A 57,671-nucleotide genomic window follows, 5' to 3' on the forward strand; every position below is an offset into this window, starting at 1 on the left:
CCAGGTCAGCGTCTATCCGCATGGCGACCTCGACGCGCTGGAAGGGCTGCTCAGGGCCAGCCGCGCCCAGAACCGCATCGTGGTCACCGACAGCGTCTTCAGCATGGACGGCGACATCGCGCCGCTGCCGCAACTGCTGGCGCTGTGCGAGCGCCATGGCGCCTGGCTGGTGGTGGACGATGCGCATGGCTTCGGCGTGCTGGGCGCGCAGGGCCGCGGCGCGCTGGAGCATTTCAAGCTGCGCTCGCCGCAGCTGGTGTACATGGGCACGCTGGGCAAGGCGGCCGGCGTGTCCGGCGCCTTCGTCGCGGCGCATGACACCGTCATCGAATGGCTGGTGCAGCGGGCCCGTCCCTACATCTACACCACGGCCTCGCCGCCGGCGCTGGCCCATGCGCTGTCGGCCAGCCTGGCGCTGATCGCCGGCGAGGAGGGCGCCATGCGCCGCGCCCGCCTGAACCTGCTGGTGGCGGGCTTTCGCGCCGCGCTGCGGCTCAAGCGCTGGCAACTGATGCCATCCGATACCGCGATCCAGCCGGTCTGCATCGGCGCATCAGGCACGGCGCTGGCCGCCGGCGCGGCATTGCAGCGCGGCGGCTACTGGGTGCCGGCGATCCGTCCGCCAACGGTGCCCCGCAATACCGCCCGGCTGCGCGTGACCTTCTCGGCCGCGCATGCGCCGGAAGACATGCAGCGTTTGGTCAACGCGCTGCGGCTGGCGGAGGAGGAATGCGATGACAACTGACAGCAGGCAACCCGCCTGGTTCGTTGCCGGCACCGATACCGAGATCGGCAAGACCTTAGTCGCCAGCGCGCTGACCCATGCCTGCGCCGCCAGCGGCCTGCGCACCGCCGCGATGAAGCCGGTCGCGGCCGGTGCCGAGTGGCGCGACGGCGAACTGCATAACGACGACGTGGCCCAGCTTGCCGCCGCCGACAGCGCCGGCCTGCCGCGCGCCTGGACCACGCCCTACCTGCTGCGCGAAGCCGCGGCGCCGCATATCGCGGCGGCGCTGGAAGGCGTCTCCTTCGATCCGGCCCATCTGCTGGCCTGCTATCGCCAGGTGGCCGCCGCCGCCGACGCGGTGGTGGTCGAGGGCGTGGGAGGATTCCGGGTGCCGCTCACCGACGGCTTCGACACCGCCGACCTGGCGCAATTGCTGGCATTGCCGGTCGTGCTGGTAGTCGGCATGCGGCTAGGCTGCATCAGCCATGCGCTGCTGACCGCCGAGGCAGTCGCCGCGCGCGGACTGACGCTGGCCGGCTGGGTCGCCAACACGCCGGCTGCGGCCATGCCGCATCTGGACGCCAATATCGAGGCGCTGGCCGCAAGGCTGCCGGCGCCGCTTCTGGGCCGGGTACCGCGGCTGGCGCAGCCCAGCGCCGCCGCCGCTGCCGCCTGCCTGGACTTCACCTGCCTGCCGGGCTGGCCCCGGACAGGCGCTGCCTCACTTTGAAAAAGGACATACCGATGTCGGCTCAACCGATCACCTTCCATGCCTGCCCCAAGCCCATCGCCGCCGACACCTGGCCGGTCGACGCCGTGCTGGCCCTGTTCGACCTGCCGTTCAACGAGCTGATGCTGCGCGCCCAGCAAATCCACCGCGAGCATTTCGATCCGACCGAAGTGGAACTGGCCACGCTGCTGTCGATCAAGACCGGCGGCTGCCCGGAAGACTGCGGCTATTGCCCGCAGGCGGCGCGCTACGACACCGGCGTGACCGCGCAGAAGATCCTGCCGCTGGACACCGTGCTGGAAGCCGCGCGCGCGGCCAGGGCCGAAGGCGCCACCCGCTTCTGCATGGGCGCCGCCTGGCGCGAGCCCAAGGACCGCGATCTCGACCATGTCGAGGAAATGGTGCGCGAGGTCAAGGCGCTGGGCATGGAGACCTGCGTCACGCTGGGCATGCTGGCCGAGCACCAGGCGCAGCGTTTGAAGGACGCCGGCCTGGATTACTACAACCACAATCTCGACACCGCGCCCGAGTTCTATGAAAACATCATCAGCACCCGCGACTACCAGGACCGCCTGGACACGCTGGGCCGGGTGCGCGGCGCCGGCATCAAGGTCTGCAGCGGCGGCATCGTCGGCATGGGCGAGACCCGGCTGCAGCGCGCCGGCCTGATTGCGCAGCTGGCCAACATGGAGCCCTATCCGGAATCGGTGCCGATCAACCACCTGGTGCAGGTGCCGGGCACGCCGCTGTATGGCCAGGATACGCTGGACCCGCTGGAATTCGTGCGCACCATCGCGGTGGCGCGCATCACCATGCCTCGCGCGCGGGTGCGGCTGTCAGCCGGCCGCCGCCAGCTTGGCGACGCAGTGCAGGCGATGTGCTTCATGGCCGGCGCCAATTCCATCTTCTACGGCGACAAGCTGCTGGTGACCGGCAACCCGGAAGTGGAAGAGGACCGCGCGCTGCTGGAGCGGCTGGGCCTGAAGGCCAAACACGCGCATACCGACGCGCGCTGCGAAGTCACGCAAGCTGCGGCACAGTAAGCAGCCGGCACCAACCAACGACAAGAAACATAGGAGACCACGAGGCATCATGAAGATAGTGTTCCATGCAACCGGCGGCAGGCCGGAACCCTGGCTGGCCGACCTGGCCGCCAGCATCCCCGGCGCCGATGTGCGCGCCTGGCAGGAAGGCGACGATGCGCCGGCCGACTATGCGGTGGTGTGGCAGCCGCCGCGCGCCATGCTTTCCGGCCGCACCGACCTGAAGGCCATCTTCAACCTCGGCGCCGGCGTCGACGGCATCATGGCGCTGGGCGATGCGCTGCCGGCCGGCGTGCCGGTGGTGCGGCTGGACGATGCCGGCATGGGCGTGCAGATGGCCGAGTACGTCAGCCATGCGGTGCTGCGCTATTTCCGGCGCTTCGATGAATATGCGATGCAGCAGCAGGCGGGGCAGTGGCGCTTCCTGAAGCCGCATGACAAGCGCAGCTTCACGGTCGGCATCCTCGGCCTGGGCATCCTCGGCAGCCGCATTGCGCAAAGCCTGCGCGATTTCGGCTTTCCCCTGCATGGCTGGAGCCGCAGCCCGAAGGATGTGGCGGGCGTGACCTGCCATGCCGGCGAGGAAGGGCTGGACGCCTTCCTGGCGGCCAGCAAGGTGCTGGTCTGCATCCTGCCGCTGACGGAAGAAACCCGCGGCATCCTGAGCCGCGCCACGCTGGAAAAGCTGCCGCGGGGCGCTTATCTCGTCAACGTGGCCCGCGGCGCGCACCTGGTCGAGGAAGACCTGCTGGCGCTGGTGCAGTCGGGCCACATTGCCGGCGCCACGCTGGACGTGTTCCGCGAGGAGCCGCTGCCGCCGGCGCACCCGTTCTGGCAGGAGCCGCGCATCACCATCACGCCGCATGCGGCCGCCGTGACCCTGCGCGGCGACAGCGTGCGCCAGATCGCCGGCAAGATCGCCCAGCTGCAGCGCGGCGAAGCTATTGCCGGCGTGGTCGATCCACAGAAAGGATACTGAAATGGCACTCCCTGAATTGCCGAAGAAGGTCAAGATCGTCGAGGTCGGTCCGCGCGACGGCCTGCAGAATGAAAAGGAAACCATACCGGCCGAGATCAAGATCGAACTGGTCAACCGGCTGACCGCGGCCGGCTTTCCGAATATCGAGGCGGCATCCTTCGTGTCGCCGAAATGGGTGCCGCAGATGGCGACCTCGACCGAGGTCATGGCCGGCATCAGCCGCAAGCCCGGCGTGGTGTACTCGGCGCTGGCGCCCAACATGAAGGGCTTCGAGGCGGCGCTGGCCGCCGGCGCCGACGAGATCGTGATCTTCGGCGCGGCATCCGAGGCCTTCTCGCAGAAGAACATCAACTGCTCGATCGCGGAATCGATCGAGCGCTTCCGCGACGTCGCCGAAGCGACCAAGGAGCACAAGCTGCGCCTGCGCGCCGCGGTCAGCTGCGCCTTCGGCTGTCCCTACCAGGGCGAGGTGCCGCTGGACGCGGTGGCCGACGTGGTGGCCCGCCTGCGCGACCTGGGCTGCGACGAGATCGACATCGCCGACACCATCGGCGTGGCCACGCCGAAGAAGGTGCACGAGGTAATGCCGCGGGTGATTCGCGAGTTTCCGATCGCGGGCCTGTCCGGCCATTTCCACGATACCTACGGCCAGGCGGTGGCCAATATCTACGCCAGCCTGGAAGTGGGCATCAGCATCTTCCATTCCTCCGTGGCTGGCCTGGGCGGCTGCCCGTATGCCAAGGGCGCCACCGGCAATGTCGCCACCGAGGATGTGCTCTACCTGATGCAGGGGCTGGGCATCGAGACCGGCGTGGACCTGAACGCGGTGGTTGATGCCGGCCAGTTCATCGCCGGTCATCTCGGCAGGCGGGCCGCCAGCCGGGTCGGCAATGCGATCGCCGCGAAGCGTTCGCAATGATCCTGTTCGATCCGGACGCGCCCGGCCCGGCGCCGTCGCCCTGCATCAGCCTCTGCCAGATGGATGAGGGCACCGGCCTGTGCGTCGGCTGCCAGCGCACGATCGAGGAGATCGTCGCGTGGGGCAGCGCGTCGGACGCCGAGCGGCGTGCGGTATGGCGCGAGATTGCGCGCCGGCGCGACGCGATGTTTGATGACGATGCCGCCTAAAGGACACCATGCAGATCGGTTTTTACCAGCCTGAAAAGACAGTCACCGGCCCTGCCTACGGGCCTGGCTTCAAGGTCATGGCCACCGTGCTGTGCGCCGTGCTGGCGGGCTATGGCACCACGGTGGCGCTGCGCTATCCGCTGCTGCAATACGGCATCGGCGTGCAGTTGCTGCTGCTGGGCGCGGCGCTGATGCTGGGCGTGAGCTATTACTGGTTCCTGCGCTCGGTGGTGATCATCGACGAGCGCGGCATCCGCCAGACCTGGATGTTCAACCGCCAGGTCGAATGGCGCGACGTGCGCAGCGCCAAGATGATAGGCATACCCTTCTTCACCTGGCTGTTTCCGCCGCGGCTGGTGGTGCGCACCGGGAACGCCTTCGCCACCTTCAATGGCGGCAGCAAGCCGGTGCTCATCGAATTTGCCAAGATCTCCCTTGCCTACCAGATGAAAAAATGAGCCTGCCCGATTCCATGCATGTGCTGCAGCGCGGCTGGCTGTCGTCCAACAACATCCTGTTCATCGGCCGCGAGCAGACCGCGCTGGTCGACAGCGGCTATGCCACCCATGCGCCGCAGACGCTGCAGCTGGTGGCGCACCTGCTGCAGGGCCGGCCGCTGGACCTGCTGCTCAACACCCATACCCATTCCGACCATGTCGGCGGTAACGCCGCGCTGCAAGACGCTTATGGTTGCCGCACCCTCATTCCGGCTGCGGAAGCGCCGGCGGTGCGCGACTGGAACGAAGATGCGCTGAGCTACCGCGCCACCGGCCAGTATTGCCCGCGCTTTCGCTTCGACGCCACCATGGCGGCCGGCGACACCCTGATGCTGGGTGACATGGCATGGCAGGTGCTGGGCGCGCCGGGACATGATCCGCATTCGCTGATCCTGTACTGCCCGTCCCAGCGCATCCTGATCTCGGCCGATGCGCTGTGGGAAAACGGCTTCGGCGTGATCTTCCCCGAACTGGAAGGCGAGCCGGGCTTCGACGCCACCCGCGCCACGCTGGAACAGATCGCCGCGCTCGACGTGCGCCTGGTCATTCCCGGCCACGGCGCGCCGTTTTCCGACGTTGCCGGCGCGCTGCAGCGGGCGTTCAGGCGCCTGGACTACCTGGCGGCCGATCCGGCGCGCAATGCGCAGAACGGGATCAAGGTGCTGGTCAAGTTCCGGCTGCTGGAGAAGAAGCGCATTCCATTGACGGAGCTGCGGCAGTGGATGCATGACGTGCCCCTGCTGGCAACGTCGAACCGCATGCATCTGTGCATGGAAGAAGCGGCACTGGCCGACTGGACTGCGTCGCAACTGGTCAGGGCCGGGGTCGCCAGGGTCGAACAGGGCATGCTGGTGGACTGCTGAAAGCGGGCCTGCCTTTCCGGGTTTTCGTCCGGCGCAATATAGCGGCAGCCCATTCTCGATCGACGCATGATCAAGGAAAATTGTTGCAATTTTTCACTTAACAAAAAGTTATTTGTTAACACTCTAAGTGCTTTTGCGAAACATTTGTCCATATTCCCTAGAATTGTCGATCCAGCAATATTGCTGGGTATCTTCCAGGGAAAATCATGAAACCAAAATCCATTATCTCGGCGCTGGTTCTTGCGCTTCCGGCGCTCGCCGCCACTTCCGCCCTGGCTGCCGACGCAGCCGCCTGCCCCCCGTTCTACGTCGGCGGCGGCCTGGGCGTTTCCAACTTCAAGACCGATTGCCCCAGCGGCGCCTCCTGTTCCAATCCTGACGTCAATTTCAAGCTGCTGACCGGCTACCAGTTCTCTCCCAACTTCGCGATCGAAGGCAGCTACGCCAATTACGGCAGCATCAAGGCAAACTATGACAACGGCAAGGCAACGGCGCGGCTGCATACCTTCACCCTCGCCGGCCTGGGCATCGTTCCACTGAGCAATGAGGCGCAGGCTTTTGCCAGGGTCGGCATGCATTTTTCCAGGGGCAAAGGCACCTGGGACTATCCGGGCGCCGACTACGACCATTCAGAAAGCTATAGCAAGAATGGGCTGCTGCTGGGCCTTGGCCTGCAATACGACTTCGCCAAGAACATCACGGGCCGCTTCGAATATGAACGGCTGCATTTCGGCGCCAATCCCCTGAGCCTGGACAAAACCAACCTGAACGTCTTCAGCCTGAGCCTGCTGTACAAGTTCTGACCCTGCTGTTCAGCCCGGACCGAAGTACACGGTTCGGGTTGCAATGATTGCCACCCCTGCCATTGCGCCACAAGCGCTTTTCCTGTCTTCCTGCCCGCATCAAGCCAGCCTTCCTCAGCGTCCCGAAAACAACGCACGACCGTACTTTTTGTGCCCTATAATCTGCTGCGCCGGTCAGCGATCGGCTGATCCGCAATTCATTAATCCTATCCTGTGAGGTTGCCATGGCATTGCCCCTTGCGCTGCAAAACCTGCGTCTTCCCGTCATCGGATCGCCCCTGTTCATTGCCAGCGGTCCGGCGCTGGTGACAGCACAGTGCAAGGCCGGCATCGTCGGCTCCTTCCCCGCGCTGAATGCGCGCCCGGCCGAGTTGCTCGATACCTGGCTGACCCAGATCCAGAACGAGCTGGCGGAATACGGCAAGGCCCATCCCGATGCCAGGATTGGCCCGATTGCCGTCAACCAGATCGTTCACCAGTCCAATGACAGGCTGGCGCATGACGTGGAAGTCTGCGTGCGGCACCGGGTTCCCATCATCATTTCTTCGCTGCGCGCGCCGCCGAAGGAAATGATGGATGCGATCCACAGCTATGGCGGCATCGTGCTGCATGACGTGATTTCGATCCGCCATGCGAAGAAGGCGCTGGAGGCGGGCGTGGATGGCCTGATCCTGGTGGCGGCGGGCGCGGGCGGCCATGCGGGTGCGCTGTCGCCATTTGCGCTGGTGGGCGAGGTGCGCAAGTTCTTCAGCGGCCCGATTGCGCTGTCCGGGTCAATCGCCACCGGCGACGCGATCCTGGCCGCGCAGGCCATGGGCGCGGACTTCGCCTATATCGGTTCGCGCTGGCTGGCAACGAAGGAGTCGAATGTCGACGACGCCTACCGCCAGGCCATTGTCGAATCAAGCGCCGCCGACATTGTCTATACCAACCTGTTTACCGGTGTGCATGGCAATTACCTGAAGAAGTCCATCGTCACCGCCGGCCTCGACCCGGAGAACCTGCCGCAGGCCGACAAAAGCGTGATGAACTTCGGCTCGGGCGGCGGCGCCAAGGCCAAGGCCTGGCGCGACATCTGGGGCGCCGGCCAGGGCGTGGGCCTGATGGACGACGTGCCCACGGTGGCCGAAGTGGTTGAACGCCTTTCCAATGAATATGCCGCGGCGCGCCAGCGCCTGGCGCTGTAAGGAGAAGATCATGCCCAAAGCCTATGTCGTTGCCGAAATCCAGGTCAGCAATCCCGAGGGCTATGCCGACTATCGTGCGCTGTCGACGGCTTCCGTTGCGCAGTACGGCGGCGTCTGGCTGGCCCGCGGCGGCCAGCGCGTCCAGTGCGAGGGCGGCGACGCGCAGCACAATGAAAACTGGCGCACCGTGGTGGTGGAATATCCGTCGCTGGAACAGGCGCGTGCCTGGTACAACTCGCCGGAATACACCCGTGCCAGGGAGATACGGCAGGCGCATTCGATAGGGCGGCTGTTTATCGTGGAAGGGATATAGAGCAGCCTTGGCTGGACTGGCTTGATCAAGCCGGCCGCGTTGTCCGCGGCACGGCCTTGCGCCTGCCTGCCATGGTTCGCCATGGCCGCTGGGCAGCGCCTTCTCGCATGCACGCTAGTCATTTTCAACGGAACTGCTTACTGCTTCCAACCGGGAGTCTTCCGTGCAGACCTTTTTATCGCTCGTTTCATTCTTCATGTCCTCCATCCGGTAAGCCTTGTCATCCTTCGCCTCATCGTTCTTCTCGTACTCTTTATTCTTGTCGCTGATCTGTCGAGGAACGAGCTGGGTTACCGAAGCCGTCACCTTGGCGCCATTGCGGCACAGGACAATAAAGGCTGTCAAAGCAGCACCCACCAGGGCACCGGCACTTACGCCGAACACGAAGCCCGCTATCAGAGAATGTCCGTCATTCTCGCCACATGACTGCTTTGGCTGCAGGCTGGCTGGGCCGGTGTTAGATGGCTGGGCCGTGCAATTGATTCGATATTGCGGCTCCAGCGCGCGCATGCGGGATGCGCTCACCCATACGAAGTCTTCGGTCGCATTGACATAGGCCGGACTGAGCATGTTGGCCAGTGATTCGATTGCCTCCGGGGGCAGAATGACCACATTACCCTTGTCTGACGTTGACAGCACCGTATCGAGCAACACCTTTCCGTCGCATAGCGAATGCACGGGAACGCAGTTCGCTTCCGCGTCGCAGGGAAATCTCTCCAGTACGTCAGGGCTTGCGGTGAAGGTGCGCATGCCTTGTTCAAAAAGGTAAGACAGCATCATCTTCAACCGGCCGGCTTGCTGTAGATCGCCAGGCTGGGCCGACTCGAGAAAGACAAGCAGATCGTCCACTGCCTGCGTGGCCGGATCGAACGAAGGCGTTACCATCCAACTGGCTCTGCTGTCCGGCTCCGATGCGTTCAGACGCACAAACTGGTGGGAATAGCTTGCATGCAGGCCCAGTGATTCAACCAGTTCCGCGAACCGGTCAATACCGGCAGGAAGCAACGTTGCTCGTTCTATGGGTTCCGGGATATCTCCCGTTCCCTTCTGTCCCAACGCGCTTGCCTCGGCGCCAGGGAAGCGCGGTGTCAGCGCATGCAGTAGCGTTTCTGCGGTGTTCCACAGCCTGGATGCCATCCCAGTGGCTTGTCGCAGCAGCGACTCCCGCTGCGACGGCTGCGCCTCGCGCGAACGGATCCTTGGCTCGTCATACACTGGCAGGCCTGCTTCGAGGCGCTGCTTGCGACAGCGCGCGGCGATCTGTTCCCGCGTCAGCATGGTGCGCTCGGTATGCAGTTCGCCCACGATGTAATTGCCGGCACTGGCCCGGGAGACAATGTTGGAACAGTACTGCGCGCCAAGGTGGGCATACATGTTTGCCCGGGAAAGGGATACCTTGCTTTCGTTCATGGATACTCCAGAAAAGCCGCCGCCCGGAATTGAACGGCGAGCGTCTGAGTAGCCGGGATCCTTGTCCAGTTCAGCTGCTGGCCATCAGTGCGCCACTGCCTGCAACGCCGCGTCGCCTGCGTGCGCGTTGCGGGCTGCCGCAGTCCTTCATGGCATTCATGCTATTCATATTTGCGCGCATCCTCGATCACTCGTCCGTCATTGGGCAGTGTGCCGGGCGCAACCAGGCTGACCTCGCCGCGCAGCTTGGTGACCTCGCGGATGCTGGCGACGATGTCGGCCGCCATGCCGCTGTCCTGCGGCCGGTCGACCTCGCACAGCAGCGTCATCACGTCATTGGCCATTTCGCCGCTGACCACCAGGCGTGCCCGGCGCACTTGCGGATGGCGCCGCATCACATCGGCCACCTGCGACGGATGCACGAACATGGCGCGCACCTTGGTGGTCTGGTCGGCCCGTCCCAGCCAGCCGCGGATGCGCACGTTGCTGCGGCCGCAGGGCGACATGCCCGGCAGCACGGCCGACAGGTCGCCGGTGGCAAAGCGGATCAGCGGATAGTCGGTGTTGAAGGCAGTCACCACCACCTCGCCCACTTCGCCCTCGGGGACCGGGTCGCCGGTGCCGGGCCGCACGATCTCCAGCAGGATCTCTTCGTCCAGCACCATGCCCGGATGGACTTCGCCGTCGCTCATGGTTTCATAGGCGATGTTGCCGATGTCGGCCGAGCCGTAGGTCTGCAGCACCTGGGGCACGCCGTGTTCCTGCAGCCATGCGCGCAGCGAAGGCGGCAATGCTTCCGCGCCCACCAGCGCGCGGCGCAGGCTGCTGATGTCGGCATCCATCTCCAGCGCCTTCTCGACGATGATCTTCAGGAACGACGGCGTGCCCGCATAGGCGTGCGGCCTGAGCGCGGCGATCGCCTGCACCTGCATTTCGGTCTGGCCGCTGCCGGCGGGTATCACCGGGCAGCCCAGCTTCCTGGCGCCGCCTTCCACCATGAAGGCGGCCGGCGTGAAGTGATAGGAAAAGCAGTTCTGTATCAGCTCGCCGCACCGCATGCCGAGTGCGTGAAAAGGGCGGGCATAGCGCCACCAGTCCTCGCCGCAGCCTTCGGGGTCGAAGATGGGACCGGGCGACATGAAGATGCGCGACAGCGACTGCAGCGGCGTGGCGTTCATGCCGCCGAACGGCGGTTGGGCCTGCTGCAACTGCTTCAGGTCGGACTTGCGTGTTACGGGCAGCCGGGCCAGCGCGGCGCGGCTGGTGATGTCTCCCGCATCGATGTCTCCCAGCAGCCTTGCCCAGCCGGTCGCGCCCTTTGCACGCTCGACCAGCGACGGCAGGCGCGTCATCAGGTCGCGTTCACGCTGTTGCGGGTCGCGGGTTTCCAGTGCGTCGAAGTAGGCGGTCATGATGCGATTCCCTTTCAGGCCAGCCAGCGCTTGCGGCGGCGGTAGAACTTCATGTCGCGAAAGCTCTTGCGGCCCGCGCTTGATACGCCGAGATAGAACTCCTTCACATCCTCATTGGCCGCCAGCGCCGTTGCCTCGCCTTCCATCACGACCCGGCCGTTCTCCAGGATGTAGCCGAAGTCGGCATAGCGCAGCGCGACCGTGGTGTTCTGCTCGGCCAGCAGGAAGGACACGTTTTCCTTCCTGTTCAGGTCCTTCACGATCTCGAAGATTTCCTCGACGATCTGCGGCGCCAGGCCCATCGACGGTTCATCGAGCAGGATCATCGACGGCTGCGCCATCAGCGAGCGGCCGATCGCGCACATCTGCTGTTCGCCGCCGGAGGTATAGCCGGCCTGCGAAGCGCGCCGCTCCTTCAGGCGCGGGAAGTAGTGATACACCTTGTCCAGCGCCTGCTGCAGCTCGCGCCGCGACAGCCGCCGTGTGTAGGCGCCGGTCAGCAGGTTTTCCTCTATCGTCAGATGGCCGAAGCAGTGCCGTCCTTCCATCACCTGGGACAGGCCGCGCTGCACCAGGGCGTTAGGCGTGAGCTGGTCGACGCGTTCGCCGTCGAAGGTGACGCTGCCTTTCGTGACGTCGCCGCGCTCGCCGCGTAGCAGGGTGGAGATGGCTTTGAGCGTGGTGGACTTGCCGGCGCCGTTGCCGCCCATCAGGGCGACGACGCTGCCGCGCGGGACCTGCAGGGAGACGCCTTTCAGGACCAGGATGACGTGGTCGTAGATGACCTCGATGTTGTTGACGGAGAGGTAGGGGGGAGAGGGGTTGGTTTCGGGTGTCATGGTGTTTGCTCTCGTTGCAGGGCATCGGGGGTGGTGGATGGCGATGGATCGCCTTCAGGGTGTTGGGGGCGGGGGCAGTTGCCGTTGCTCTTGACGTACGCGCAGCGACAGTTGCGGTTGCCTTTGACCTTGCCGTTGCGGTTGCCGTTGCTGTTGCCGTTGCAGTTAGGGTCCCCGTCTGTGTACCGCCGTGTCGGCGATGCCCGGAGCGGGAAAAGGTGCGGCGTCTGTCTGAGCGCCGCGCAGCGGAGCGAGTTTAGCCGCGCCCCGCTCCGGGTATCGACGGCACGGGAACCCCGCGCAGCGGGGCGGCACAGTCGGGGTCGCCTTTTTTGGTTACTTTTTTGGCGAAGCAAAAAAGTGACTCGCCCGCCGGGGCGAACACCCGGCCTGGTCATGACGACAGTGCAATCGTATTGCGTCACCGGAGTTGATCCTTAGCGAAGGAGCGCCTTCGACGTTCGGGTCTTTAACCGCTCAACGACGAAGGCGACAGTGCGGTCTTCCTGCCCTGATGATGCAATCGGATTGCACTGTCGTGGAGACAAGCCGGGAATCCGTCCCGGCGGCCGGGTCACTTTTTTTGCTTCGCCAAAAAAAGTAACCAAAAAAAGGCGACCCGGTGACCGCGCCCCCGCTGCGCGGGGGTTCCCGTGTCAGCGGTGCCCGGAGCGGGGCGCGGCTAAACTCGCCAAGCTGCGCTTGGCTCAGACAGACGCCGCACCTTTTCCCGCTCCGGGCACCGCTGACACGGCGCGCTCAACGGGACTTCACTGCCACTTCAAAAGCAACGGCAAGGTCAAAAGCAACTGCAACTGCAACTGCAACTGCAACTGTCGCTGCGCGTACGTCAAAAGCAACTGCAACTGTCGCTGCGCGTACGTCAAAAGCAACTGCAACTGTCGCTGCGCGTACGTCAAAAGCAACTGCAACTGTCGCTGCGCGTACGTCAAAAGCAACTGCAACTGTCGCTGCGCGTACGTCAAAAGCAACCGCAACTGTCGCTGCGCGTACGTCAAAAGCAACCGCAACGTTGCCCTACCGAAGCCTCGGTACCGATATCCTCAGGTCCCCGCCCCCATGCAAGCCGGCTTGATATTCTTCTCCGCCGCATACTTGGCCGAGCTCTCCTCCAGCAGCTTGCGCGTCAGCGCCTTGTCCCCCACCACCCAGTCCTTCGACACCGCCACCCATTTCTTCCCATCCCACTGCTGCACCTTCACCGCGCCCGATCCTTCATGATCTTCGCAGGAGGTTTTCACCGGTGGGAACATGTTGACGGCCCCCAGTTCCTTCTGCCGTGCCGCATCCACATTCAAATTCTCCAGCCCCCAGCGGACCTGCTCGCCCGTCATGGTCTTGCCCTTGCCATACTTGGCCTGGGCATTGCGTATCGCCTCCACCGACAGGATGGCAGCCGTCACGCCGCGCATGTGATACACCGAGCCGATCCGGGTCTTGTCTTCCAGGTTGCCCTTGCCGCCTGCATAGACCTTGTTGCGGATCTCGTCGAGCACCGGGTAGTTGCCCGGCGTGTTGAAGGTCATCGTGGTATAGCCCTTGGCAGCGTCGCCGGCAGGCACGGTGTCCTCCTCGGAACCAGCCCACCAGACACCCAGGATCTTCTCGCGGGGGAAGCCGTTGCGCTGCGCGGTCTTGATCGCCACCGCATTCATCACGCCAAAGCCCCACAGGATCACATGGTCGGGATTGGCCTGGCGGATCTGCAGCCATTGCGATTGCTGGTCGTTGCCCGGCGGCGCGATGGGGATCTTGATCAGTTCGAAGCCATACTGCTTGGCCTGCTCTTCCAGCACCGGCAGCGGCTCCTTGCCATAGGCTGAATCATGATAGAGGTGCACGATCTTCTTGCCCTTCAACTTCTCCATGCCGCCCGACTTCTCGCCCAGGTACTTGACCATCGCGGCGGCCTGGTTCCAGTAGCTGGTGATCAGCGGGAAAACGTACGGGAAGACCTTGCCGTTGGCGGCGTCGGAACGGCCATAGCCCAGGGTGGTCATCGGGATCTTGTCGTTGCCTACCCGGTCCAGGATGCCGTAGGCGATGCCGGTGGACAGCGGCTCGACCAGCGAGGCGCCGCCGTTTCTCGTCTTCAGGCGCTCGTAGCATTCCACGCCGCGCGAGGCGTTGTACTCGGTCTCGCATTCCTCCCAGGTCAGCTTGACGCCATTGATGCCGCCATTCATGTTGACCAGGTTGAAGTAGTCGATCACGCCGCCATAGAAGCCGGTGCCGCCGGCCGCATACGGGCCGACGCGGTAGGAAAGCAGCGGCACATACTGTTCCTGCGCCAGCGCGCTGCCCCAGGCGCCTGCCAGGGCGGCGGCCAGCAATACGGTTTTCATGGTCCTCATCGTCTTCTCCTTGGTTGGACAGCCTAAGCTGCCTGTTTTTTATGCGAACGGGGTAAGGCAAGCTTCAATGCGGGAACGGCCAGAGCCGCAGTTTCTCCTTGGTGATCTGCCACAGCCGGGCCAGGCCATGCGGCTCGACGATCAGGAAGAAAATGATCAGGGCGCCAAATACCATCAGCTCCAGATTCGAGGCGACCGAGGTCGGCAAGGACAGCGCATGGGCAATCACGTTGAGCAGGATGGGCAGCAGCACGATGAAGGCCGCGCCCAGAAAGGAGCCGAGGATGGAGCCGACGCCGCCGATGATGATCATGAACAGGATGCGGAAGGACAGGTCGAGGTTGTAGGCTTCCGGCTCCACCGTGCCGAGGTAGGCATAGGCATACAGCGCGCCGGCCACACCGCAGTAGAAGGAGCTCACGGCAAATGCCAGCAGCTTGGTGCGCATCAGGCGGATGCCGATCACCTCGGCCGCCACGTCCATGTCGCGCACCGCCATCCACGAGCGGCCCACATTGGAGCGCACCATGTTCTTGGCTAGCAGCGCCATCACCGCGACGATGCCCAGGGTCAGCAGGTACTTGCTGGCCGGCGTGTCGAAGCTGTAGCCGGCGATCACGATCTTCTGCGCCGTGATCACGCCCGAGCTGCTGTAATTGGTCAGCCAGGGAATCTTGGTCATGCACCAGACCACGAAGAACTGGGTGGCCAACGTGGCCGCGGCAAGATAGAAGCCACGGATGCGCAGCGATGGCAGGCCGAAGGCGATGCCCACCAGCGCCGCGCACAGGCCGCCCAGCACGAAAGCCAGCAGCACCGGTATGCCGGGAATGCGCAGCACGAAGTTGTAGGAAGCGAAGGCGCCTACCGCCATGAAGGCGGCTGAACCCAGCGACAGCTGGCCGGCATAGCCGGTGAGGATGTTCAGGCCGAGCGCGGCCAGCGAGAAGATCAGGAAGGGAATCAGGATCGCCGAGAAGGTGTAGGGCGTGGCCCAGAACGGCACCAGGATGAAGGCGATCGCGCACAGCACCAGCATGCCGGCGCGGTCCTGCAGGATGGGGAAGATGCGGCTGTCGGCGGCATAGGTGGTCTTGAACTGGCCTGCTTCGCGGTAGTACATGCTCAGATCCTCCGGATGATGCGTTCGCCAAACAGGCCTTCGGGGCGTACCAGCAAAAACAGCAGCGCCAGCACATACGGGAACCAGCCCTCGATGCCGCCGCCGACCATGGGGCCGATATACACCTCGGCCAATTTCTCGGAAGCGCCGATGATCAGGCCGCCGACGATGGCGCCCGGCACCGACGTGAAGCCGCCCAGGATCAGCACAGGCAAGGCCTTCAGCGCAATGAAGGTTAGCGAGAACTGCACGCCATTGCGCGCGCCCCACAGCATGCCCGCCACCAGCGCGACAAAGCCGGCCACGGCCCAGACGATGGCCCAGATGTGCTGCAGCGGGATGCCCACCGCCAGCGCGGCCTGGTGGTCGTCGGCCACCGCGCGCAATGCGCGGCCGATCTTGGTTTTCGAAAAGAAGAAGGCCAGCGCCGCCACCAGCACGGCGCAGATGCCGGCCGCGGTCAGGTCGAAGCGCGACACCACGATATTGAAGCGCTCCATCAGGGACTCGATCGGCACATCCTCGATGCCGAGGTCCAGCCGCTGCACCTGCGCGCCCCACAGCATCTGCGCCAGGCCCTCGATGAAGAAGGCCAGGCCGATGGTGGCCATGAACAGCGTGATCTCGGGCTGGTTGACCAGCGGCCGCAGCACCAGCCGCTCGATCGCCAGGCCCAGCACCACCATCACCGCCATCGTGATCGGCACCGCAAGCCATAGCGACAGGCCGAAGCGGTTGACGATGGACACGCAGGTCAGCGCCGCGAAGAACACCATCGCGCCCTGCGCGAAGTTGAACACGCCGGAGGCCTTGTAGATCAGCACGAAGCCCAGCGCCACCAGCGCGTACATCACGCCTGACAGCAGCCCGCCGATCAGCACTTCAAAGAAGAAATTGATGTTCATGCCGCTTCCCTGTTCTAGTGGGCCACGCCGAGATAGGCATTGATCACGTCCTGGCTGCTGCGCACCTCGTCCGGCGTGCCGTCGGCGATCTTCCTGCCATAGTCCAGCACCACCACCCGGTCGGAGATGTCCATCACCACACCCATGTCATGCTCGATCAGCACGATGGTGGTGCCGAACTGGTCGTTGACATCAAGGATGAAGCGGCACATGTCCTGCTTCTCTTCCACGTTCATGCCGGCCATGGGCTCGTCCAGCAGCAGGATCTCGGGCTGCGCCGCCAGCGCCCGTCCGAGTTCGACCCGCTTCTGCAGGCCGTAGGGCAGGCGGCCCACCGGCGTCTTGCGGATATGCTGGATCTCCAGGAAGTCGATCACCCTTTCCACCTCCTTGCGGTGTGCAATCTCCTCCTTCTGGGCCGGGCCCCAGTACAGCGCCTGCAGCAGGAAGTTGGACTTCATCTTCAGGTTGCGGCCGGTCATGATGTTGTCCAGCACCGTCATGCCCTTGAACAGCGCAATGTTCTGGAAGGTGCGGGCGATGCCGCTCTTGGCCGCGGCATAGGTGTTCATGCCGCGTCGCTGCTGGCCGCGGTAGACGATCTCGCCCTTCTGCGGACGATAAACGCCGTTGATCACATTGAGCATCGAGCTCTTGCCCGCGCCGTTGGGGCCGATGATGGCGCGGATCTCATGCTCGCGCACATCGAAGGAAATGTCGGTCAGCGCCTTGACGCCGCCGAAGGACAGCGAGATGTTCTTCAGGTCCAGGATCACCTCGCCGATGCGGCGCGTGCCGGGCGCCGGGAAGTCGGCGATGCCGGGTTCGGTTACTGCATTCATGCGGCCTCCCTGACCTTGCCCTTGGCTATTGCCGCGCCGCCGGGCTGTGCCTGGCCGTGCGGCTTGACGTCGCGGATCTTCAGCTCGGCGCTGACCATGCCCTGCCGCCCATCCTCGAAGCGCACCTGGGTCTCGATGTACTGAGATGGCCGGCCTTCATACAGCGCATCGATCAGCACTGCGTACTTGTCTGCGATGAAGCCGCGCCTGACCTTGCGGGTGCGGGTCAGCTCCTCGTCGTCCGGGTCCAGCTCCTTGTGCAGGATCAGGAAGCGGTGAACCTGCGAGTTCGACAGCAGCGCATCGGCGGCAAGGTCGGCATTGACCTTGGCTACGCAGTCGGCCACCAGGTCGTAGACCGCCGGCTGCGAGGCCAGGTCGGTGTAGCCGCTGTAGGCCAGGCCGCGCCGCTCGGCCCAGTTGCCCACCGCATCCATGTCGATGTTGATGAAGGCCATGCAGCGGTCGCGGCCATTGCCGAAGGCAACCGCCTCCTTGATGAAGGGGAAGAACTTCAACTTGTTCTCGATGTACTTGGGTGCAAACAGCGTGCCGTCGGCCATCTTGCCCACGTCCTTGGCGCGGTCGATGATCTTCAAATGGCCATCGGCATCGAAGAAGCCGGCGTCGCCGGTGTGGAAGTAGCCGGCGTCGTCGATCGCTTCGGCGGTGGCGTCGGGCCGCTTGTAATAGCCGCGCATCAGGCCGGGCGAGCGCACCAGCACTTCGCCGCTGTCGGCAATGGTCACTTCCACGCCAGGCATGGGCTTGCCGACGGTGTCCAGGCGCACGTCGCCTGACGTCTGCATGCAGACCGTCACGCAGGTCTCGGTCATGCCGTAGAGCTGCTTCAAGTTGATGCCGATGGAGCGGTAGAAGTCGAACAGGTCGGGGCCGATCGCCTCGCCGCCGGTGTAGGCGGTGCGGATGCGCGACATGCCCAGCACATTCTTCAGCGGGCCATACACCAGCAGCTCGCCCAGGCCATAGGCCAGCCGGTCCAGCAGCGATACATTGCCCTTCTTGTCGAGGATGCGGATGCCTACCCGGCGCGCCAGCTTCATCGCGCTGTGGAACATGCGGCGCTTGAACCAGCCGGCATCCTCGATGCGGATCATCACCTGCGTTAGGATGTTCTCATACACCCGCGGCGGGCCGAAGTAGTAGGTGGGTCCGATCTCGCGCAGGTCGGTCATCACCGTGGCCGGCGACTCCGGGCAGTTCAGGCAGAAGCCGCCCACGTGCGACATTGCAAACGAATACAGGAAGTCGCCCACCCAGGCCAGCGGCAGATAGCACAGCACGTCATTGCGCTCGTCGAGATGGTCGAACTCGGTCAGCACGCGGGCGGTGGCGATCATCGCGGCATGGGTGTGCAGCACGCCCTTGGGCTTGCCGGTGGTGCCGGAGGTGTAGAGGATCACGGCCACGTCCGACGGCGCGCCCTGGTTCACTTCGTTGATGAAGAAGTCGGGATGGGCGCGGTCGTACTCGCGACCGATCTGCTGCAGTTTTTCATAGGCGCAGAGTTCGGGCTGCGCATAGTGCCGCATGCCGCGCTCGTCGTCATAGATGATGTGCGACAGCAGCGGCACGGTTTCCTTGATCTCCAGCAGCTTGTCGACCTGTTCCTGGTCTTCCACCACCGCGAAGTCGATCTCGGCATTCTCCAGCACGAAGGCCATGTCGGCCGCCGGCGCATCCTGGTACAGCGGCACCGGCACCCCGCCCAGGCATTGGGCCGCCGACATGGCCCAGTACAGCCGGGGCCGGTTGTCGCCGACGATGGCGAGGTTCATGCCGCGCTTGAAGCCGATGGCCGCCAGGCCGCAGGCCAGCGCGCGCACTTCGTCGGCCACCTGGGCCCAGCCCCAGGTCTGCCAGATACCGAGGTCCTTTTCGCGGAATGCCGGATGCTGCGGCCGCGTCTGCGCATGCCGCAGCAGCAGCAGCGGGAACGTGTCCGCCGCGTGTTGTGTCGTCTCCACCATGGCCTACCTTTGATCAGTATGGTCCGTGTGCCGAGTCTGTCCTGCCTGGCTTACAGTTGACTTACGAAATGCCAATGCGGCGCCAGGCCGGTGACGCTGAATTTTTATGCGATGATGATAGGCCCGCTGTCGGCTGCCGGTTGTCATCCGCGGGACAATTCCACCCACTTTCGATATTGCGGCGCACCATGTCCAGCCTCAGACCCTCGTTCAAGGAAGTGCTGATCCATACCATGTGGGCCAAGTCGCTGACGCCGGCGCAGATGGCGCGGGTGGAAGCCGACATGATCGAGCGCGACATCCCCGCCGGCGGCTATGCCTGCCGCAAGGGCGATCCGGTGGAGCACTGGATGGGCGTGACCGACGGCCTGTTGAAGATGAGCAGCGTTTCGCCGGAAGGCAAGACCGTGACCTTCACCGGCATGCTGGCCGGCGGCTGGTTCGGCGAAGGTTCTCTGCTCAACAGCGAGCACCGCAAGTACGACGTGGTGGCGCTGCGCGACAGCCGCCTGGCCCTGATGCCGCGCGCCACCTTCCAGTGGCTGCTCGACACCAGCATCCCGTTCAACCGCTTCCTGCTGAACCAGCTCAATGCCCGGCTCGGCCTGTTCATCTCGCTGGTGGAATATGACCGTATGCTGGAAACCGACGCCCGCGTCGCCCGCTGCCTGGCATCGCTCTTCAATCCCTACCTGAACCCGATCGCCAGCCGGCAGCTGCAGATTTCGCAGGAGGAAATTGGCTATCTGTGCAGCACCTCGCGGCAGCGGGCAAACCAGGCGCTGCAATTGCTGGAGCGCGAGGGTTTGCTGAAGGTGGAGTATGGCGGGGTGACCATTCTGGATATGGATGGGCTGCGCGGATTTCAGGCCTCCTGAATCAAGACGGACGTGACTGAGACTTGATCTTCGCGGCAACTGAAAAGCTTGCTCAACTGTCCCCGCCAGATGCGGCAAAGCTGCAATTACACGACCGCATTGAAGCGTGTTGGCCCTGGCTATGTCCTGAACAGTAATCCAGGCAGGCACCATGGGTACGCTGCCGACCCCGGTCAGGCCCGGGATCGGCGTAACGCAATTACTACTTCCAGCTTGCGGCCAGCACGGGTGCCAATGCTGCCTGGTACGCCGGCGGTAGGGTGGTTTGGCCGGGGAGGGGAGGCGAGAATGCTGCCATGGCTTGTACTAGCTGGTCGACCTGGGAGTCAGCCAGCAGCTTGCCATCATAGGTACGGAATCGCTCGACATGCTGGGCATTTTCCAAAGGCGAACCCTTGGACCAGAAATCCCATTTTTCGATCGTCATGGTGTCATTGCTGCCAATGATGCCGATTTCCAGGTCCCAGCGATTTGTCTTCCTGAACCACAGTTGATTAATGCTGATGCCGGCGCCCATCTGCAATGTGTCGCTGTTCCCGGTAGTGGAGTCGAAATCATTGATTCTGTCCGCCCCCATGCCGCGGTACATCATGTAGGTATCGTTGCCAGTTCCGCCATCAAGTTTGTCATTGCCCGCGCCACCATCCAGCAGGTCATTGCCTGCTTCGCCGTACAGCACATCGGCACCGGCTTCGCCATAGAGCGAGTCATTGCCGCCCCGACCGTTAAGGGTATCGTTACCTCCCTGACCACGCAAAACCTCCCCTTTTTCCGTGCCGTTGAGCACGACAGGCGCTATTTCGACATTGAGCCTGAATGCTGATACTGTAGTGCCGCCCTTGCTGTCATTAGCCATAATGCGCAGGTCGAGCGGTTCCAGGTTTGGCGGCGTGCCGCGCAGGGTGCGGGTTCCGGGAACGAATGTCAGCCAGGCAGGCAACGGTTTGCCATTCGCCATGCTCGCCGAGTAACTAAGCACGTCAGCACTGTCCACATCCTGGAACGTTTTCTCCGAAACGATCAGCTCGAACGGCTTCCCCTGAAAGGCGGTCTGATTGGAAACAGGGGCAATCAGCAGGGGCGCGTGGTTTTCATTGGCAATTGCCTGCACGGTTGAGCGCAGTGCTTCGTACTTGCCCGAGAGCGTGGTCTGCCCCGTGGGGGGAGGACCATAGCTCGCCATTGACTGCGCCAGCCGGTCAAGCTGACTGTCGAGCAGCACCTTGCCGTCCGCTGTCCTGATGCGCTCGATGCGTTGCGTGTTTTCCGAGGTCGATCCTCTTCCAAAATCCCACTTCTCTATCGTGATCGTGTCATTGCTGCCAATGATGCTGATTTCAAGGTCCCACGTATTTACCTTCCTGAACCACAACTGATCAATGCCTATCCCCGCGCCCAGTTGTAGCGTGTCAGTATTTCCGGCGGTGTAATCGAAGTCGCTAATCCGGTCCATGCCCATGCCACGGTAGACCAGGTAGGTGTCATTGCCGATACCGCCATCCAGCAGGTCATTGCCGGCGCCGCCATCCAGCAGGTCATTGCCATAGCCGCCGTAAAGCTGGTCGGCACCGGCTTCACCGTACAACATGTCATCGCCGCCATTGCCATAAAGCGTGTCGTCGTTGCCCTTGCCATGAATGATGTCGGCATTTTCAGTACCCTTGGCCAGAACGGGAGGTACTGCCACCGTAATATCGAATGTGCCACTGGCGGCCTTGCCCTTGTTGTCAGCTGCGGTGATACGGATGCTGACAACACCAACGGATGGCGGCGTGCCGCTGAATGTGCGTGTTGCCGGATCAAATGACAGCCATGAAGGCAGTGGTGCGCCACCTGCAGTGCTTGCGACGTAGCTGAGCGTGTCCTTGCTATCCACATCCGTGAAAGCATCGTTGGCAAAGCTGAATTGAAACGGCTTGCCTTGCAGGGCACTCTGCTGGGGCACCGGCGTGGCCAGGACTGGCGCGTGGTTTTCACTGGCGATTGCCAGAATGGCTTGACGCAATTCGGGATAAGGATTGCCGGTTTGGCCATTGGACGGGGGCGTGTAGGCCGCCATGGCGTTGGTCATGCGGTCGATCTGGGTATCCAGCAGCACCAGGCCATCAGCCGTTCTGAACTGCTCGATGCGTTGAACGCCTTCCCAGCCGGGTCCCTTGCGCCAGTATTCCCATGACCGTATCGTCATGCGATCTTCCGTGCCGATGATGCCGATGTCCAAATCCCACAACCCGTTTCTCTTGAACCAAAGCTGATCGATACCGATGCCAGCGCCAATTTGCAGCATATCGATATTGCCCGGCGTGGTGTCAAAGTCATCGATGATGTCCTGACCCATGCCGCGGTATAGGAAGTAGGTGTCGTTGCCGCTGGCGCCGTTGAGACTGTCGTCCCCGGCGCCGCCATCGAGTTTGTCATTGCCAGCGCCGCCAAAGAGCTTGTCGGCGCCATCCTGGCCATAGAGCAGGTCATCGCCGTCATCGCCGTACAGCACATCGTCTCCGTCCGCACCGCGAATGATATCCACGCCTCGCGTGCCAGTCAGCGTATCGGCTCCCGCCGTGCCGTCTATTCCTGGCAAGGTTGATACCGGCGGGCCGGTAAACAGCGGCGCCTCGATGTAGAGGCCAAAGGCCATGTTCGCTGTTGCGCCAGCATTGTCGGTGGCGGTGATGCGCAGGTTCAATGTGCCTGTGCCGGGAGGCGTGCCGGAAAGCTTGCGCAAGACGGGATCAAAAATCAGCCAGCTCGGCAAAGGACCGCCATCGTTCAAGGATGCTGCATAGCGTAAAACGTCCTTAGCGTCAGGGTCGGTAAATGTGTCCTGCGGCAGGACCAGTTGAAAAGCCTTCCCTTTTTGAAGCTTCTGGTCTGCAACCTTTGCAACTGCGCGCGGCGCATGATTGACATGCTGGACGTTGAGCTTGAAGCTAGCTGTAGCGCTTGCACCCGCCTTATCCGTGGCCGTGACCGCGATATCGATTTCGCCAAGCGCATCAGCTCCGGGTTTTGCGCTGAATGTACTGGTTGCCGTGTTGAAGCTCAGCCAGTCCGGCAGCTTGCCGCCTCCTTTCAGCGTCGCGGTGTATGCCAGCGCGTCTCCGGCGTCGATGTCGATGAAGGTATTGGCCGGCAAGGCATATTGAAACATGGCATCTTCATTAGCCTGCTGTGCCGCCAGGGGCTTATTGAGCAGGGGGGCATCGTTAACGTTGGCGACCGTGATCAGGAATTCGCTTCTTCTGATCGACGTTCCCGGTCCCGCGGTGGCTACCTTTACCGTCAACGCACCAACATCGGCATTGCCAGGCGTTCCCTCGAATGTGCGTGTGAGCGGGTCAAACTTCAGCCAGGCCGGCAAGGCGCCGCCGTTGGCCAGGGTGGCAATCAGCGGCAGCGCCGTGCCGTCCAATTGGGTGAAGGCCAGGGCTGGCAGGCCAAAGCGCACCCACTTGTCCTCGGTGACCAGCTGGTTTTGCAAGGCATCGAAGCTGGATGGAATCCGCCCCACGCGCTGCTCGATGTCGGCCGCCTGCCATACGGTGCCGTCGGCAAAGGCGATTCTTTCAATGGCATTTCCTGTGGCGGCGGACCACGGCGCCTCGATCTGCTCGCCGTTAACCAGTCTCAGCCGCAAGCCAGCGCTTGTTCGGTCCACCAACACATCATTGGCAGTGATGCCGGGCATCAGTGCAATGGTGTCCACCCCGCCAGCACTGCCAGCGGTTTCAACAATGACGTCCTGGCCGTCTCCGGCGCCGAAACGGTAAGTGTCATTGCCCGCGCCGCCATTGAGGATATCGCGGCCGCCGCGGCCTTGTAATACGTCATCGCCGTCGCCGCCATTGAGGAAATTGTCGCCGTCATTGCCTGTCAGCCGATTGTTCTGCGCGTTTCCCGTCCCTTGGATGGCTGCCTTGCCGGTGAGTTCGAGGTTTTCGAGGTTGGCGCCCAGTGTGTAGGAGACGGATGAGCGCACCGTGTCCTCGCCACTGTCGGCCGATTCGATCACTCTGTCGGCGCTGTCGTCGACGATATAAAGATCGTTGCCAAGGCCGCCAAGCATCGTATCCGCGCCCGCGCCGCCGTCCAGCGTATTGGCCGCGCTATTGCCGGTGATGCGGTTGTCCAGGCCATTGCCGTTGCCATTGATGGCATCATTGCCCGCCAAGATCAGCGCCTCGACTTCGCCTGGCAATTGGTAACTGACGGTGGACTTGACCAGGTCGAACCCGCCGCCAGCGACTTCGATGATACGGTCTCCTGCATTGTCCACCAGATAGGTATCATCACCGCTGCGGCCTTCCATGGTGTCGGCGCCAGCGCCGCCATCGATCAGATTGCCGCCAGCGTCGCCGGTCAACATATCAGCGCCAGCGCCACCGCTGATTTGGGGCGCCGCTGGTGGCGGCAACTGGAAGTGCATGACTGGAGCCACTGGCGCGCCTACAGGAAAAACCAGTGTGGGTGCTGGTGTTTCGGCCGGCAGCACGGTGGCATTCGGGTTTCCTGCGAACAGGAAGTGCGATGCATTCAGGCTCGCGGGTTCGATGCCCAACAGGTCCACCGATACTGTCTTGCCGTCGATGGTGGCCGACACCCGGGTAATGAACCGGTTAAGTGTCTTGCCTATCTTGAGCTGGCTAAAACCGGTCAGGCCCTTGATCATGCTCAGGTCGATGCGGTCCTTGCTGGGATCAAAATCCTTGATCAGGTTATAGCCGACCATGTAGGTGTCAATGAAGCCAGCTTGTGGCAAGCCGCTGTTATCGGGCATGAGCACGAAGCGATCCATGCCGCCGCCACCTATCCGCACGCCGATGTCCATCTTGCCGGACATGTCGATGCGACCCTGATCGCCATCAAGCAGCAGGATATCGTCGCCCTCGCCGCCATCGAGAAAGTCCTGGCCTGCACCACCCGAGAGCAGGTCGTTGCCGTCGCCGCCGTACAGGATGTCATCCCCGTCCAAGCCATACAGGAATTCGTCACCGGCGCCGCCTTTGAGCGCATCGTTGCCGGTCGTGCCATCAAAGCGTGTCTGGACAGGCGCGATCAAGGGCAGGGACGACTGCCATGCCGCCATGCTGCTGGCATCATCGAAGAAGCGGAACCGGGCCGCATCGATCGTACTGACTTGTTGATTGCGTAGCCACAGGATCTGGCCATCTCCAAGATCGACCCGCACATCGGCACCAACCTGGCTGCGCGTGAGCCTGGCGAAGTCAAGCTTGCCAAAACCAATTAGCGCAATCATGTCGCGCCCCTGAGCCATATCTTCCTGTCCAGCATCGAGAATGATGTCAACCGCACCGCTCTTCTTGCGAATGACGAACAGGTCGGCACCGGCGCCACCCGCAAGCGTGTCATTGCCAAGCCCGCCATCCAGGGTGTCATTGCCGCCACCGCCCCGCAGCGTGTCGTTGCCTTGTCCGCCTGCCAGCAGGTTGGCGAGCCCGTTGCCGATCAGGGTGTCATCGAATTCCCCGCCTATCGCATTGGCCACGGCTTGCGGGTTGGTCATGGTCAGGTCTGCGCCAGCAAGCCTTGCCTTGCCCACGCTCAGGTCGATGGTGCTGCCGCTGCTGATGGCGGCTGCATTGATGGTGGCGCCAGCGCCCGGGGCAACGGTGAGCACGTTGCGGCCGGCCTGTTTGGAAAGCTGGGCGTACTCATTGGTGTAGACATACTGCACAGGCGCGCTGCTTGCCGATCCATACACATTCATGCTCCAGCTGTTGAGCGTGCCGGTGGCGCCGCTGACGGCATCGGTCACGCGCAGCGTCCATGTGCCTTGCGGGGACTCGCCCCGCAACAGCGCGGAATCAAGCACGAAGCTGAGCCTGCTGGAATCCCTGAACAGCGCGTCGCCGCGATCGCTGGCCTGGCCCGGCGCCTTGCCCGGGCGGTTCACCAGCACCGACTCGGTGCCGGATGGCGAGCGCAATGTCACCACAAGATCACCCGGATTGGCATGCGTAATATCGAGCAGCACCTCTACATGCTCGATAACCAATGGTGCACTGTCGACAGTCAGCTTAGCCTCGGCGGCACTGCCATTGCCATCGGGGATCGCGAGGCCGATCTGGCCAGAAGCTGGCGGCGCGGCCAGGCGAACTTCATTGTAGGCAGTCTGCTGCGTGATCCAGCTTTCAGCCAGCCGCACCGCGGCGCGGGCGTCAACCTCGCCATAGCCGTAGTCATGCGATACATGCATGCCGCCGCCATTCCAGTTGCGGGCGCCATTGGTAGCCCAGGCCGTGCCGCTATCCTCGACCCGTGTTGCCGACAGCGCCAGTATCTGCTGCACGTCCCGGTAACCGAGGTTCGGGTTGGCCTCCAGCATCAGCGCCACAATGCCCGACACAATGGGCGTGGCGAAGCTGGTGCCCTGCGCGGTCTGGGCGTCCGCGCCAAAGCTGCTGCCGCTGGCGTTGCGGATCAGTTGCGATGTGGAGGTGACATTGGAGCCCGGCGCAGACACCAGAATGCTGGCCCCCGGACTGGAGAAGGGCTGGCCGCCAAATTGCAACGCGCCCAAGTCGGATGTGGCATTGATGGCGCCAACCACGATGCTGGAGCGGCTGTTGGATATGTTGGAGTAATTGGTGTTCCCGCCTTCAGCGCGATCATTGCCGCCCGCGCTGACGATGATGGTGCCCAGGCCGCCGCGGCCATCCCAGATGGCGTCGAGATAACTTTGCGCCATGATGCCTAGCCCCACCGGCACGAACCGCAGCCCGAAGTTGGTGGTGCCTCCCCAGCTATGATTGACCACGTCATAGCGTTGCATCTGGTCCAGTGCGGAAAAGTCCCCGCCATCGATCCAGTAGCCCGCCACGGTGGCGTCATAGGCAACGCCCACGCCGCCTTCGCCATTGTTGGCCGCTGCCATCACGCCCGCCACCAGGGTGGCATGGTTGCTGAACCTGTCCTGGCTGCCCTCGCCAGCCAGTCGGCCAGGTGTGGCATTGGCCAGCCAGAAGGGATCGACATTGGCCTTCAGGTCGGAATGCCGGTAGTCGAAAATTTCCTTGGTCATCGCAAACGAGCCGCCCGGTTCGAACTGGGCGATGCGCACGCCCTTGCCGGTGTAGTCCTTCCATACCGGCAGGATGTTGGCCGCGGACAGATACCACTGGTCCACCGTCAAGGGGTCGCGCGGCATGTCGGGTGTTCTGAGATAAACCGCGGCGCGCATGGTGGCTGTCTTGCCGGTGGCGCGGTCCACCACGTCGGTTGTCTCGCCGCCGCTGGCGTTGCCGACCGTATATTTGAAGCCCATGATGCCGCCATAGCCGGATGCCGGCGTGAAGAGCACATCGCTATTGGCGGTCAGGGAGGCCGTGCCGCCCGTCACATCGTGCAGCGCCGTGATCTTCAACGCGGCGCCCTGGAAGCTGATGTCATTGGCCAGCAATTGTTTGCCGGCGATCAAATGCGGTTGGGTGCGATCGAAGGCGATGCCGGCGGCATCCCGGTCCAGCACATCCCTGACAGGCAATGGGCTGGTCAGTCCATTGCCGCCGCTGCCGGGAATATCCACCAGGCCGACATCGCTGAAGTTCGCCTTCTCGACGCCGCGCACGAAGTCGGTGCCGTCGCGCCCGGCTACCGTATCGGAAATCCAGATGCCGTCATCGCCCTTGCTGATGCGGTAGTCCGCAAAGCTGCCGGACAATTCGAGCACGTCCACGCCATCGCCGCCATCGATGCGGTCGTCGCCATTGCCGCCGCGCAGGATATCGTTGCCGGCACCGCCCGAAAGCACATCGTCGTCCAGGCCGCCATCAAGCAGATCGTTGCCGGCGCCGCCCAGCAGGGTGTCGGCGCCGCGGCCGCCGCGCAGCACATCATTGCCGGCGCCGCCATCGAGATAGTCGTTGTCATTCTCGCCGTCCATTGCATCGTTGGCCGAGCCGCCCACCAGAATGTCGCCACCGTCGCCGCCGCGCATGAACACGCTGCCACGGCCACCGCCGATGAACACATCCTTGCCCCTTCCACCCTGCGCGATTTCCACGCCGGCCTTGGTCATGTCGAGGGACACGCCCTTGTCGCCGATCACCTGCGCGATGTCCATGCCGGCACCGCCCTGGATATTGGCCTGCAGATCGTCGCTATCGATCAGCAGCACATCATTGCCAGCGCCGCCATCAAGGCGGTCGCTGCCCTGGCCACCCGCCAGCCAGTTGTTGCCCGCATCGCCAATCAGGGTGTCGTTGCCGGCGCCGCCAACGGCGTTGTTGACGCCCTTGGCCGCGAGGTCGATCCGTTCACCCTGCGCTGATCCGGCGACATAGGCCTTGAGCGCATCGTCGCTCTGCACCACCCGGCCCGTGCCGTCAGCGCGGCTGATGCTGCCCAGCGGATTGGCCAGGAAGTTGGCTGCCAGCGCTTCCCGCGTCACGCCCGACTGCACGAAGCTGCCACGGGCCAGCACCTCGTTGCCATCCCGTATTTCACCGGATTGCGCCTGGCTGGCCAGGTCGATGCGGCTGATGCCCAGCTCACTCATGGACTTGAGTTCGCTGCGTTCGCCGGCATCGAGTTCGCCGTCGCCATCGGTATCGATCCAGCTCTTGCCATCCTGGTTGGCGTCGACCCATATCTTCACGCTGTTCCAGGCTGCATCGCGGCTGTCGAATTGTCGGTCGCCATTGCTGTCCAGGCTGGCCAGCGCGGCGAAGCCATTGGCATAGCGTTTTTCGCCGGGATTGCCGGCGCTGCCCGGCCTACCGCCAAAGTATTCAGACAGCAGCTCACTGCTGTTGCGGATGCGGCCATCGCCGTCGAGGTCTTGCACCACCAGTCCATCGGCGGCGCTGACCCAGCCGGTCTGTTCCCGCGAGCCGCCATCATTGTCGATATCGAACAGCACGCCGGAGGTGGTGAAGCTGGTCAGCCGCACGCCGTCGCCGTTCAGGTCCAGCACCAGCGGGTCAGTAGGCCAGGTGAACTGGGCTTGTGCATTGCCGATATTGAGCCAGCTGCCCAGGATATCCGGCAAGCTGTTAAAGAAACCGGTGCCCAGCATGCTCAGGTTGGTGCTCATGACCGGCGTGGCAAGGTTGCCGTTGCCGGGCCGGAAGTCATTTGAAAGAATCTGGGTATAGGCGGCTGCCGCGGTGTTGTCGACGTGGCCGAATTGGCTCTGGTTCTCGTTGAGGCGGCTGGCATCGGTGCCCAGCACCCACCCGGCGCCGGAAGAGACCACGCCTTGCTCAACCCGGGAAGCTTCGGCATTGAAGTCGCTGGCCGCAGTCTTCTCCGCCTTGCCGCTGGCGGGCGTGGGATTAATGAACAGGGAAAACACATCGGCGCCGGGCAGCACGACCTTGGTGCCTGGCGCCATGCTCATATCGGCCGAGAGATTGCTGTTGGCCTTGACCAGGTCCGGCAGCGCAATGCCGGTGTCGCGGGCAATGCTGGCCAGCGTCTGGTGTGCAGCGTCGGCGTACAGCACATCGGCGCTGTTGATGGTGGCCACCGTGCTTGCCGGCTGGGTCGCCACGAAGGCGCCGCTGCCGTACGAGCCATAGTTGCCGACATAGCTCGTCATCGACCATGGCGCATAGTCGCGGATCACGGTGCTGCCGTTTGCGCCGGGCGTGCTGATGCGCACCACGCTGGCGGGCAGGAGATCGACCATGTCTTCCGGGTTGAGCAGCACGGTCGTGCCGCTGGCGCCGATGCGCAGCATGCCTTCGCCGTCGGCATTGCGAAAGCTGGTAGTGCCATCCGGCCGGTTCAGGGTGACATTGCCTTCCAGGTCATAGGTGCGGCGTGAGCCATCGGCATAGTGGACGATGGTGCGGTCGCTGCCGGAATCGACCACCACCACCAGGCCTGTTTGCGGGTCGGTGTGAATGACGCGGGTGTAGCCGGCTTCCGGCTTGGGCAAGCTGGGCAGCACCGGCGACTTCGATCCCAGCGCCTTGCCGGCGAACAGGCCGGCGAGAAAGGTGCCTATGGCCACGGCAGGATGGGCGAGCGACCCGATCCGCAGCACGCCTTCGACGAACACCCCCGCGACCTTGGCCAGGGGCTCGAACATGCCCAATTCCTGTTGCAGGTACTTGGAGGCCGAGGCGGCGGTTTCACCGGGCGCCGACAGCATGATGCCGGCATAGCCGGCGGCGCTGAGCGATACCCAGTTGTTTTCCACCAGCTGCGCGCCGGCCAGCTCGGACGTGACCGCATTGATGCTCTGGTGGGTATAGAGCGGCGGCATGGCGATCGGCTTGACTCTGGTGAAGTCATAGTCGATGTTGGACAGGCCGGCGGTAAAGCCGTAATTCATCTGGTGTCGCGATGCGACCGAGCTATAGGTATCGCCCGGCGCATCGATCTGGAAATAGCGCCCGGGACTGCCGCCCCCCATGGCGGTGACGGCATCGTAGCCGCTCTTGTCGTTGTAGACGGTGAGGTTGATGATGTTGGCGGACTGGGCGAATGTCTTGACGTTGTTGGCGATGCCGAGGTAGTCGGCGGCATAGTTGGCGCCGAGGGGGACGACGTTGGTGATGGTGAATTGGTCTGCGGTGAGGCCGAGGCGGGGGATTTCCTTGGTAGTACTTGTCTCGGGTAAGCCGTAAACCAACAGGCTGGGCATGATGATGGCTGGCACCGCGGATAGGCTGTCGCCGCCGACGATGAAGTGCAGCTTGCTGATACCACCGGCTTCGACGCCTAGTTTCGAAATCAAGTTTTGAAAGTTACCATTTTGTGCGAGCCATGCCGCCTGGTCCGCGCCCATCAGGGAAATGTCGGACCGGGTATCAGGCATGTCGCGCCCGACACCATTGGTTCCGGCGATGCCGATGCCGACCTCTTTGGTTTGCGGGTTATAAGCGACAAACATATCCGCGCCGGTATTTTTGCTGGGTGCGCTGTCGTCCTTGAATATACCTCTGACTATAAACTCGGTCGGAATGGACAGGTTCAGCGGATTGTGTCCGGGCCGCCCGGCAGTAGTGCGGTCGTCAATGTATACCAGGGGCTGGTTATTGACGATGCCGCCACCATTATTCAAGGCGTAGGCGGTTTGCGTCATTCCAACGCCGATTGACGCGCGGCGTGCTTCGGCTGCTGTAAGGGCTGCATTGTTCATTGTGTTTGTCCTTTGCATAATTCAATCAACTTAGGAGGATTAGCGCGAATCAGGCTGCGACACCCGTCTGGCGAGACCTGATCCAGGCCCCATGGCTGCTTTAGAACACGCTTCAACTTTCCAGCTTTTTCATCGACCCAGTACAAGCCGTTGAGTCCGATGCTGTACTGCACATAGACGAACATGCCTGGCTTGGCCCAGTAACTAGTGCCATAGCCCCCTAGTTGCCTGCCAGGCCTCCGCAATTCCTGGATCAGGGAGGGCAAGGGTAGGGTCTGAATTTGTTCGCTCGAAAACAACCAGGCATTGCGTTTCACGTTGTCGCATCCAGGACTTCCACTCGACCAGGAACTTCGGGTGTAGTAATGATTCATCCATGGCAAGTAGGCTGGCTCGGGAAAGAGGTTGCAGCTCTGGTCGATTTCTAGGGTCCACTTGGTTTTGCCTTCAGGACTTACTAGTCGTATGTCGCCACCCAACGCTTCATCGAGAAGCCCATCGCCTGCCCGCAACGAACCTAGCATGTGTCCCTTGCCGAAGTTGTGATCTGCGTTGTCGTAGAAGCGGCAAGAAAAGGGATCCAGCATGCCGAGTTCATGCGGGCGCTTGAAGCGGTTCAGCGTTTGGCCCAGCGTACCGCTCAGGAAATAGCGCGTATCCTCTTTCGTATCGCCGGGCTGGACAGTGTCAAAGTAAGGCAGCGCATAGTCCTGCACCAGGATTTGTCCTTCCAGTCCCAGGCACCAGAGGTCACCGCGATGCGGCGTCTCTTCGTAGGTGCCGGCATCGACGTCATAGATGATGATCTTCGAGCGCTCGTCGCTGCGCGCTTCCCAGCCGGGCAGCTTGCGCACGGTGTAGATCAGGCGGTGGTTGTCGACCCAGAAGATTTCCCTGAGCCTGGGTTGTGGCATGCCATGAAGCGTCCTGACGGGGAAGGTGCCTTCCGCTTCCTCGAACAGTGTCTGCAGCTCGGGCGGGATAGGACGCTCGCTTGCCTGTGATGTTGGCCAGGCATGACAGGTGACAGCGACGCATAGTGCTAGGCAGAGCAGGGTGGCGTGCATGCCGATAGCCGCAAAGCTGCGCCAGGCGCGCTGCCCTATTGCTTCCATGGCCGTCATGCCTCTTGCGAGAGGATTAGTACACATGACAGTTGTGACTTGCGCTTATCGCCACACGGCGTGCTTCAGTTTGCGTCAGGGCTGCATTGTTCATTGTGTTTGTCCTTTGCATAGTTCAATTAAGACAGCAGGAGTTGTCATCACAAGGTTTCTGCACCCATCGGGTGAAAGTCTTTGGAGGTGCCACTGTTTCTTGAAGACCCGTTTCAATTTCCCAGCTTTTTCATCGACCCAGTACAGACCGTCAAGGCCAATGCTGGATTGCACAAAGACGAACATGCCCGGCCTGGCCCAATAGGTAACGCCATCGCCTCCCAGCCGACTGTCGGGTTTGCGCAGTTCTTGTATCAGCGCTGGAAGATGTAGAGTTTGAATCTGCTCGGTGGAAAACAACCAAGAGCTTTCACTTTCGTTCTCGCAGCCCTGCCTGGAGCTGGACCATGCCGCGTAGGAGAAATATCGGTTTAACCAAGGCAGGTAGACTGGCAGAGCAAATGAATTGCAACTGCGGTCTGCATAGACGGACCATGGCACTTTCCCATCCGGAGTAATCAATCGGGTGTGCCCCTGCAAGGTTTGATCGAGTACCCCGTCGCCCGGCCGCAAAGCTCCCAACATGTGTCCCTTGCCGAAGTTGTGGTCCGAGTTGGAATAGAAGCGGCAGGAAAACGGGTCCAGCATGCCAAGTTCATGTGGGCGCTTGAAGCGGGTCAGCGGCTGGCCCAGCGTGCCGCTGAGAAAGTAGCGCGTGTCCTCCTTTGTATCGCTGGGCTGGACAGTGAAAGAGTAAGGCAGGGCATAGTCCTGCACCAGGACCTGCTTTTCTAGACCCACGCACCATAGATCGCCACGATAGGGCGTTTCTTCATACGTTCCCGCATCGACGTCATAGATGATGATCTTCGAACGCTCATCGCTGCGTGCTTCCCAGCCGGGCAACTTGCGCGTGGTGTAGATCACATGCTGATTGTCGAGCCAGTAGACACCAATATTCTGCGCTTCAGGCATGCCATGCAGAGTCTTGATCGGGAAGGTGCCCTCGGCTTCCTCGAACAGCGCCTGCAGCTCGGGAGGTATAGGGCGCTCGCTCGCCTGTCGTGTTGGCCAGGCATGGCAAGTGACCGCGACGCATAGCGCCAGGCATAGAAGGGTAGCGTGCATGCCGATAGCCGCAATGTTGCACCAGACGCGCTGCCCTATTGCTTCCATGGCCGATATGCCTCTTGCCGGAGGATTAGTACACATGACGGTTGTAACTTGCGCTTATCGCCACGCGGCGTGCTTCGGATTCGTTAAGGGCTGCATTGTTCATTGTGTTTGTCCTTTGCATAGTTCAATTAAGACAGCAGGGGTTGTCATTACAAGGTTTCGGCACCCATCGGGTGACACTCTTTGGAGACGCCAAGGGTTTTTGAAGACGCGTTTTAATTTCCCAGCTTTTTCATCAATCCAATACAGGCCATTAAGTCCGGTGCTGTATTGCACATAGACGAACATGCCTGGCCTAGCCCAGTATGTGGTGCCATTACCGCCGAGTTGGCGATCGGGTTTTAGTAATTCCCGGATAAGGCCAGGCATGGACAGGGTTTGAATTTGTTCGGTCGAAAATAACCAAGCGTTCTGTTCTACGTGGTCACAGCCTTGCATTCCGGTAGACCAGGAAGTTTGGGTGTAATAGCGGTTCATCCACGGCAGGTAGACCGGCTCGGGGAAAAGGTTGCAACTCCAGTCGATTTTTATGGCCCACTTGGTTTTCCCTTCAGGGCTGACCAGCTGTATGTCTCCGCCCAGTGTGCTATCGAGCACGCCATCACCGGGCCGCAACGCGCCTAGCATGTCTCCCATGCCGAAGTTGTGATCGGCGTTGTCGTAGAAACGGCATGAGAAAGGAACGAGCATGCCGAGCTCATGCGGGCGCTTGAAGCGTGTCAGGGGCTGGCCCAGCGTGCCGCTGAGGAAGTAGCGCGTATCTTCTTTCGTATCGCCGGGCTGGATAGTGAAAGAGTAAGGCAGGGCATAGTCCTGCACCAGGACCTGCCTCTCGGTGCCCAGGCATTTGAGATCACCCCGATAGGACGTTTCTTCATACGTTCCCGCATCGACGTCATAGATGATGATCTTCGAACGCTCATCGCTGCGTGCTTCCCAGCCGGGCAGTTTGCGTACGGTGTAGATGGCGCGGTGGTTGTCGAGCCAGTAGACACCAATATTCTGCGCTTCAGGCATGCCATGCAGAGTCTTGATCGGGAAGGTGCCCTCGGCTTCCTCGAACAGCGCCTGCAGCTCGGGAGGGATAGGGCGCTCGCTCGCCTGTCGTGTTGGCCAGGCATGACAAGTGACCGCGACGCATAGCGCTAGGCATAGAAGGGTAGCGTGCATGCCGATAGCCGCAATGTTGCACCAGACGCGCTGCCCTATTGCTTCCATGGCCGCCATGCCTCTTGCGAGAGAATTAGCGCACATGACGGTATTGACTTGCGCTTATTGCCACGCGAGGTGCTTCGGCTTCTGTAAGGATCGCATTGTCCATTGCATTTGTTCCTTGCATAGTTCAATCAACCTGGGAGGATTGGTATTAATCAGGCTGCGACACCCGTCTGGCGAGATCTGGTCCAGGTCCCACGGCTGCTTTAAAACACGCTTCAACTTTCCGGCCTTTTCATCGACCCAGTACAGGCCGTTGAGTCCATTGCTGTACCGCACGGAAAAGAACATGCCTGGCTTGGCCCAATAAATGGTGCTTTGGCTCCCGAGCCCACGCACAGGCTTTTGCAGTTCATCCAATAGGCGAGGCATGGTCAGGGTCTGGATCTGAATCTGAATCTCTTCAGCCGAGAACAGCCAGGTGTTTCGGTTCGCGTGGTTGCATCCCGGCTTTCCACCCAGCCAGGTGCTTCGGATGTAGTAGCGGTTTATCCATGGCATGTAGACCGGCCCGGGAAGAAGGTTGCAGCTCTGGTCGATTTTTAGAACCCACTTGGTATTTCCCTCCGGGCTGACCAGCCGTATGTCGCCACCTGGCGCTTCATCGAGAACGCCGTCACCCGGCCGCAAGGGACGCAGCATGTGTCCCTTGCCGAAGTTGTGATCCGCGTTGTTGTAGAAGCGGCAGGAAAAGGGATCCACCTGGCGGATTTCAGGTGTGCGTTCGATGTGGGTCAGGGGCTGGCCCAGCGTGCCGCTGAGGAAATGGCGCGTGTCCTCTGCTGTATCCCCGGGCTGGATAGTGAAAAAGTAAGGCAGCGCGTAGTCCTGCACCAGGATCTGGCCTTCCAGGCCCAGACACCACAGGTCGCCGCGATAGGGCGTCTCTTCGTAGGTTTGGGCATCGATGTCGTAGATGATGATCTTCGAACGCTCGTCGCTGCGCGCCTCCCAGTCGGGCAGCTTGCGTACGGTGTAGATCACACGATGGTTGTCGACCCAGGAGATTCCCCTCATCCGGGGTTGCGGCATGCCATGCAGTGTCATGATAGGGAAGGTGTCTACCGCTTCCTCGAATAGCTCCTGCAGCTCGGGCAGGATGGGCCGTTCGCTTGCCTGTGATGTTGGCCAGGCATGGCAGGTGACAGCGGCGCATAGCGCCAGGCAGAGCAGGGTGGCGTGCATGCCGATAGTCGCAAGCTTGCGTCGAATGCGTTGCCACAAGGCCTCTACGTTCGCCGTGCGCCTGGTGCAATGTTCAGCGGCCATGGCGGCTTGGGCGCATGTCTGAGGTGGCTCGGTGCTCGCACGTGAAGCAAAGGGCCGGTCCAATGCTGCGGGTGTGGTCATGCATGCGTCTTCATGTGGCCGAGGGCGCAAGAACACGACAATCCATCCGGGAATTCCAACAGCCATTCTTGCCATCGATGTACTCCTCAATCGGTCAGTCAACAGGCGAAAACGCCAGACGCCATGCGGGGCGTCGGGGTTGATGCAACGACGGGAATGCGGCTGATGCGGGAGGTGGTGCTACATCCGGAGCTTGTGCGTGCCGGGAAGCGATGCGCTTGCGTCATGTAGCGGCCATCCATCGGATGGCGTAGGCAGGTGGCGATCCTATGCCGTGATGCAAGTCGCGCAAAAGACTGTTTGGTTCGTTAAACAATTGGCGGGAAGACTGACTGCGTTTCCTGCGCAGTGTGGGCTGCTACCGGTTCTGCGCCAGATTTTGCGCCTGGTCAGTCTCTCGCTGACTGCCTGTTTCCAGCACCGCACGCAAGCCGGTTGGGCCGACATTCGTCACAGTCCCTCATTGCCTGCCCGGATCGCAATGCCCGTTTACTTCGCCAGCGCCCAGCGACCCAGCCTGCCGGCCGCGGCGAGCAGCCGCAGTTTCGCCGATCGCCATTCGGCCTGGCAGCGCAGGCGCTCCTGTTGGGCATCGTCGTGGGCGCTTTGCGTGTTGAGCAGGTCCTGGATCGAGGCGGCATTGCGCTCGTATCTGCGTTGGACCGAATCGCGCGCACGGCCGGCTGCGTCGAGCAGGCTTTGCGACATGTCCAGATTGGCCAGCGCGGCACGGGCATCGGCATGGGCCTGGGCCACTTGCAGCATGACCTGTCGTTGCGCATCACGCAGATCGGCTGCCTTTTGTTCGGCCCGTGCCTGGGCGTCGCGGATCCGGTAGGAATGGGAAAAGCCGTCGAACAGCGGAATGCTGAGCGTGACGCCCACCGTGGTTTCCCTGGTATCGCGCAGGGCGCCCTGGTTGGGACGGCCATTGATATACAGCGCGCTGTTGAAATCCAGCCTGGGCAAGCCTTCGGCCTGAACGGCGGCGATGCCTTGGCGGGCGGCTGCCAGTTGCGCGCGCGCGGCCAGCAGCGCCGGGTGCGTGGCCTGAGCCTGCTCGAACCAGCTGTCGAGCTCGCGGCGCAGCACATGGTCCGGATCGGCGAGATCCGTGGCCAGCGTGAGGCGGCTGCCCGCCGGAATGCCAAGCGCAGACACCAGTGCTGCCAGTGCCCGACGATAGGCGCCTTCCGCGCGGCTGCGCTCCAGTCCTGCCCTGGCCAGCGCGGTGGCGGCCTGCAGGGTGTCGGTTTGCGCCGCGCCACCACGCAGCTCGCGCCGGGTCACCGTTTCCAGCATCGCCTCTGCCATGGCTTCCTGGCTTTGCCGCGCATCCCATGCGGCCTGTGCGGTCTGCGCGTCGAAATAGGCCTGCACCACCTCCGCCAGGACTTTCTGCACACTGGCATCGTGACTGGCGAGCGCGGCATCGAGCAGCAACCGTGCTGCGTCCGCGCTGGCTTGCCGGGCGCCAAAGTCAAACAGGCGCCAGTTCAGGCTGGCCGAGTAGGAAGAACTGGCAATGCCGACCGGGCCGTCTGGCATGCCAGACGTGCTCTGTCGGCTGTGCAGCCGGCTGGCGCTCAGGGAAAGGCTGGGCAGGAAGGCGGCCCTGGCCGTGCCGAGGCCGGCTGCCTGAATCCGGATCGCGGCCCAGGCGCCTTGCAGTTGCGGGCTATGACACAGCGCCAGGTCCACCGCGTCGGCCAGGCCCAGCGCCGCAGGCAAGGCCGGCTCGGCGGGGCATGGCGCCACATGGTCGTCGCCGGGCAGCGTGGCGCCGGTGGCGATCACGGGCGGCAGGGTTGACAATGGGTCGGCGTGCGGCGGGAAGATCTGGTGCGGCAGGGCTTGCGCGCTGGTCCCGGCGGCATGGAACAGGGCCAGCGTCAATGCCAATGCCAGCGCAGCCATTTTTTGCCGCCGATGGCGTTGCCGTTCAACGTTCATGCAGCGCCTCCCTCCGGTGCTGCATCAGCGGCGAGAGCACATAGGCAATGATGCGTCGTTCGCCGGTTCTGATTTCCACGTTGGCCGCCATGCCCGCGCTCAATGGCATGGCCTTGCCGTCGACCATGATGCTGTCGCGCTGGAGCGCCACCCTGACTGCATAGATCAGCCCCTTCTTTTCGTCCTGCGTGGCGTCGCGCGAGACCTGCCGGACGATGGCCGGGACCGTGCCATAGCGGGTGTAGTCAAAGGTGTCGATCTTGACCTCGGCATGCTGGCCTTCGTGCACGAAGCCAACGTCGCGGTTCTCGACAAAAGCCTCCACTTCCAGGCGGTCTTCCCGCGGCACGATCTGCATCAGCGCTTGCGCGGCCGGCACGACGCCGCCGACGGTATGCACCGCCAGCTGCTGCACCGTGCCATCCACTGGCGCGGTCAGGCGCAGCAGCCGGCCATGCTCGCGAGCGCGACGGGCGTCCTGCCCGCTGGCGGCGGCCACGCGCTGGCCCTCGGCCCGGGCGTCCAGGGCATCCTTGCGCATCTGGGCAATCAGCGCGGCACGCTGGCTTCTGGCCTCGGCCAGATGACCGGCCAGCTCGATTCTGGCGCGCTCCTTGTCCTGCCAGGCATGCAATGCGACATCGCCCTGCTGCGCCAGCACCTTGTAGTCCTCCGCCTGTCTGGCCGCCAGCGGCAGCGCCGCCGCATGATGCGCAATGCTGTCATCGATTTGCGCCAGCCTGGCCCGAAAGTCACGGTACTGGCCGTCGAGGTGGCGGCGCGCCGCTTCCCATTGAGCAGCCGGCACCGCCGGCAGCGGCGGCAGGCGGGGAGGCCGCAAGCCGTCGATGGCGGCTATCATGGCCTGCGACCGGGCCGCCAGCAGCATCGCGGCAGCGGCGTCGCCACTGGCCTTGTCATGTTCGGCATCCTGCATGCTGGTGTCGAGCTCGATGAGTAGGTCGCCCGCCTTGACTGACTGGCCCTCGCTGACATGCAGGGCGCGCACGCTTGCCACGTCCACCGACCCGATGGTCTTGGTGCGCGCCGAAGGAATGATCTTGCCGTTGGCATTGACGATGATGTCCACTTGGCCCAGCACCGACCACAGCAGCACGAACAGCACGATGGCCATCAGGATGCGGCCGGTCCAGCGCAAGGTGGGTGAGTCGGGCCGTTCCTGGAGCGCCAGGCCGGCGGGTAGAAACTCTGCTTCCTCGCGCTTGAGAAAGCCGGTGCGCATTGCATCGCGCTGCTTCCAGTAAAGCGCGAAGGTGCGGTAGTAGCGATCAAGCAGGCTGCTCAGGGCCTGCAGGCGATGACGGATGCTCATGGCGCCTTGTCCCCGCCACTGGCATGGTGAAGATGGACCGATTGCAGGCGGAAGAGATGGCTGTATATGCCTTCGGGTTGCCGGAGCAGCTCCTCGTGGCTGCCCGTCTGTACGATCTGGCCGCGCTCCAGCACCACGATCCGGCTGGCGTCACGCACGGCGCTCAAGCGGTGGGCAATGATGAGCACGGTACGCCCGGCGCAAATCTGCCGCATGTTGTCCTGGATGATGCTTTCCGATTCATAGTCCAGGGCACTGGTGGCTTCGTCGAAGATCAGAATGCGCGGATTGCCAATCAGCGCGCGCGCGATCGCAATGCGCTGGCGCTGTCCGCCGGACAGGCCGGTGCCGTGTTCGCCCACCAGCGTGTCATAGCCTTCCGGCAGTTCGCAGATGAAGCCGTGCGCGCCGGCCAGCCGGGCCGCTTCGATGATGCGTTCAATCGGCATGGTTGGATCGGCCAGCGCAATGTTGTCTCTGACGGAACAGGAAAACAGGGTGTTTTCCTGCAGGACCACGCCGATCTGCTGGCGCAGCGAGGCGGTGTCGATGATGGCGATATCCTGGCCATCCACCAGCACCCGGCCCCGGTCGGGAACGTAAAGCCGCTGCACCAGCTTGGTCAGCGTGCTCTTGCCCGAGCCGGAACGTCCGACGATGCCGATGACTTCGCCCGGTCTGATGCGCAACTGCACCTGGCGAATTACATCGGGCGCATCGGCGTGATAACGAAAGGACAGCTGATCGAATTCGATAGCGCCGGCGATGCGCGGAATGCGGGTCTTGCGGCCGCTGACTTCGGTTTGGGCATTGAGCACGTCGCCCAGCCGGCTCATGGAAATGCCTACTTGCTGGAATTCGTTCCAGAGCTGGGCCAGCCGTAGAATCGGCGAGGAAACCTGGCCGGCCAGCATGTTGAATGCCACCAGTTCGCCCACGCTGAGCTTGTTGTCGATCACCAGCAGCGCGCCCAGCCACATGATGGCGGCTGTCACCAGCTTGGAGATGAGGCTCACGCCGCCGCTGGCCAGGAGGCTGATGTTGGCGCTCGATAGTCCGGCCGCCACGTAAGCGGCCAGTTGCTTGTCCCACTTGCGCTGCCAGCAGGGCTCGACGGCCATCGCCTTGACCGTCTCGATGCCGGCCAGCGTCTCCACCAGGAAGGCCTGGTTTTCCGCGCCCCGGTTGAACTTGTCGTTGAGCCTGGCCCGCAACAGGGGCGTGCACAGGAAGGACAATGCCAGATAGGCCGGAATGGATAGCACCACGATCAACGTCAGCTGCGGGCTGTACCACAGCATGACGCCGAGGAAGACAACGGAAAATACGCTGTCGAGCAACAGCGTGATCGCATTGCCAGTTAGGAAAGCGCGGATATTCTCCAGTTCGCGGATGCGGGCAACCGAGTCGCCCACCCGGCGCGCCTGGAAATAACGAATGGGCAGGCCCAGCAGATGCCCGAACAGCCGTGTGCCCAGTTCGACATCGATCTTGCTGCTGGTGTGCGCAAACGCGGCGCTGCGTATGCCAGAGAGCAAAGCCTCGAACACCGTGGCGGCGATCAGGCCGATGGCGATCACGTTCAGGGTTTTCATGGCATGGTTGACCAGAACCTTGTCCATCACGACCTGGAAGAACAGGGGCGTGACCAGGCCGATGATTTGCAGCACGAGTGAAATCAGCAGCACCTCGCCGAGCGTCTTGCGGTACTTCACCACCGCCGGGATGAACCAGCTAAAGTCGAACCGCGCCATGGCGCCTGCAAAGCTGGCCCTGCTCGTGAAATAAATCAGTTCACCGGTCCACTGCGCCATGAAGGCATGCAGCTCGATGACTTCCGGCGGCTGGCCCGGGCGCTGGACGAGGACACGGGCTGGCGTGTGCTGCCTGTCCACCCGGCCGAGGATGAAGCTACGCCCAGCATGGTCCATGGCTATCGCTGGCAGCGGGGCTTGTTCCAGGCGATCCGGATCCTGCTTCACAAGTCTTGCCTTCATCCCGATTTCTCTGGCCGCCAGCAGGATGGCCTGCGTGCTGAAAGCTTCCTGCCCGAACTGGTGCCGCAACTGCGCCGCATCGGCCGCGATGCCATGCAGCTTGCTCATCATGAGCAGGCATTGCAGGCCGGTGTCGGTGTCGTGCGCATGATTAAGCGCGTCCGCAGCCAGGGATGGGGCGTTGGTTGACGCGGTATTGCACTGCCCGGGAATGTCATGGGGGTTTGGCATGTCAATGAGCGATGGCTTGTTTGCATTGCGGTCCGTGCGGTTCTTGCCGGCCGGACCAAACACGGTTTAATGGTTGCGAGAAGGCAACTGATAAATCGCAATCTGCTTATAGCGGTTACATGGAAAAGCGCAAGGGAACGACCTGATGGGCACCATCAGGCAGGTCAGACTACGTAATGTGAAGGCCGGTAATTGCAGCGCCAGATCCTGGCATGGGCGGGTGGCACGCTTCGCGCACACTGTTTGCACAGACGCCGGACGTCATGGGCTTGGCAGGTCGTGTCCAGGCAAATCGAGGCGCAAGGTTAAATCGATCTTCTTACGCAGGGAAAAGATGTTTATGTGTGAAAACATTCGCAGGGTCAACCGGTCATATCAACGTTCTAAGTGATATGGCGCACCATTCATGCTGCGGCGTTGCCGCATACTGAACTTCGTCCGATCGTCTCCGCCGGAACTGTTCATTTCCGGCGCTGTCCGTTGAAAGAGGGAAAACAACAGAAGAGCTCATGTCACTGCAATCTTTCCGACTATCCATCCGGTTCATTCTTCCGCTCGCCCTGGCGCTGGGTCTGTTCGCCTATGCGGTGGTGCCGCTGGTGGATGACATGACGCTGCGCTGGTTCGTGCGCGATCTCGATGCGCGGTCGCAGATGGTGTCGTCGGCGCTGCAGGAGCCCTTGCAGGAATATGTGCCCCGCGGGGAAGACCGGCGCATTGCCCAGCTGCTGGACCGCTCGGTGCAGGAGGGACGGCTGTCGTCGCTGGCGTTCTGCAGCCCGCAGGGCACCCTGGTCTACAAGACCCTGGGCTATCCGGATGCGCTGGGCTGCCCGCCCAGCAACTACACCCAGCCGATGCGACAGTCTCTGATCACGCTGCCGCGCGGCGCGCGCATCCATGTCACCGAAAGCACCTTGCGCAACGGCGCCCAGTACCTGGGCAAGCTGATCCTGGTGCATGACATGAGCTACATCGAGCGCCGCAGCGCCGATGCGAAGAAGTACGTGATCGCGCTGTTTGCGCTGCTGGCGGTGGTGGTGTCGCTGATTACGGTGTTCGTCGCCCACCTGAGCTGGCGCGGCTGGATCAACTCGATGCGCCGGCTGCTGCGTCCGAACGTCAATGCGTCGCAGTCGCAGAATGCCTATGCGCCGCCGGAGGTGCAGCCGCTGGTGAGCGACCTGCGCGCCCTGCTGCATGAGTACAACGTCGAGCGGCGCAGCCAGGAAAACTCGGCCGCGGTATGGAATGCCGACAAGCTGCGCGCGCTGCTGCATGACGAACTGGCAGGTGATGAAGTGCTGGTGGTATCGAACCGCGAGCCCTATATCCATACCCGCACCGCCAATGGCATCGAGGTGCGCCGCCCCGCCAGCGGCCTGGTGACCGCGGTGGAGCCGGTGATGCGGGCCTGCTCCGGCACCTGGATCGCCCATGGCGCCGGCAGCGCCGACCGCGAGACTGTGGACGACCACGACCGGGTGCCGGTGCCGCCGAAGAACCCGGCCTATACCTTGCGCCGGGTCTGGCTGACCAAGGAAGAGGAGCAGGGCTATTACTACGGCTTTGCCAACGAGGGCCTGTGGCCGCTGTGCCATATCGCCCATGTGCGGCCAGTGTTCCGCTCTTCCGACTGGGACGAATATGTAAAGGTCAACCAGCGCTTTGCCGATGCGGTGATTGCCGAAGCCCATACCGAAGACCCGGTGGTGCTGGTGCAGGACTATCACTTCGCGCTGCTGCCGCGCATGGTGCGTGAGAAACTGCCGCGCGCCACTATCATCATGTTCTGGCACATTCCCTGGCCCAACCCGGAGTCCTTCGGCATCTGCCCGTGGCGCGAGGAAATCCTCGAAGGCCTCCTGGGCAATACACTGCTGGGATTTCATACGCCCTTTCACTGCAAGAATTTTCTGGAAACCGTGGACCGTTACCTTGAAACCCGCATCGAGCATGAAGCCTCGACCATCTCCTATGGCGGCGACCTGACCCAGGTCGAGCCTTATCCCATCTCCATCGCCTGGCCGGAGGAGCCGTATGCCGAGACCATCGAGCAGTCGCGTGAATCGGTGCGGCGCGAACTGGGCCTGCCGCGCGACCACCTGATGGCCATCGGCGTGGACCGGCTCGACTACACCAAGGGCATCCTGGAGCGCCTGCAGGCGGTGGAGCGGATGCTGGAGCTGCATCCTTCGATGGCCGGACGGTTCACCATGGTGCAGATCGCCGCGCCCAGCCGCACCTCGCTGGAGGAGTACCAGAACCTGGAAGCGCGGGTGCGGGCACTGGCCCAGCGGGTCAACCTGAAGTATGGCGCCAGCGGCATCGACCCGATCATGCTCAAGATCGAGCACTACGAGTCGGACCAGGTGATGCGGTACTACCGCGCGGCCGATGTCTGCGTGGTGACCAGCCTGCATGACGGCATGAACCTGGTGGCCAAGGAATTCATCGCCTCGCGCGACGATGAGCGCGGCGTGCTGATCCTGTCGCAGTTCACCGGCGCGGCGCGCGAATTGCACGAGGCGCTGATCATCAATCCGTACCACGTGGAACAGGGCGCCGATGCGCTCTACCGGGCGCTGACCATGCCCGAGATGGAGCAGCGCGAGCGCATGCGCAGCATGCGTAGCCTGGTGCGCGACTTCAATGTCTATCGCTGGGCCGGCCGCATGCTGCTGGACGCGGCGCGCCTGCGCCGGCGCGAGCGCATCACCGCCAAGATCCACTCCCACAGCCGGCGTTCGCTGCGCAGGGTGATGTGAGATGAGCGACCTCTTCGACCAGGCGGGCATGCGCCGCCTCGACCAGATCGTGCAGCCCGGCATGCTGTGCGTGTTCGACTTCGACGGCACGCTATCGCCCATCGTGCCCCAGCCCGACAGCGCCTGCCTGCCGCCCGAGGTGCGCGAGCGGCTGGTGCGCCTGACCAGCCTGGCACCGGTGGCCATCCTCACCGGCCGCTCGCTGACGGACATCCACAAGCGGCTTGGCTTCGAGCCGCATTACGTGGTCGGCAACCACGGCCTGGAAGGCGTTCCGGGCTGGGAAGCCAGAAGCAGCCGTTACGCGGCCGACTGCGCGGCATGGCGCCAGGCGCTGGAGCTTGCGCTGCGCGACCGGCAGCGCTTCGATCCGGGCATCCGACTGGAAGACAAGCACTATTCCCTGTCCATCCACTATCGCATGGCGCGCGATCCGGCATTGGCCGAGCGGCGCCTGTCGGCGCTGTTTGCGACGCTGTCGCCGCCGCCGCGCGTGGTGGCCGGCAAGTATGTCTATAGCCTCATGCCGCAGGACGCCACCCACAAGGGCCATGCGCTGGAAGAGCTGATGCAGCAGACCGGCGCGGCCACTGCGATCTACGTGGGCGACGATGTCACTGATGAGGATGTGTTCCGTCTGAAGCGGCCCGACCTGCTGACGGTGCGCATCGAGCCGCATCCCGACACCGCCGCCGAATTTCACCTGCCGGCCATGCCGGACATCGTGCGCCTGCTGGACGAGCTGGTATGCCGGCTCGCGCGGCAGTCGCAGGCACTTTCCAACAGGACCCCCGCATGAATACACTCGACCTCGGACTGATCGGCAACTCCCGCACCAATGCACTGATCGACAAGAACGCTTCCATCGTCTGGTGGTGCTATCCCTATTTCGACAGCGACCCGCTGTGCAGCGCGCTGCTGCAGGGCGAGCGCAAGGAAGACGGCCATGGCAGCATCGACGTGGTGTTCGAGCATTCCCGTCTGGTGGAGCAGCGCTACGAGCGCAACTCGGCCATTCTGGTGACCCGGTTTCAGGACGATGCCGGCAACGCCATCGAGGTAACCGACTTCGCGCCGCGCTTCCGGCTGCACGGCCGCCTGTTCTCGCCGTCGATGCTGGTGCGCATCGTGCGCCGCACCGCCGGCCGGCCGCGCATTGCGCTGCGGGTGCGGCCCTCCGTGGACTATGGCCGGGCGCGCGCCGAGACCCGCTGCGGCGCGCATCATATTTCCTATGTCGGCTCCGCCCAGTCCATGCGCCTGACCACGGACGCCGCCATTACCGCGATCACCGATGAAAAGCCGTTCTTCCTGCAGGACTCGGTGACCCTGCTGATGGGGCCGGATGAAACCGTGGCCGGCTCGGCGCGCGAGGTGGGCCGCTCCTTCCACGAGCAGACCCTGGGCTACTGGCGCAACTGGGTGCGCAACCTGGCGATTCCCTTCGAGTGGCAGGACGTGACGATACGCGCGGCCATTACCCTGAAGCTCAATGCCTTCGACGATTCCGGCGCGGTGATTGCCGCAGTCACCACCTCGATACCCGAAGCGCCCCATAGCCGGCGCAACTGGGACTACCGCTTCTGCTGGCTGCGCGACGCCTACTTCGTGGTCAATGCCTTGAACAGCCTGGGCGCCACCGGCACCATGGAGCGCTATCTCGACTACATCCTGAACATCATCGCCGACAGCCGCGACGCGCCGCTGCAGCCGGTGTATGGCATACGGCGCGAGGCGGTGCTGGAAGAGCGGGAAGAGCCGCACCTGGCGGGCTATCGCGGCATGGGGCCGGTGCGGGTCGGCAATTCGGCTTACTTCCAGGTGCAGAACGACGTGTTCGGCGCGGCGGTGATGGCCAGTACCCATGCCTTCTTCGACACCCGCATGGAGCGGCCGGCCGGGCACCAGATGTTCCAGGACCTGGAGCGCCTGGGCGAACAGGCCATTTTGAACTACAACGTGCCCGACGCCGGCATCTGGGAGCTGCGCGGCCAGAAGCGGGTGCATACCTTCTCCAGCATGATGTGCTGGGCCGCCTGCGACCGGCTCGCCACCATCGCCGCGCGCCTGGGCCTGGACGAGCGCGCTGCCTACTGGGGCGGCCATGCGCAGGAGATCCACCGCGTGATCTGCGAGTCGGCATGGAACGAGGAACTGGGCAGCTTCGTCTCCACCTTCGGCGGCGACCGCCTCGATGCCAGCCTGCTGCTGATGGGTGAATTCCAGTTCCTGGCGGCCGACGATCCGCGCTTTGCCAGCACGGTGCACGCTACCGAGAAGCATCTGAAGCGCGGCGAATTCCTGTTGCGCTATGACGAGGAAGACGATTTCGGCCTGCCGGAAACCGCCTTCCTGGTCTGCACGCTGTGGTGGATCCTGGCGCTGGCGCAGATCGGCGAGAAGGAGAGGGCGCGCAGCCTGTTTGAAAAGGTGCTGGACCGCCGCAATCATCTCGGCCTGCTGTCGGAAGACGTGGCGCCCGAGAGCGGCGAGATGTGGGGCAACTTCCCGCAGACCTACAGCATGGTGGGCCTGATCCAGTGCGCGGCCCGCCTCTCGATTTCCTGGGACGACGCTTACTGATGGGAGCGAGCATGAACAAAAGAAGCCTGGTAGGCGCCCTGGACATCGGCGGCACCAAGATCGCGGCCAGCATCGCCAATGCCAATGGCCCCCTGGCCCGCGTGACCGAACCCACGCCCAAGAGCGGCACGCCGGATACGGTGGCGCGCCAGTGCATCGCGATGCTGCATGCTGCCTGCGACCAGGCCGGCGTGCCGCGCGAGGCGATCGACGCGGTAGGCGTGTCGTCGGCCGGGCCGTTCGCGCAGGTCGACGGCATGCTGGGCCTGGCCTCGCCCAATATCTGCGGCGGCCAGGCGCAGTCGGCCGACCTGCCCAACGACTGGGTGGTGATTCCGCTGGAGGGCCCGCTGCGCGAGCAGTTCGCCACGGTGGCCATCGAAAACGACTGCGTCTCCGCGCTGGTGGCCGAGCGCACCTTCGGCGCAGTGCAGGGCGAGCCCAATTGCGTCTATGTGACCTGGAGCACCGGCATCGGCTTCGGCTTCTGCGTGGACGGCCATATCCTGCACGGCAAGCACGGCAACACCGGCCATGCCGGTCACATGCTGATGAGCGAATCGTCGGACGCGCTCTGCGGCTGCGGCAACCGCGGCGACCTGGAGGCACTGATCTCGGGCCGCAACCTGGCCAATCGTTTGGGGCAGTCGACCGCGGATGTGTTCGATGCGGCCCGCAACAATGAGCCGGCGGCGCGGGCCATTGCCGAGGATGCGGCGCGGTGGTTCGGGCGCGGGTTGTACAACGTCGCGGTGGCGCTGGATACGCGGGTGTTCGTGGTGGGTGGCAGCGTCTGGCAGCATCATGGGGAGTGGCTGCTGCCGATGGTGCGGCGGGAACTGGATACGCGCATGCATGCGCTGACCGATGGCGTGGAGATCGTGCCGGCGCGGCTGGGCGGGCTGGTGGCGGATTTTGGGGCGTTTGCGCAGGTGATGCCGCAGGATTGGGTGCAGGGGTGGCGGGAGAGGGAGGCTTGGAAGCATGAGGCCTGATTTTCCAAGAAGCCAGTGCCTTGTTTGAAAAGGCAAGAAGAGTTCGAATTTTGAAGCACTTCACGTCCTTTTCGTGGAATTGGCCGGATCGATTAACTGGTCAATCGTTAAACAGCTGCGCGACCGGGTCATTTCGATTTAGCCACAATATGATCGCGTTTTCATCTTGCGAAGAAAACCGCTTTTGTCTAACTTGGCTTGCGCGACTGCCTGTCACGTCTCTTCAGTTTGCCTGCTGAATGGCGTGATAGCGATGAATCCTCTGTATTCGACTTGAATCAACTCCATAAGGCACATCTTGAGGCAAAAACGACTTGGCGCTGTCGTCGTGAAAGCCTGTAAATTTCACTGGCGGATTTTCACAACGTTGCCGATTGCTATTTGGGTATCATTTAATCGATGTCGCTGGTTGTCAACGCGGGATTGTAGATAGCAACGCGCATTTAGGAAGATATTAGCGTCATCGGACTTATCCGGCAGTTCTATTTTTTTCGTAACGTTTGTCTATAACTGCTTTATATTCGGCCGAAAATTTTCGTGAGCTCTATCTGTTGGGGGTAATAACTATGCTGACACACGAACTGCTTCTTTAGGCTCAATACACTTTTTCACAACTGCCGATTCAAGAATGCGAAGCCCGCCTTGAGAAAAAAATTTCGAGTTTCGTCGAGCTTCTATCAGAATCGGCAGTTATATGAGGACCTATCACTTGCGGTTGATGAACATCCTATGTTCTTTGCCGCTTGGCTGGTGGAGGGCTCTGCAAGTCGGGTGGCATCGCATGCACAGCATTCTGTGGAAGATTATTTGTTACCAATCCCATCGCATATTTCTCATGTGATTTATATAAATCCCCGCGGAAATCGCCCGCTTTCGTGATGTTTATTTTTTGCACATCTCTCATTGGGAAATCGCTTTCGACGAAAGCACTCATGTCGCTTATCCAAGCCGATTTTTCATTTCTTTTCAAGACCGCCCCTAGATGCATGTTGTAAGAGTCAGCTTCTCTGAAATCGCTGTTTGTCCTATTTAACAACGCAATTCCCTCTCCTATGCCCGGCAATTCTTTATCGCTCAAGTAATTTCTTAAACCTTGTGCATGGTCCTGAATGTCGGCATCATTGCTAAGGTCAAAGTACACAGTTTTTTCTTCAGTGGGATGCTTGAACAGCATATAAACTGGGTCAGCTTTTTCTCCATATCGCATCCCTTTCCTTCCGGATTGCTGTGTTTGCAGAACAAATTCGGTTGATTCTATGCAGCTTTCCGGGAGCATGTTGAAATCGGCGCGACTATCACGTGGCTTCTTCAAGAAGCGCCCGACTTTTCCTATAACGCCTTCGCATGTGTTATGTACCCATACGCCAGCTTTACCTACGTGGTAAGTGTGAAAATCCTCCACTTCGATGTTATAGACGGTTTCCATCGTTGTTTCCAAAGCCGCGCTATACACCGTTACCCTCTCGTCAGACCGCCCAATCAGCACGTCCCCTGCTTTTAACATCCCGGCTTTCATCCAGCCCCTATCCTTGATCCAGAAGGGATGCTCGGCCGTCGTGCGTAATGTTTCCGTCCGCTCTTCTGTATCAACGACAACAAGACGGAAAATTTTCTGGTCAGGAGTAACGAAAGTGCGCGCCACACGCCTGTAGGCAATTTCACCAGTCTGTTCATGCCGTGTCAGCACCATTTCTCCACCAATAAAACTCTCGATCGGTTTTAATCCTTGCTCCGTATGTACTGGCGTCCCAGCCGCAAAGCAGATGCGCTCCATCATGCCGCCCATGATTGCGCCGCCGATGCTGCCAGCAACTTCCCCGACAAACTGCGTGGCGTCAAACTTGCCGTCATTTGTAATGACATTACCGAGTGCGGCCCCGCCAATATCGCCTACAATTCCGCCTACGACCCCACCCGTGGCCCCACCAGCACCACTAAAGGCCCCTGTCACTGCGCTGGCTGCGATCTGATTCCATTGGAATGACTTTTGTTCGCCTGCAGCAATCTTGATGCCCTGGCCGAGTGCATTATTGACCATGCCCATCGCTGCAAAGCCGGCGCTCTTGATGATTGCCGATTGCGCAACAGTGGCGTAGGAAATGCCCTTGCTTCCGACACATTTCAGCGAAGCGAGCAGCATTTTTTGCGCAAATCCAAGCCTCTGCAGATTCTTGGCCGCTACAGCCGCTGCCTTGCCAGCAGCTCCTACTCCGCCCATGATGGCTCCGGTGACCAACCCGGTTGCCGCGCCAACTCCTACGTCGCTCCAGGAAAAGTGTTCCTGCAAGCCCCCTGCAGTCATGATGCCCTGTGATGCGGCAGATCCTGCGGCGCCGCCCACGGCGCCAATAATCGCCGCAATTGCTATTCCCGCGCCAGACAAGGCTGGAACACCGGCCGCACCCAAGGTGAAGACTGTCGCAGCAGTGGCGAGAAGGGAAATGACGAGAGCGGCCAATACCGCTGCGATAATGGTGCCAATCTGCTGGCACTTGCTGATCCCCGGCGGTTCAGCGAGATAGGGCGATGTATCGCCAATGATATTGCTCGAGTTGTAAGGCTTAAATGTATTTGCGTTGTTATGGACCGTACCGACCGCATTCGGTAGCGTCAGCATCGTGCCGACCTGCAAAGTGCTGTTACTTCTCAGGCCATTGGCGTCCGCAATCAGATACCAGAGTGCCGCATCGCCATAAGCTCCTTGCGCAATGCTTTGCAAGCTGTCACCAGCGCCGACCCGATAATTACTCGAGCCCGCACCAGAATTCGCGGCGTCTACAATTTGATAGGTGCCGAAGTTTTTAACGGTGTCGTTATAGTCTACGGTTGTCTGATCGGTGAATATTTTAAATTTGATGTAATACTTCGCGTGACCGTTTTCCACCGTGACTGAAGTAAATTCCTGACCTTCCCGAATCCAGCTGCCTGCGGATACAGTGAAGCTGGCGGTGGGCAGGGCATCATTGGCACTGGAGCCATCATGTTCAACCCCACTTACTGAAACCTCCAGATTGCCGCCAATCGGAGGCCAGCTCACTCCCATTACAGTAGAGTATTGCTGACTATCATTGGCAACATCATTAATTTCTCTATATTCTTGTTTGTCGCCGGCTTTGAATGTGATGTGAAATTCAGAAGTGCTGCCAACATCTACTTGGGTAATGACATAAAGGGTAATCGCCACCTTTACTTTAGATACGACAGGAGGCTTGTCCTGATCAATGCCGGTTCCGTAAGTCCCTAAAACCTGACCATTAACAACAAAATTCCTCAATGTCTTGCTTTGCTGCGTTTTCTGCAGAATTTGACCATCGGCGTTATTGACGAAGCTGCGGTCGTTTTCGTCTTTATCTTCATCATCGATATTAACAAGATGGCCGTTTAAATCGTATGTTAATGTGGTTTTTCCCGGGTTGCTCGTATTGTCGGAGCGTGTGCTGGTAATCTGATTTTGCTTGTAGCTATCGAATTTCGCATAACCGTAATCGCTTGTAGTTGTCCACTGGTCTATTCCATATAACTGCCTTGTCGATTTTGTTATGTTGCCAAGGCGATCATAGGTATTGAACATGGCTGCCGAATCTTTACCCCAGCTGATCATGTTGTTCTGATCAATTGTGGAGTCATTTCTGAAGTATTGCCTGACTAAGCGGCCCCCCGTATCGTAGACGTTAGTATAGGCATTCATATCCGTCTGGCCAGCCAGGGAATTCTCAAACACCTCGAGTTCACGACCTGCCTGATCAAACCTTATATAACGCACGGTGACGTCATTCTTGGTGGCTTTGTACAGCCGATTCAAGGTGTCGTAACTATAGCGTTCCGTGCTGTTCTGCATGGCATCGCTAATGCGGTTGCCATTCTTGTCGTAAGTGATTTTGCGGCCAGCACTCGAATTGTAGTTGGCTGAATTGTTGACATCGTTGTTTGTCACGCCATCGACCATGACCTGCCGATTCATTGCGTCGTAGGCGTAAAAGTAGATCGTGTCCTGATCAATGAAGTTTGTGATCTTTACTCGATTGCCGACAAGGTCATATTGATAATAAACATCGGCGTTCGGCTTGCCTGCGTAGGCTAATTGCCCCAGGGAGTCGTATCGCAGTTCTTGATCTGAATACACGATGCCATCGATCGATACTCTTTCATTCGTATGCTGCCCGATTGAATTGTATTCGTACTCGGTTGTGCGTTTTGCGCTTGCCGAAGTCTTATCTTCGATTTTTTTCACCTGCCCGCTGGTTTCGTAAGTTGTTGTAACATCACGTCCACGGGAATTAGTTTCGCGGATTAATTGGCCCGCGTAGTCATAGGCGTAGCTGTAGCTTGCTCCACCAATATCTGCTTTGCTAATCAAGCGCCCAAAATAGTTATAATTCCAAGTCGCTAGATCGCCATTTGCATTGGTTTCAGTAATTTTTCGATTTGATGCATCGTATTGATTCATCACGGTGATATCACCGGGCAGCCGTATATTGACGACATTGCCGCTTGCATCAAATGTGTATTGCGTGTTGCCGTTGCCATCGGACTTCGACAGCTGTCGGCCCAAAGCGTCGTATGTCAACGAAATGCTGGGCGTGCTCGCCGCTTCCGTTCGCGCTGTTCTGCCAGCTATGCGCACAACACTGATCTTCTTGACATCGTCGTTCAAATCGGAGGGCAGCGACGATTGGTCAGTCGTGTAGTCCTGGTTCTGGGCGCCGCCATCAATACCCGAATCATCGTCGTATAAAGTCACTTTCCATCCGGCTCTGACCTTTAAGGAGCTGATTTCCTTTTCCAGGCCTTCCCAAGTTCCTTCGCCAAAGTAGCGCACTTTTCCACCGTAATTGCTATCGTAGTAAAGCGTGACAGGCGCTTGGGCTTCTGCCGAAGTGCCGTCATCCGAACCGCTGATGAGTTGGTAATAATCAGCGCCTGGTCGAATAATTTTATTGAGTTGGCCCAGCTTGTTGTATTCGTATTGCGTGACGTTACTCATCGCATCGGTACGCCGTACTTCATTGCCAAAGGCATTGTAGGAATGCTGAACGATGCTCCCATCCGCATTGAGTTCTTGAATGACATTGCCCTTGACATCATAGGTTTTTCTATTGACATTACCGCGCGCATCCCGCACCGCCGTCTGGTTGCCAGCGTAGTCGTAGAAATATTGGATGATGGGGCGTTGATCGGCATAGCCGGACAGATCATTCTTGAGTGCGTTGATCGTCGGCCTGATCTCCTGGATGAGTTGATTGCCGGCGTTATAGCTGTATTCAGTAATCCCGCTTGCATCACCTGCATCGCTGATGCTGAGTCGATTGCTCCAACGATCGAAGGTTTGATTCACGGTTGCCCCGTTCGCCAGCTTTTGCTGTGTCAGGCGACCTAACGCATCGTAGGTGTTTTGCGCGCGTCTTGTCCCTGTCAACGCATTGACGCTGGCTGCGCTGCTTTGCATGGTCTTGAGATCGGTTGTCGCGCTGCGGATTTCTGCCGTCAGGTTCCCCTGCAGGTCATAGAGCATGACCTTGCTGACGCCATCGCCACTATTGCTGCGCCAGAGCTGCCCACCATTGTTATATTCAAAATATTCTGACTGCGCATCGCCTTGTATCGTGGCCGGTCGTATGCTGACCATTGGGTCTGGTTTCAAGGCCGAAACATTCAGGCCCGTCCTACTGCTCCATATTGCGCGCGACCCATCTGCGGCACACAGAACCAGATTTCCGTCATTTTGCAGGCGCAGGAAACCATTTTTACTTGCGGGATCATTTTGTGTTCCCGCATTCCAGACTGGATTATTAACGGCGTTATAAATCACCAGGTTTCCGTCATTGGCCTGGAAGGAAAAGCTGGCGCCAGTGTTGTTAAACGTGCCGCTGCTCCAGATCGATTGTCTGTTGTTCTGCAGATCATATGTAATGAGATTACCGTCCGATTGCATGATGAGCTGATAGCGACCATTGGCGGAGACGATGGATTGATCTGTTTTCAATTTACCAGGGCGCATGATGTCGCCAACGCCACTGCTCCATATTGCGCGTGACCCGCTTGCGGTATATAGCACCAGGTTGCCATCGTTTTCCAGGCGCAAGAATCCGCTTTTGCTTTCTGGATCGGTTTGGGTTTTGGCATTCCACAATGCAGTGCCGGTGCTGCTATAAATCACCAGATTGCCGTCCAAATCCTGAAAGACAAAAGAGGAGCCATTATTGTTCGGTGTGTCGGTCTTCCAAACGACTTTTCTATTGTTCTGCAAATCATAGGTAACCAGGTTGCCGTCCGGCTGCATGGTGAGCTGGTAGCGGCCATTCGCCGATATGAGCGATTGGTCGGCTTTCAATTTACCGGGATACATGATGTCACCGACACCGCTAGTCCATATTGCACGAGACCCACTTGCGTTATATAACACGAGGTTGCCATCGTTTTGCAGGCGTAAGAATCCGCCTTTGCTTTCAGGATCGTTCTGGGTTCTGGCAGCCCACTTTGAAGTACTGTCAGCGCCATAAATCACCAAATTGCCGTCATTAGCCTGGAAAGCGAACCTTGATCCACTATTGTTTGGCGTGTCGGTCTTCCAGACGACTTTTCTGTTGTTCTGCAAGTCATAAGTAACCAGGTTACCATCCGGCTGCATGACGAGTTGGTAGCGGCCATTAGCCGAGACAATGGATTGATTGGCTCGCAAATCGCCTGGCCACATAACGTCATTGCCTACAAGTCCCTTACTGATTAGTTCGCCAAAGGCGTTGTATTGCATTTGCGTGTTGTTGACGGCTAATGCAGAGGGCGCGGTAATGCGAAGGCTTGAGGTTTGATTATTAAAGTCAGGCAGTAATGTAGTGTTGGCAGTAATGGTCCTGGTCTCGCCGGTGAAATTGCTATCGGCGTACAGAGTCACCGTCCATCCCTGTTTCACACTCAGCGAGCTCAGCGCATCGTTGCTTATGCCTAATTGGTTCAGGTTGTAGTCGCCCACAGTGAATGAGCGGCTGCTTCCCTGGTAATTGTCATCAGAGAAAATGCTGACGCCATACGAACCCGGTTCGATGGTATTGACCAACTGCCCCAGCTTGTCATACCTGAAAGCCTTGAATGAGGTGCGTGTAAGACCATCGCCATCATTCACACTCTGCCACTGCTTGGCCAGATTGCCGTTGGCGTCATAGGACATGTACTGCACATTGTTCAGCGCATCGGTGCTTTCGACGGCGCGGCCCCAGCTGTCGTACTTAACGCTATTGATCCGGTCATTACCGCTGCTAATCGTGCCGTAGCCATTGAGGGTGACGCCGATCGCTCCGTTGGCACGTTCAATTTGCTGGATGACGTTGCCGAAGGCGTCGCGGGTGAACTCGGTGAGACCGCTAAAGCTAGCGTTGACCTCAATCGCTCGGGTGGCTTCTGTGACCGCCCTGGTTCGATTGGCCTGATCATAGTAGGTGGTGGTGCTGTTGTTGCCGGCATCGGTAGTACGGATCAAATTGCCGAACGTGTCGTATTGATAGGTGCTGGTCAAGTCGCCGCGGCCTGAGGCGGTGATGGCGATGCTGGAGGTCTTGTCATTAAAGTCAGAAAGCAAAGCATTGTCTGCCGTAATCACCTTCGTTCCACCTTTGAAGTCCTCATGCTCATACAAGGTGACCTGCCAGCCTGGGGCGACCTTGATTGAGCTTAATGACTCATTGCCTATTCCCAGGTCGCTTACGTTGTATAGTCCAACGCCAAAAGACTTTGAGGAACCCTGATAGTTGGCATCTGCGTACAAGGTGACACCATTGCCGGTTGCGCCGCCGCTGTATTCCACATTGACCTGTGTTTCGCTGACCATGCGATTGTTCTGGTCAAAAGTGGATAGGGTAGTGCGGTCCTTATCGCTTGCGCCAGGTAGGGAGTAGGTTGTGCTGCTTATACCGACTGTGCTTCCGAGCGGGTTTGCATATTCGGTACGCTCGATCATATTGCCGAACGCATCGTAGCGCTGCGTCGTCACGTTTCTCAACGCATCAATGGTGGCTATCTCCAGGCCACGCTGATCGTAGTACCGGTAGGTGCTGAGCCAGGTGCTGTTGTCTTTCGTGACCTGGGTTTGAATGATTTGACCGAGGGCATTGTAGGTGTGCCTGGTCACCGGGCTGGCGGTAAAGGCGGTCGTTCCATCGTAGGCATAAATGCTGGGCTCGGTGATTTGCACCGCGCGACCTAATGCATCGTATTCGGTGATGATGGTGCGGTTTGCGCTGTTGTTTGTCAGTAACGCGGCGACGGTCGCCAGCGGTGGCGCATTGCTACCCCAGGCAGCCCTGGTGGCATCCGCGATTTTGTCGGCATAACGCGTCAAGGCGGTGACATTGCCCAGGGAATCGCGCACATAGCCGGTAACGTAGCCTTCGGCATCCACTGCAAACCTGATCTGTCCCGCCGCATCGTAAGCCTGATAACGCATGTTGCCTGCCGCATCACGGTTGGCGACGACGTTGCCCGAGGCGTCGTAATAGGCTTGCGTGTACAGCGCAGATGACGTTTCGACGCGGCTCGCAAGACCGGTTGCGCCATTGGCCAGGAGGGCGGCGCTTGATTCTCCGCTGTATATGCCTACCGTTGGATAGGTTGTCCTGGTCTGGCGGTTGGCGGCATCGTAGGCGTATTGGGTGACCTGGTCGCGGCTGGCATCACGAGCGACAAAAATAGCGATGCTGGCTGCGCTGTAATCGGCAATTGTATAAACCAGGTTGAGCCTGACCTCGCCAAACGTGGCGTCGTCAAGTTCGGTTCCATCGTACTTTTTATTGTTATAGGTTTCCGAAAGGCTGAGAGTGACATTGCCGCCATTATTCGACAGGTTGGGCACGGTAAGAATGCATGGGTTCGGCGTGACCGTACCCGGTGACGCTTCATTGGAAATCGAAGTGGCAGCTAGCGTGGTCGCACCGCTCAGACTCACACGAATTTCACTTTTCAATGATGACTGGACCCATCCCGGGTCGCTCGTTTCGGTAGGTGTCAATACGCCGGTCATCGGTGATATTACCGACATGACTGGCACCCCGGCATTTGCCACGACGTCACTCAGAATTAATTCGGTTTTTTGTATCACCGTTGCGGGCAAAGGATTTACTGCAATCGTACGGGTCGTGGTTGTCGCGCCGTTGGAAATGATGTTCTTGCCGAAGCTGACCGTTAAAGTTTTCGGCGTTATGGTTAGACCATAGGCAGTCTGCTTCACGATATTGCCGTTGGCATCGTAGTCATACCCGGTCACAGCGCCCAAGCCATCAATCGTATAGCTGAGGCGATTTGCTGCATCGTACACATTGAGGGTGACTTGGTCCCGGCTCGCATCTTCTATTACCGGAGTGGCCAGCGCTGTAGGTGAAATCGGGTTGGCATAGGCCGTTTTCTTCACCACGTTGCCATTGGCGTCGTATTGATACCTGGTCACAGCACCAATTGCATCCACGGTCCAGGCAAGGCGACCATCCTTGTCATACTGCCGCCTTTCCACACTGTCTGCGGCCGATTGCGGGTCTACCCTTGCCGCCAGGGCCTGCTGTATGTCCGCCATGCTGAGCGTCGGAGCGATAGTGATGCCGGGCGCAGGCTGGCTGCCTCCGTCAATCGAGGTGACGGTCAGATTGGGTACGCTGATAGGCCGTGCATAAATCCGGACCTTTACAAGCTGGTTTTCGCCGTCGTACGTGTTTTCCCGTACATAGCCAAGCGGATCAATGGTGTACACCAGTTGGTCGTTCGCATCATAGGCA

General features: G+C 61.0%; 34 protein-coding genes (2 of these 34 running past the window's edge). 17 read left to right on the top strand and 17 right to left on the bottom strand.

Features of this window, described 5'->3' with window-relative positions; all coding sequences use genetic code 11:
• The 11 genes from bioF to ABC383_RS15220 all read left to right on the top strand — a co-directional run.
• Positions 1 to 745: the 3' portion of an 8-amino-7-oxononanoate synthase gene (bioF, locus tag ABC383_RS15170; RefSeq protein ID WP_413014925.1), read on the top strand. Its footprint begins 449 nt before the window's first position; 745 of the gene's 1,194 nt are visible here — the last part of the coding sequence; its start codon lies off the left edge, out of view; its stop codon occupies positions 743 to 745.
• A complete protein-coding gene (gene bioD / locus ABC383_RS15175; RefSeq protein WP_413014926.1) occupies positions 735 to 1,457 on the top strand; it encodes a dethiobiotin synthase in 723 nt (240 codons plus the stop codon). Before bioF ends, bioD begins: the two co-directional genes overlap by 11 nt.
• Positions 1,458 to 1,471: 14 nt before the next feature.
• Positions 1,472 to 2,500: a biotin synthase BioB gene (bioB, locus tag ABC383_RS15180; RefSeq protein ID WP_413014927.1), complete on the top strand. Its 1,029-nt coding sequence runs from the start codon at positions 1,472 to 1,474 to the stop codon at positions 2,498 to 2,500.
• A 49-nt stretch (positions 2,501 to 2,549) separates the two neighbouring features.
• The gene (locus ABC383_RS15185; RefSeq protein ID WP_413014928.1) at positions 2,550 to 3,479 is read left to right on the top strand and encodes a 2-hydroxyacid dehydrogenase; all 930 of its coding nucleotides are present in this window, start codon (positions 2,550 to 2,552) and stop codon (positions 3,477 to 3,479) included.
• A gap of 1 nt (position 3,480) precedes the next feature.
• Entirely contained in the window at positions 3,481 to 4,398 is a 918-nt protein-coding gene (locus tag ABC383_RS15190) for a hydroxymethylglutaryl-CoA lyase (protein WP_413014929.1), read from the top strand.
• Positions 4,395 to 4,607 (top strand): DUF1289 domain-containing protein, encoded by a 213-nt coding sequence (locus tag ABC383_RS15195; RefSeq protein ID WP_413014930.1) that lies wholly within the window; start codon positions 4,395 to 4,397, stop codon positions 4,605 to 4,607. The genes ABC383_RS15190 and ABC383_RS15195 overlap by 4 nt, the downstream gene beginning before the upstream one ends.
• A gap of 8 nt (positions 4,608 to 4,615) precedes the next feature.
• Positions 4,616 to 5,065 carry a hypothetical protein gene (locus ABC383_RS15200; RefSeq protein ID WP_413014931.1) on the top strand — a complete coding sequence of 150 codons (450 nt, stop codon included), beginning with the start codon at positions 4,616 to 4,618 and terminating at the stop codon, positions 5,063 to 5,065.
• A complete protein-coding gene (locus ABC383_RS15205; protein ID WP_413014932.1) occupies positions 5,062 to 5,967 on the top strand; it encodes an MBL fold metallo-hydrolase in 906 nt (301 codons plus the stop codon). The genes ABC383_RS15200 and ABC383_RS15205 overlap by 4 nt, the downstream gene beginning before the upstream one ends.
• 206 nt (positions 5,968 to 6,173) lie before the next feature.
• On the top strand, positions 6,174 to 6,770 hold the full coding sequence (locus tag ABC383_RS15210) for a porin family protein (protein WP_413014933.1): 597 nt from the start codon (positions 6,174 to 6,176) through the stop codon (positions 6,768 to 6,770).
• A 224-nt stretch (positions 6,771 to 6,994) separates the two neighbouring features.
• Complete coding sequence (locus ABC383_RS15215; protein ID WP_413014934.1) at positions 6,995 to 7,957, top strand: NAD(P)H-dependent flavin oxidoreductase; 963 nt, start codon at positions 6,995 to 6,997, stop codon at positions 7,955 to 7,957.
• Positions 7,958 to 7,967: 10 nt separating this feature from the next.
• Positions 7,968 to 8,270: a DUF1330 domain-containing protein gene (locus ABC383_RS15220; RefSeq protein WP_413014935.1), complete on the top strand. Its 303-nt coding sequence runs from the start codon at positions 7,968 to 7,970 to the stop codon at positions 8,268 to 8,270.
• A gap of 114 nt (positions 8,271 to 8,384) precedes the next feature.
• Here ABC383_RS15220 and ABC383_RS15225 read toward each other — a convergent pair whose 3' ends face one another.
• The 8 genes from ABC383_RS15225 to ABC383_RS15260 all read right to left on the bottom strand — a co-directional run bounded on the left by ABC383_RS15225 (position 8,385) and on the right by ABC383_RS15260 (position 19,167).
• Positions 8,385 to 9,680, bottom strand: a complete 1,296-nt coding sequence (locus ABC383_RS15225; protein ID WP_413014936.1) for a hypothetical protein — start codon at positions 9,678 to 9,680, stop codon at positions 8,385 to 8,387.
• 161 nt (positions 9,681 to 9,841) lie between these two features.
• Positions 9,842 to 11,092 (bottom strand): phenylacetate--CoA ligase family protein, encoded by a 1,251-nt coding sequence (locus ABC383_RS15230; protein ID WP_413014937.1) that lies wholly within the window; start codon positions 11,090 to 11,092, stop codon positions 9,842 to 9,844.
• Positions 11,093 to 11,106: 14 nt separating this feature from the next.
• Positions 11,107 to 11,931, bottom strand: a complete 825-nt coding sequence (locus ABC383_RS15235) for an ABC transporter ATP-binding protein (protein WP_413014938.1) — start codon at positions 11,929 to 11,931, stop codon at positions 11,107 to 11,109.
• Positions 11,932 to 12,995: 1,064 nt separating this feature from the next.
• On the bottom strand, positions 12,996 to 14,306 hold the full coding sequence (locus ABC383_RS15240; protein ID WP_413014939.1) for an ABC transporter substrate-binding protein: 1,311 nt from the start codon (positions 14,304 to 14,306) through the stop codon (positions 12,996 to 12,998).
• Positions 14,307 to 14,370: 64 nt separating this feature from the next.
• Complete coding sequence (locus ABC383_RS15245) at positions 14,371 to 15,429, bottom strand: branched-chain amino acid ABC transporter permease (RefSeq protein ID WP_413014940.1); 1,059 nt, start codon at positions 15,427 to 15,429, stop codon at positions 14,371 to 14,373.
• 2 nt (positions 15,430 to 15,431) lie between these two features.
• Positions 15,432 to 16,328: a branched-chain amino acid ABC transporter permease gene (locus ABC383_RS15250; protein WP_194715362.1), complete on the bottom strand. Its 897-nt coding sequence runs from the start codon at positions 16,326 to 16,328 to the stop codon at positions 15,432 to 15,434.
• A 20-nt stretch (positions 16,329 to 16,348) separates the two neighbouring features.
• The gene (locus ABC383_RS15255; RefSeq protein WP_413014941.1) at positions 16,349 to 17,176 is read right to left on the bottom strand and encodes an ABC transporter ATP-binding protein; all 828 of its coding nucleotides are present in this window, start codon (positions 17,174 to 17,176) and stop codon (positions 16,349 to 16,351) included.
• Positions 17,173 to 19,167, bottom strand: a complete 1,995-nt coding sequence (locus ABC383_RS15260; RefSeq protein ID WP_413014942.1) for an AMP-dependent synthetase/ligase — start codon at positions 19,165 to 19,167, stop codon at positions 17,173 to 17,175. The genes ABC383_RS15255 and ABC383_RS15260 overlap by 4 nt, the downstream gene beginning before the upstream one ends.
• A 188-nt stretch (positions 19,168 to 19,355) precedes the next feature.
• On the opposite strand from ABC383_RS15260, the gene ABC383_RS15265 reads away from it, so the two are divergent.
• Positions 19,356 to 20,045 (top strand): Crp/Fnr family transcriptional regulator, encoded by a 690-nt coding sequence (locus ABC383_RS15265; RefSeq protein ID WP_413014943.1) that lies wholly within the window; start codon positions 19,356 to 19,358, stop codon positions 20,043 to 20,045.
• A 202-nt stretch (positions 20,046 to 20,247) separates the two neighbouring features.
• Here ABC383_RS15265 and ABC383_RS15270 read toward each other — a convergent pair whose 3' ends face one another.
• Complete coding sequence (locus tag ABC383_RS15270) at positions 20,248 to 30,753, bottom strand: putative Ig domain-containing protein (RefSeq protein ID WP_413014944.1); 10,506 nt, start codon at positions 30,751 to 30,753, stop codon at positions 20,248 to 20,250.
• A 3-nt stretch (positions 30,754 to 30,756) separates the two neighbouring features.
• Here ABC383_RS15270 and ABC383_RS15275 point away from each other — a divergent pair, with 3 nt between their 5' ends.
• A complete protein-coding gene (locus tag ABC383_RS15275; RefSeq protein WP_413014945.1) occupies positions 30,757 to 31,116 on the top strand; it encodes a hypothetical protein in 360 nt (119 codons plus the stop codon).
• Positions 31,117 to 31,154: 38 nt separating this feature from the next.
• On the opposite strand, the gene ABC383_RS15280 is transcribed toward ABC383_RS15275, so the two are convergent.
• The 7 genes from ABC383_RS15280 to ABC383_RS15310 all read right to left on the bottom strand — a co-directional run bounded on the left by ABC383_RS15280 (position 31,155) and on the right by ABC383_RS15310 (position 41,450).
• Positions 31,155 to 32,282, bottom strand: a complete 1,128-nt coding sequence (locus ABC383_RS15280) for a hypothetical protein (RefSeq protein WP_413014946.1) — start codon at positions 32,280 to 32,282, stop codon at positions 31,155 to 31,157.
• A 90-nt stretch (positions 32,283 to 32,372) separates the two neighbouring features.
• Positions 32,373 to 33,491, bottom strand: coding sequence for a hypothetical protein (locus tag ABC383_RS15285; protein WP_413014947.1), 1,119 nt, complete (start codon positions 33,489 to 33,491; stop codon positions 32,373 to 32,375).
• Between the two features lie 99 nt (positions 33,492 to 33,590).
• On the bottom strand, positions 33,591 to 34,718 hold the full coding sequence (locus tag ABC383_RS15290) for a hypothetical protein (protein WP_413014948.1): 1,128 nt from the start codon (positions 34,716 to 34,718) through the stop codon (positions 33,591 to 33,593).
• A gap of 45 nt (positions 34,719 to 34,763) precedes the next feature.
• Positions 34,764 to 36,056, bottom strand: a complete 1,293-nt coding sequence (locus tag ABC383_RS15295) for a hypothetical protein (protein ID WP_413014949.1) — start codon at positions 36,054 to 36,056, stop codon at positions 34,764 to 34,766.
• Between the two features lie 489 nt (positions 36,057 to 36,545).
• Positions 36,546 to 38,009: a TolC family protein gene (locus ABC383_RS15300; RefSeq protein ID WP_413014950.1), complete on the bottom strand. Its 1,464-nt coding sequence runs from the start codon at positions 38,007 to 38,009 to the stop codon at positions 36,546 to 36,548.
• Entirely contained in the window at positions 37,999 to 39,342 is a 1,344-nt protein-coding gene (locus tag ABC383_RS15305) for an HlyD family type I secretion periplasmic adaptor subunit (RefSeq protein WP_413014951.1), read from the bottom strand. Before ABC383_RS15305 ends, ABC383_RS15300 begins: the two co-directional genes overlap by 11 nt.
• The gene (locus tag ABC383_RS15310) at positions 39,339 to 41,450 is read right to left on the bottom strand and encodes a type I secretion system permease/ATPase (protein WP_413016380.1); all 2,112 of its coding nucleotides are present in this window, start codon (positions 41,448 to 41,450) and stop codon (positions 39,339 to 39,341) included. Before ABC383_RS15310 ends, ABC383_RS15305 begins: the two co-directional genes overlap by 4 nt.
• Before the next feature lie 629 nt (positions 41,451 to 42,079).
• Between ABC383_RS15310 and ABC383_RS15315 the strand changes: the two genes are divergently transcribed.
• Genes ABC383_RS15315 through ABC383_RS15330 form a run of 4 tightly spaced genes read left to right on the top strand, consistent with a single transcriptional unit; the run spans position 42,080 to position 47,916 of the window.
• Entirely contained in the window at positions 42,080 to 44,338 is a 2,259-nt protein-coding gene (locus tag ABC383_RS15315) for an alpha,alpha-trehalose-phosphate synthase (UDP-forming) (RefSeq protein ID WP_413014952.1), read from the top strand.
• A gap of 1 nt (position 44,339) precedes the next feature.
• Positions 44,340 to 45,137: a trehalose-phosphatase gene (otsB, locus tag ABC383_RS15320; protein WP_413014953.1), complete on the top strand. Its 798-nt coding sequence runs from the start codon at positions 44,340 to 44,342 to the stop codon at positions 45,135 to 45,137.
• Positions 45,134 to 46,921 (top strand): glycoside hydrolase family 15 protein, encoded by a 1,788-nt coding sequence (locus tag ABC383_RS15325; protein WP_413014954.1) that lies wholly within the window; start codon positions 45,134 to 45,136, stop codon positions 46,919 to 46,921. Before otsB ends, ABC383_RS15325 begins: the two co-directional genes overlap by 4 nt.
• 11 nt (positions 46,922 to 46,932) lie before the next feature.
• Positions 46,933 to 47,916 carry an ROK family protein gene (locus ABC383_RS15330; protein ID WP_413014955.1) on the top strand — a complete coding sequence of 328 codons (984 nt, stop codon included), beginning with the start codon at positions 46,933 to 46,935 and terminating at the stop codon, positions 47,914 to 47,916.
• 727 nt (positions 47,917 to 48,643) lie between these two features.
• Here the strand turns inward: ABC383_RS15330 and ABC383_RS15335 are convergent.
• Positions 48,644 to 57,671: the 3' portion of a polymorphic toxin-type HINT domain-containing protein gene (locus ABC383_RS15335; protein ID WP_413014956.1), read on the bottom strand. It continues 4,721 nt past the right edge of the window; 9,028 of the gene's 13,749 nt are visible here — the last part of the coding sequence; its start codon lies beyond the right edge, outside the window; the stop codon is at positions 48,644 to 48,646.

The organism is Noviherbaspirillum phoenicis (assembly GCF_047237965.1).
In the GTDB taxonomy this organism is placed as follows: domain Bacteria; phylum Pseudomonadota; class Gammaproteobacteria; order Burkholderiales; family Burkholderiaceae_D; genus Noviherbaspirillum_A.

What these genes read in the sequence shown, in the direction of transcription:
- ABC383_RS15260 (WP_413014942.1), bottom strand. Translation starts at nt 19,167, where the DNA reads ATGGTGGAGACGACACAACACGCGGCGGACACGTTCCCGCTGCTGCTG.
- ABC383_RS15205 (WP_413014932.1), top strand. Translation starts at nt 5,062, where the DNA reads ATGAGCCTGCCCGATTCCATGCATGTGCTGCAGCGCGGCTGGCTGTCG.
- ABC383_RS15215 (WP_413014934.1), top strand. Translation starts at nt 6,995, where the DNA reads ATGGCATTGCCCCTTGCGCTGCAAAACCTGCGTCTTCCCGTCATCGGA.
- ABC383_RS15290 (WP_413014948.1), bottom strand. Translation starts at nt 34,718, where the DNA reads ATGGCGGCCATGGAAGCAATAGGGCAGCGCGTCTGGTGCAACATTGCG.
- ABC383_RS15230 (WP_413014937.1), bottom strand. Translation starts at nt 11,092, where the DNA reads ATGACCGCCTACTTCGACGCACTGGAAACCCGCGACCCGCAACAGCGT.
- ABC383_RS15235 (WP_413014938.1), bottom strand. Translation starts at nt 11,931, where the DNA reads ATGACACCCGAAACCAACCCCTCTCCCCCCTACCTCTCCGTCAACAAC.
- ABC383_RS15210 (WP_413014933.1), top strand. Translation starts at nt 6,174, where the DNA reads ATGAAACCAAAATCCATTATCTCGGCGCTGGTTCTTGCGCTTCCGGCG.
- ABC383_RS15305 (WP_413014951.1), bottom strand. Translation starts at nt 39,342, where the DNA reads ATGAGCATCCGTCATCGCCTGCAGGCCCTGAGCAGCCTGCTTGATCGC.
- ABC383_RS15220 (WP_413014935.1), top strand. Translation starts at nt 7,968, where the DNA reads ATGCCCAAAGCCTATGTCGTTGCCGAAATCCAGGTCAGCAATCCCGAG.
- ABC383_RS15300 (WP_413014950.1), bottom strand. Translation starts at nt 38,009, where the DNA reads ATGAACGTTGAACGGCAACGCCATCGGCGGCAAAAAATGGCTGCGCTG.
- ABC383_RS15280 (WP_413014946.1), bottom strand. Translation starts at nt 32,282, where the DNA reads ATGACGGCCATGGAAGCAATAGGGCAGCGCGCCTGGCGCAGCTTTGCG.
- ABC383_RS15190 (WP_413014929.1), top strand. Translation starts at nt 3,481, where the DNA reads ATGGCACTCCCTGAATTGCCGAAGAAGGTCAAGATCGTCGAGGTCGGT.
- ABC383_RS15325 (WP_413014954.1), top strand. Translation starts at nt 45,134, where the DNA reads ATGAATACACTCGACCTCGGACTGATCGGCAACTCCCGCACCAATGCA.
- ABC383_RS15295 (WP_413014949.1), bottom strand. Translation starts at nt 36,056, where the DNA reads ATGACCACACCCGCAGCATTGGACCGGCCCTTTGCTTCACGTGCGAGC.
- ABC383_RS15195 (WP_413014930.1), top strand. Translation starts at nt 4,395, where the DNA reads ATGATCCTGTTCGATCCGGACGCGCCCGGCCCGGCGCCGTCGCCCTGC.
- ABC383_RS15330 (WP_413014955.1), top strand. Translation starts at nt 46,933, where the DNA reads ATGAACAAAAGAAGCCTGGTAGGCGCCCTGGACATCGGCGGCACCAAG.
- otsB (WP_413014953.1), top strand. Translation starts at nt 44,340, where the DNA reads ATGAGCGACCTCTTCGACCAGGCGGGCATGCGCCGCCTCGACCAGATC.
- ABC383_RS15255 (WP_413014941.1), bottom strand. Translation starts at nt 17,176, where the DNA reads ATGAATGCAGTAACCGAACCCGGCATCGCCGACTTCCCGGCGCCCGGC.
- ABC383_RS15245 (WP_413014940.1), bottom strand. Translation starts at nt 15,429, where the DNA reads ATGTACTACCGCGAAGCAGGCCAGTTCAAGACCACCTATGCCGCCGAC.
- ABC383_RS15265 (WP_413014943.1), top strand. Translation starts at nt 19,356, where the DNA reads ATGTCCAGCCTCAGACCCTCGTTCAAGGAAGTGCTGATCCATACCATG.
- ABC383_RS15225 (WP_413014936.1), bottom strand. Translation starts at nt 9,680, where the DNA reads ATGAACGAAAGCAAGGTATCCCTTTCCCGGGCAAACATGTATGCCCAC.
- bioB (WP_413014927.1), top strand. Translation starts at nt 1,472, where the DNA reads ATGTCGGCTCAACCGATCACCTTCCATGCCTGCCCCAAGCCCATCGCC.
- ABC383_RS15310 (WP_413016380.1), bottom strand. Translation starts at nt 41,450, where the DNA reads ATGATGAGCAAGCTGCATGGCATCGCGGCCGATGCGGCGCAGTTGCGG.
- ABC383_RS15285 (WP_413014947.1), bottom strand. Translation starts at nt 33,491, where the DNA reads ATGGAAGCAATAGGGCAGCGCGTCTGGTGCAACATTGCGGCTATCGGC.
- ABC383_RS15315 (WP_413014952.1), top strand. Translation starts at nt 42,080, where the DNA reads ATGTCACTGCAATCTTTCCGACTATCCATCCGGTTCATTCTTCCGCTC.
- ABC383_RS15240 (WP_413014939.1), bottom strand. Translation starts at nt 14,306, where the DNA reads ATGAGGACCATGAAAACCGTATTGCTGGCCGCCGCCCTGGCAGGCGCC.
- bioD (WP_413014926.1), top strand. Translation starts at nt 735, where the DNA reads ATGACAACTGACAGCAGGCAACCCGCCTGGTTCGTTGCCGGCACCGAT.
- ABC383_RS15200 (WP_413014931.1), top strand. Translation starts at nt 4,616, where the DNA reads ATGCAGATCGGTTTTTACCAGCCTGAAAAGACAGTCACCGGCCCTGCC.
- ABC383_RS15185 (WP_413014928.1), top strand. Translation starts at nt 2,550, where the DNA reads ATGAAGATAGTGTTCCATGCAACCGGCGGCAGGCCGGAACCCTGGCTG.